This is a genomic window from Wenzhouxiangella sp. AB-CW3, from assembly GCF_014725735.1.
In the GTDB taxonomy this organism is placed as follows: Bacteria; Pseudomonadota; Gammaproteobacteria; order Xanthomonadales; family Wenzhouxiangellaceae; genus Wenzhouxiangella.
The window spans coordinates 2849792-2907462 of sequence record NZ_CP061368.1 but is presented as its reverse complement, the minus strand read 5'-3'; the positions used below and the strand labels follow the sequence as shown (position 1 = coordinate 2907462).

Annotated in this window: 51 protein-coding genes (2 of these 51 running past the window's edge); 32 read left to right on the top strand and 19 right to left on the bottom strand. The window is 60.9% G+C overall.

Going from position 1 to position 57671, the window contains the following annotated elements:
• A protein-coding gene (locus IC757_RS12590) for a penicillin-binding protein 1A (protein ID WP_190974647.1) crosses the window boundary here: on the bottom strand, positions 1 to 2246 show its 5' portion. It extends 199 nt beyond the left edge of the window; only the first 2246 of its 2445 coding nucleotides appear in the window; it begins with the start codon at positions 2244 to 2246; the stop codon falls past the left edge of the window.
• Between the two features lie 291 nt (positions 2247 to 2537).
• Between IC757_RS12590 and pilM the strand changes: the two genes are divergently transcribed.
• From pilM to IC757_RS12540, 10 genes are all read left to right on the top strand, one after another.
• The gene (gene pilM / locus IC757_RS12585) at positions 2538 to 3611 is read left to right on the top strand and encodes a type IV pilus assembly protein PilM (protein WP_223846127.1); all 1074 of its coding nucleotides are present in this window, start codon (positions 2538 to 2540) and stop codon (positions 3609 to 3611) included.
• Entirely contained in the window at positions 3611 to 4177 is a 567-nt protein-coding gene (locus tag IC757_RS12580) for a PilN domain-containing protein (protein ID WP_190974646.1), read from the top strand. Before pilM ends, IC757_RS12580 begins: the two co-directional genes overlap by 1 nt.
• A 3-nt stretch (positions 4178 to 4180) precedes the next feature.
• The gene (locus IC757_RS12575) at positions 4181 to 4792 is read left to right on the top strand and encodes a type 4a pilus biogenesis protein PilO (protein ID WP_190974645.1); all 612 of its coding nucleotides are present in this window, start codon (positions 4181 to 4183) and stop codon (positions 4790 to 4792) included.
• Positions 4792 to 5328, top strand: a complete 537-nt coding sequence (locus IC757_RS12570) for a pilus assembly protein PilP (RefSeq protein WP_190974644.1) — start codon at positions 4792 to 4794, stop codon at positions 5326 to 5328. The genes IC757_RS12575 and IC757_RS12570 overlap by 1 nt, the downstream gene beginning before the upstream one ends.
• 69 nt (positions 5329 to 5397) lie before the next feature.
• A complete protein-coding gene (gene pilQ / locus IC757_RS12565; protein WP_190974643.1) occupies positions 5398 to 7530 on the top strand; it encodes a type IV pilus secretin family protein in 2133 nt (710 codons plus the stop codon).
• Positions 7531 to 7596: 66 nt separating this feature from the next.
• A complete protein-coding gene (locus tag IC757_RS12560) occupies positions 7597 to 10311 on the top strand; it encodes a hypothetical protein (protein WP_190974642.1) in 2715 nt (904 codons plus the stop codon).
• Between the two features lie 100 nt (positions 10312 to 10411).
• A complete protein-coding gene (hutG, locus tag IC757_RS12555; RefSeq protein ID WP_223846126.1) occupies positions 10412 to 11191 on the top strand; it encodes an N-formylglutamate deformylase in 780 nt (259 codons plus the stop codon).
• Complete coding sequence (gene hutF / locus IC757_RS12550; RefSeq protein ID WP_190974641.1) at positions 11188 to 12546, top strand: formimidoylglutamate deiminase; 1359 nt, start codon at positions 11188 to 11190, stop codon at positions 12544 to 12546. Before hutG ends, hutF begins: the two co-directional genes overlap by 4 nt.
• Positions 12543 to 13160 carry a DUF938 domain-containing protein gene (locus IC757_RS12545; protein WP_190974640.1) on the top strand — a complete coding sequence of 206 codons (618 nt, stop codon included), beginning with the start codon at positions 12543 to 12545 and terminating at the stop codon, positions 13158 to 13160. The genes hutF and IC757_RS12545 overlap by 4 nt, the downstream gene beginning before the upstream one ends.
• A gap of 25 nt (positions 13161 to 13185) precedes the next feature.
• The gene (locus IC757_RS12540) at positions 13186 to 13647 is read left to right on the top strand and encodes a GAF domain-containing protein (RefSeq protein ID WP_190974639.1); all 462 of its coding nucleotides are present in this window, start codon (positions 13186 to 13188) and stop codon (positions 13645 to 13647) included.
• On the opposite strand, the gene IC757_RS12535 is transcribed toward IC757_RS12540, so the two are convergent.
• Positions 13626 to 14102 (bottom strand): SixA phosphatase family protein, encoded by a 477-nt coding sequence (locus tag IC757_RS12535; protein WP_190974638.1) that lies wholly within the window; start codon positions 14100 to 14102, stop codon positions 13626 to 13628. The two genes, IC757_RS12540 and IC757_RS12535, sit on opposite strands and share 22 nt — an antisense overlap.
• A gap of 70 nt (positions 14103 to 14172) precedes the next feature.
• On the opposite strand from IC757_RS12535, the gene pepN reads away from it, so the two are divergent.
• Positions 14173 to 16815, top strand: coding sequence for an aminopeptidase N (gene pepN, locus IC757_RS12530; RefSeq protein WP_190974637.1), 2643 nt, complete (start codon positions 14173 to 14175; stop codon positions 16813 to 16815).
• A 135-nt stretch (positions 16816 to 16950) separates the two neighbouring features.
• Here the strand turns inward: pepN and IC757_RS12525 are convergent, their stop codons facing one another.
• Both IC757_RS12525 and IC757_RS12520 read right to left on the bottom strand, forming a co-directional pair.
• Positions 16951 to 17511 carry an N-acetylmuramoyl-L-alanine amidase gene (locus IC757_RS12525; protein WP_223846125.1) on the bottom strand — a complete coding sequence of 187 codons (561 nt, stop codon included), beginning with the start codon at positions 17509 to 17511 and terminating at the stop codon, positions 16951 to 16953.
• A gap of 114 nt (positions 17512 to 17625) precedes the next feature.
• A complete protein-coding gene (locus IC757_RS12520; protein ID WP_190974636.1) occupies positions 17626 to 18954 on the bottom strand; it encodes an amidohydrolase family protein in 1329 nt (442 codons plus the stop codon).
• A gap of 459 nt (positions 18955 to 19413) precedes the next feature.
• Here IC757_RS12520 and IC757_RS12515 point away from each other — a divergent pair, with 459 nt between their 5' ends.
• Entirely contained in the window at positions 19414 to 20802 is a 1389-nt protein-coding gene (locus IC757_RS12515; protein ID WP_223846124.1) for a hypothetical protein, read from the top strand.
• Between the two features lie 108 nt (positions 20803 to 20910).
• Here the strand turns inward: IC757_RS12515 and thiC are convergent, their stop codons facing one another.
• Entirely contained in the window at positions 20911 to 22800 is a 1890-nt protein-coding gene (thiC, locus tag IC757_RS12510) for a phosphomethylpyrimidine synthase ThiC (protein WP_190974634.1), read from the bottom strand.
• 270 nt (positions 22801 to 23070) lie between these two features.
• Here thiC and IC757_RS12505 point away from each other — a divergent pair, with 270 nt between their 5' ends.
• Both IC757_RS12505 and IC757_RS12500 read left to right on the top strand, forming a co-directional pair.
• Positions 23071 to 23730, top strand: a complete 660-nt coding sequence (locus IC757_RS12505) for a protein-L-isoaspartate O-methyltransferase family protein (protein ID WP_190974633.1) — start codon at positions 23071 to 23073, stop codon at positions 23728 to 23730.
• Positions 23731 to 23768: 38 nt separating this feature from the next.
• On the top strand, positions 23769 to 25115 hold the full coding sequence (locus IC757_RS12500; RefSeq protein WP_190974632.1) for a TolC family outer membrane protein: 1347 nt from the start codon (positions 23769 to 23771) through the stop codon (positions 25113 to 25115).
• On the opposite strand, the gene IC757_RS12495 is transcribed toward IC757_RS12500, so the two are convergent.
• A complete protein-coding gene (locus IC757_RS12495; RefSeq protein WP_190974631.1) occupies positions 25096 to 26358 on the bottom strand; it encodes a 3-deoxy-D-manno-octulosonic acid transferase in 1263 nt (420 codons plus the stop codon). The genes IC757_RS12500 and IC757_RS12495 overlap by 20 nt on opposite strands.
• A gap of 78 nt (positions 26359 to 26436) precedes the next feature.
• Here IC757_RS12495 and IC757_RS12490 point away from each other — a divergent pair, with 78 nt between their 5' ends.
• A complete protein-coding gene (locus IC757_RS12490) occupies positions 26437 to 27354 on the top strand; it encodes a lipid A biosynthesis acyltransferase (protein WP_190974630.1) in 918 nt (305 codons plus the stop codon).
• A 56-nt stretch (positions 27355 to 27410) separates the two neighbouring features.
• Positions 27411 to 28472 carry a hypothetical protein gene (locus tag IC757_RS12485; RefSeq protein WP_190974629.1) on the top strand — a complete coding sequence of 354 codons (1062 nt, stop codon included), beginning with the start codon at positions 27411 to 27413 and terminating at the stop codon, positions 28470 to 28472.
• Here the strand turns inward: IC757_RS12485 and IC757_RS12480 are convergent.
• Positions 28449 to 29801 (bottom strand): O-antigen ligase family protein, encoded by a 1353-nt coding sequence (locus IC757_RS12480; protein WP_190974628.1) that lies wholly within the window; start codon positions 29799 to 29801, stop codon positions 28449 to 28451. The two genes, IC757_RS12485 and IC757_RS12480, sit on opposite strands and share 24 nt — an antisense overlap.
• Positions 29802 to 29811: 10 nt before the next feature.
• Positions 29812 to 30684, bottom strand: coding sequence for a phosphoribosylaminoimidazolesuccinocarboxamide synthase (locus tag IC757_RS12475; protein WP_223846123.1), 873 nt, complete (start codon positions 30682 to 30684; stop codon positions 29812 to 29814).
• A gap of 54 nt (positions 30685 to 30738) precedes the next feature.
• On the opposite strand from IC757_RS12475, the gene rpe reads away from it, so the two are divergent.
• The 8 genes from rpe (at position 30739) to IC757_RS12435 (ending at position 37674) form a co-directional block, all read left to right on the top strand.
• Positions 30739 to 31398 carry a ribulose-phosphate 3-epimerase gene (gene rpe, locus IC757_RS12470; RefSeq protein ID WP_190974626.1) on the top strand — a complete coding sequence of 220 codons (660 nt, stop codon included), beginning with the start codon at positions 30739 to 30741 and terminating at the stop codon, positions 31396 to 31398.
• A gap of 445 nt (positions 31399 to 31843) precedes the next feature.
• Positions 31844 to 33322: an anthranilate synthase component I gene (gene trpE, locus IC757_RS12465; RefSeq protein WP_190974625.1), complete on the top strand. Its 1479-nt coding sequence runs from the start codon at positions 31844 to 31846 to the stop codon at positions 33320 to 33322.
• Complete coding sequence (locus IC757_RS12460; RefSeq protein WP_223846122.1) at positions 33319 to 33900, top strand: anthranilate synthase component II; 582 nt, start codon at positions 33319 to 33321, stop codon at positions 33898 to 33900. The genes trpE and IC757_RS12460 overlap by 4 nt, the downstream gene beginning before the upstream one ends.
• On the top strand, positions 33897 to 34916 hold the full coding sequence (gene trpD / locus IC757_RS12455) for an anthranilate phosphoribosyltransferase (RefSeq protein WP_190974624.1): 1020 nt from the start codon (positions 33897 to 33899) through the stop codon (positions 34914 to 34916). Before IC757_RS12460 ends, trpD begins: the two co-directional genes overlap by 4 nt.
• Positions 34913 to 35707: an indole-3-glycerol phosphate synthase TrpC gene (gene trpC / locus IC757_RS12450; protein ID WP_190974623.1), complete on the top strand. Its 795-nt coding sequence runs from the start codon at positions 34913 to 34915 to the stop codon at positions 35705 to 35707. Before trpD ends, trpC (IC757_RS12450) begins: the two co-directional genes overlap by 4 nt.
• Positions 35708 to 35743: 36 nt before the next feature.
• A complete protein-coding gene (locus tag IC757_RS12445) occupies positions 35744 to 35974 on the top strand; it encodes a hypothetical protein (protein ID WP_190974622.1) in 231 nt (76 codons plus the stop codon).
• Positions 35961 to 36122, top strand: a complete 162-nt coding sequence (locus tag IC757_RS12440) for a hypothetical protein (RefSeq protein ID WP_190977080.1) — start codon at positions 35961 to 35963, stop codon at positions 36120 to 36122. The genes IC757_RS12445 and IC757_RS12440 overlap by 14 nt, the downstream gene beginning before the upstream one ends.
• A gap of 88 nt (positions 36123 to 36210) precedes the next feature.
• The gene (locus IC757_RS12435) at positions 36211 to 37674 is read left to right on the top strand and encodes an IS91 family transposase (protein ID WP_190974621.1); all 1464 of its coding nucleotides are present in this window, start codon (positions 36211 to 36213) and stop codon (positions 37672 to 37674) included.
• A gap of 615 nt (positions 37675 to 38289) precedes the next feature.
• Here IC757_RS12435 and IC757_RS12430 read toward each other — a convergent pair.
• The 4 genes from IC757_RS12430 to IC757_RS12415 form a co-directional block, all read right to left on the bottom strand.
• Entirely contained in the window at positions 38290 to 39336 is a 1047-nt protein-coding gene (locus IC757_RS12430; protein WP_190974620.1) for a hypothetical protein, read from the bottom strand.
• Positions 39337 to 39379: 43 nt separating this feature from the next.
• Entirely contained in the window at positions 39380 to 40015 is a 636-nt protein-coding gene (locus IC757_RS12425; RefSeq protein WP_190974619.1) for a hypothetical protein, read from the bottom strand.
• Positions 40016 to 40520: 505 nt separating this feature from the next.
• A complete protein-coding gene (locus IC757_RS12420; RefSeq protein ID WP_190974618.1) occupies positions 40521 to 40874 on the bottom strand; it encodes a hypothetical protein in 354 nt (117 codons plus the stop codon).
• Positions 40875 to 41092: 218 nt separating this feature from the next.
• A complete protein-coding gene (locus tag IC757_RS12415; RefSeq protein WP_190974617.1) occupies positions 41093 to 41914 on the bottom strand; it encodes a transposase in 822 nt (273 codons plus the stop codon).
• Between the two features lie 334 nt (positions 41915 to 42248).
• Here IC757_RS12415 and IC757_RS12410 point away from each other — a divergent pair, with 334 nt between their 5' ends.
• The 3 genes from IC757_RS12410 (at position 42249) to IC757_RS12400 (ending at position 44029) form a co-directional block, all read left to right on the top strand.
• Positions 42249 to 42752, top strand: a complete 504-nt coding sequence (locus tag IC757_RS12410) for a hypothetical protein (protein ID WP_263405566.1) — start codon at positions 42249 to 42251, stop codon at positions 42750 to 42752.
• Positions 42749 to 43540, top strand: a complete 792-nt coding sequence (gene trpC, locus IC757_RS12405; RefSeq protein ID WP_190974615.1) for an indole-3-glycerol phosphate synthase TrpC — start codon at positions 42749 to 42751, stop codon at positions 43538 to 43540. The genes IC757_RS12410 and trpC (IC757_RS12405) overlap by 4 nt, the downstream gene beginning before the upstream one ends.
• Positions 43541 to 43831: 291 nt before the next feature.
• Positions 43832 to 44029 (top strand): DUF2283 domain-containing protein, encoded by a 198-nt coding sequence (locus IC757_RS12400; protein ID WP_190974614.1) that lies wholly within the window; start codon positions 43832 to 43834, stop codon positions 44027 to 44029.
• Between the two features lie 279 nt (positions 44030 to 44308).
• On the opposite strand, the gene IC757_RS12395 is transcribed toward IC757_RS12400, so the two are convergent.
• Positions 44309 to 44914: a hypothetical protein gene (locus IC757_RS12395; protein WP_190974613.1), complete on the bottom strand. Its 606-nt coding sequence runs from the start codon at positions 44912 to 44914 to the stop codon at positions 44309 to 44311.
• 185 nt (positions 44915 to 45099) lie between these two features.
• Between IC757_RS12395 and IC757_RS12390 the strand changes: the two genes are divergently transcribed.
• On the top strand, positions 45100 to 46269 hold the full coding sequence (locus IC757_RS12390; protein ID WP_190974041.1) for an IS4 family transposase: 1170 nt from the start codon (positions 45100 to 45102) through the stop codon (positions 46267 to 46269).
• Between the two features lie 625 nt (positions 46270 to 46894).
• Entirely contained in the window at positions 46895 to 47350 is a 456-nt protein-coding gene (locus IC757_RS12385; RefSeq protein WP_190974612.1) for a hypothetical protein, read from the top strand.
• Between the two features lie 662 nt (positions 47351 to 48012).
• Here IC757_RS12385 and IC757_RS12380 read toward each other — a convergent pair.
• From IC757_RS12380 to IC757_RS12370, 3 genes are all read right to left on the bottom strand, one after another.
• Positions 48013 to 48834, bottom strand: coding sequence for a transposase (locus tag IC757_RS12380; protein ID WP_223846121.1), 822 nt, complete (start codon positions 48832 to 48834; stop codon positions 48013 to 48015).
• A 478-nt stretch (positions 48835 to 49312) separates the two neighbouring features.
• Positions 49313 to 50554, bottom strand: a complete 1242-nt coding sequence (locus tag IC757_RS12375; protein WP_190974610.1) for an amidohydrolase family protein — start codon at positions 50552 to 50554, stop codon at positions 49313 to 49315.
• 62 nt (positions 50555 to 50616) lie between these two features.
• Positions 50617 to 50907: a hypothetical protein gene (locus IC757_RS12370; protein ID WP_190974609.1), complete on the bottom strand. Its 291-nt coding sequence runs from the start codon at positions 50905 to 50907 to the stop codon at positions 50617 to 50619.
• A gap of 286 nt (positions 50908 to 51193) precedes the next feature.
• Between IC757_RS12370 and IC757_RS12365 the strand changes: the two genes are divergently transcribed.
• A complete protein-coding gene (locus tag IC757_RS12365; RefSeq protein ID WP_190974608.1) occupies positions 51194 to 51412 on the top strand; it encodes a hypothetical protein in 219 nt (72 codons plus the stop codon).
• 29 nt (positions 51413 to 51441) lie between these two features.
• Complete coding sequence (locus IC757_RS12360; RefSeq protein ID WP_190974607.1) at positions 51442 to 51957, top strand: hypothetical protein; 516 nt, start codon at positions 51442 to 51444, stop codon at positions 51955 to 51957.
• A gap of 289 nt (positions 51958 to 52246) precedes the next feature.
• On the opposite strand, the gene IC757_RS16875 is transcribed toward IC757_RS12360, so the two are convergent.
• From IC757_RS16875 to IC757_RS12350, 3 genes are all read right to left on the bottom strand, one after another.
• Positions 52247 to 52369 carry a hypothetical protein gene (locus tag IC757_RS16875; protein WP_263405565.1) on the bottom strand — a complete coding sequence of 41 codons (123 nt, stop codon included), beginning with the start codon at positions 52367 to 52369 and terminating at the stop codon, positions 52247 to 52249.
• A 23-nt stretch (positions 52370 to 52392) separates the two neighbouring features.
• Positions 52393 to 53945 (bottom strand): IS3 family transposase gene (locus tag IC757_RS12355; RefSeq protein WP_411913475.1). Its coding sequence is split into 2 segments (ribosomal slippage): positions 52393 to 53471 and positions 53471 to 53945, totalling 1554 coding nucleotides; the frame shifts between segments, so codons are not numbered across the junction.
• 573 nt (positions 53946 to 54518) lie between these two features.
• Positions 54519 to 56297: a S8 family peptidase gene (locus IC757_RS12350; RefSeq protein WP_223846120.1), complete on the bottom strand. Its 1779-nt coding sequence runs from the start codon at positions 56295 to 56297 to the stop codon at positions 54519 to 54521.
• Positions 56298 to 56637: 340 nt separating this feature from the next.
• Between IC757_RS12350 and IC757_RS12345 the strand changes: the two genes are divergently transcribed.
• A protein-coding gene (locus IC757_RS12345; protein WP_223846119.1) for a winged helix-turn-helix domain-containing protein crosses the window boundary here: on the top strand, positions 56638 to 57671 show its start. The gene runs 1720 nt beyond the window's last position; 1034 of the gene's 2754 nt are visible here — the first part of the coding sequence; the start codon lies at positions 56638 to 56640; the stop codon falls past the right edge of the window.

The window sequence follows — 57671 nt, the reverse complement described above, 5'->3', positions numbered from 1 at the left end:
ACGGCCATGAAATCCACCCACAGCGGAAGTGCGGTTCGTCCGCCCTGCTCCTGGCGCCCCAGCGACTGGTTGTCGTCCATTCCAAGCCAGACAGTGGTGACCAGCCCGCCGCCGTAGCCGGCAAACCAGGTGTCGCGCAGATCGTTGGTGGTGCCGGTCTTGCCGGCCAGATCGCTGCGATTCAATGCCAGGGCCCGACGCCCGGTGCCCCCGGTGACCACATCCGACAGCATCGAATCGATCAGCCAGGTCGTTTGCGGTTCCAGTACGGACGGAGCCCGATTGGGGCGCGGCGGTCCGGCCAGGGCAGGATTCTCCTCCAGTGCCGTGGGGTCGGCACGGTCGCCGTTCAGGGTGGGGCGACGCAGTCTCGGCAGCGTGCTTTGGGCCTCTGATTCCTCTTCGGCGACGGGCTGGGGCGCGGGTGGAATATCGGGGCAGTTCCGGCACACCGTTGTCCATTCCGGCTCCATGACAATGCGGCCGTCACCGTCGACCACGCTGTGCAGGTAGCGCGGTTCGACAGCGTATCCGCCGTTGGCGAATACGGCGTAGGCCGCCGTCATGCTCATTGGGGTCAGCGAGGCTGAGCCCAGAGCCATGGAGGGGCCGTTGGGTAGCTCGTTGCGTTCGAATCCGAAGTCGGTGATGTAGTCGCGTGCGTAATCCAGACCCATGTCCATGAGCAGGCGAACGCTGACCAGGTTGCGGGAGTGGATCATGGCATCGCGCAACCGCGTGGGGCCATGGAAACGGCGGCTGAAGTTGGTTGGCCGCCATTCGCGTTCCATCGACGGGTCGTCAAGCACCACGGGCGAGTCGTTGACCATCGAGGCGGCGGTAAAGCCGTGGTCGAGTGCCGCGGCGTAGATGAACGGCTTGAATGCCGAGCCGGGCTGGCGTCGACTCTGGGTGACCCGGTTGAACTGGCTGCGCCCGAAATCCAGGCCGCCGACCATGGCCACGACGGCCCCGGTTTCGGCGTCCATCGAGACCAGTGCAGCTTCGGCTTGCGGGATCTGGGCCAGGCGCCACTGATCGTCAACCAGCCTGAGCCGGACCAGATCGCCCGGGCTGACTACATCGCTGACCGCCTCGGGGCGGGCGCCCACGGTATCGGCGGATATGAACGGCCTGGCCCAGGTCACATCATCCAGCGTCAGCTCAACGGCTTCACCGCCGCGCAGTACCAGCCGGGCGGACTCGTCATCAGCCTGCACCACGACAGCAGGCTGCAGGTCGGCCACGGCGCGCACGCGATCGAGTTCGGTCCGCAGGGCTTCCTCGTCTTCGAGCAGCTCTTCGGCTATACGTTGTTCGGCACCGCGCCAGCCGTGCCGGCGATCGTAGGCCTGCAAGCCGTCCCGCACCGCCTGGTCGGCGGCACGCTGAAGCCGGGAATCAACCGTTGTCCAGGCACTGTAGCCGCCGGAATAGGCCTCTTCAGCACCAAATCGACCGACCACGTCGCGACGCACCATTTCAGTGACCCAAGGTGCGTTCAGGGCGACGACCGGGCCGTGGTAGCGGGCGGAATTGGGCTCGGATCTTGCCTCGGCATGCGCCTGTTCATCGATATAGCCCAGGCCCAGCATGCGGTCCAGGATCCAGTTGCGTCGGATCATGGCCTGGCGCGGGCCCGACAGTGGATTGTCGCGCGAGGGCGCCTTGGGCAGGGCGGCAATCATGGCGGCCTCGGCCAGGGTCAGCTCATCGAGGCGCTTGCCGTAGTAAACCTGGGCCGCGGCTCCCACTCCGTAGGCCCGGTGCCCGAGAAATTCCTTGTTGAGGTAGAGTTCGAAGATCTCGTCTTTCGACAGTTCCCGTTCGATCTTGATGGCCAGCAGCATTTCCCGCAGCTTGCGGGTGATCGAGTAGTCGGTGCTCAGAAAGAACCGGCGTGCAACCTGCTGCGTGATCGTGCTGCCACCGGGTACACGACCACGGCCCATGGAGCGCGCATATAACCAGGCGCCGCGCACGGTGCCGCGCCAGTCGATGCCCGGATGAGAGTAAAATCTGTCATCCTCGGCGGCCAGGAATGCGCGTTTGAGGTGTTCGGGCATGTCCTCCAGTGCGATGGGGAGCCGGCGCTGCTCTCCGATCTCGGCCATGAGCTGATCGTCCTCGGAGTAGACCCGCAGGGGCACCTGTAGTCGGACGTCCCGGAGCGACTCCACAGAGGGCAGTGTGGGCACGATTGTCAGCCACAGCACTAGCACCCCGATGGCACCTAGTGCTAACATCAGGAAAAACAGGCGGATAGAAAAAACTATTAAAGGCTTTATTCGGACCATCAGTTGTGGTAAATGTAGGGCCAGACAAGTCGGGACATGCGATGCTTTGACGCAGACCGGCAATAAAAGTGCCCCTGAATCCTGACGCATGAGGCGGCTTTGATCCGGAGGGTAGCACAGACATATATTGAGTTCGGCCGGTGAGCAAGGGGGTCGGTCGGGCCGACGAGGAAATTTGAGTGAGAGGGCATTCAGGCTTTCGGCCTGGCCCAGGTCGACCAGAGGGCAATTGACATCATAATGAGTGGACTAATCAGCAGGCTGATGGGAACGGCAGCGCCGCCTCTGGTGGGCGTCGACATCGGCTCAAGCAGCATCAAGGTTCTGCAGCTCAGCCAGAGTGGATCAGGGCACCGTGTCGAGGCATTTGCGCTGGAGCCGGTGCCCGAAGGTGCGGTGAGCGAAGGCATGATCAGCGAACCTGACGAGGTGGCCGAGGCGCTCAAGCGGGCCATCAAGCGTTCGGGAACCAAGGCCAAGCATTGCGCCATGGCGGTCGCCGGAGCCGCGGTGATCAGCAAGATCATCACCTTGTCCTCGGATCTGTCCGAAGACGATATCGAAGCGCAGATCGAGGTCGAGGCCAACCAGTACATCCCCTACCCGCGCGAGGAGGTCAGCCTGGACTTCGAAGTGCTCGGGCCCTCTCCGCGCAACGCCGAGCTGGTCGAAATCCTGTTGGCCGCGTCGAAGACCGAGCACGTGGACATGCGTCGTGAGGTGGCCGATCTGGCTGGCCTGGAAGTGCGGGTGATCGACGTAGAATCCTTTGCCGTGGCCAACGCCTTCGATCTGGTACGCCGGCGCGCTGGCATCGACGAGACCGAAACCATCGGGGTGCTCAACATGGGATCGAGTGCCTCGACGCTGATTGCCCTGCGCGGTAATCGCAGCATCTATAGTCGTGAGCACGGCTTTGGCGGGCAACAACTTATCGAGGAGTGCATGCGTCGCTATGGCATGGACCAGGAACAGGCCAGTTTCCTGCAGCGCGGTGAAGAGCCGCCGGCCGGATTCGAGGATGAGCTGCTTGAGCCGTTTCGCCAGAGCGTGATCCAGCAGATCAGCCGGGCCCTGCAGTTCTATTCATCGTCGAGCGACTATTCTGGTATCAACACGCTATTCCTGACCGGTGGATCAGCCGCCACGCCGGGGCTGGCCGAAGCGCTGGGAGATGAGGTCGGCATGTCCTGCGAGTTGGCCGATCCCTTGCAGGGCATGCGTCTTGCGCCGTCAGTGAATGCCGGCGAACTCGAGCGTGTACGGCCGTCGTTTACCACAGCCTGCGGGCTAGCCTTGCGGGGGTTTGACTGATGGCGAGAATCAACCTGCTGCCATGGCGTGAGAATCTACGCCAGGAGCGACAGAGGAATTTCATGATCGGGCTGGGGGCTACGGCTCTTCTGGCCATTGGCGTGGTCCTGGTCGCCAATCACCTGGTCACCCGGCAGATCGACGGACAAGATGCACGAAACAGTTTCCTCGAGTCCGAAATTCGCCAGCTGGATCGTGACATCGCGCGGATCGAGGAACTGGAAGAGACGCGCAGTCGCATGTTGTCGCGAAAGGAAGTCATCGAAGAACTTCAGGAGCACCGTTCGATGTCGGTGCACTTGTTCAACTACATGGCACAGACGGTACCCGATGACCTTCGTCTGACGACAGTGCGGCAGTCCGGCAGTACCCTCACAATTCGTGGTCGCACGCAATCGGAAACCCGGGTGTCGGAGTACATGCGCAACATTGAGTCGGCGGGCTGGCTGCATGATCCGACACTCAATATCGTCGAGGCATTGGAACGGGATGGGCCGGATCTGCCGTATCGCTTTGAGTTACGGGCGCGATTGGGTTCCCCGCCAGCGACCGACGAGGAGAATTGACAGATGGATCTTTCGGAACTCAGGGATCTCGATTTCAACAACCTTGGCTCGGCCTCTATCGGGGTCAAGATCGTGCTGTTGAGCGTGATCTCGATCCTCATTCTCGTGGGTGGCTATCACTTCATCATCAAGGACAAGCTCCAGACCCTGGAGCAGCGTGAGCGTGTCGAGTACGAGCTCAGGGAAGAGGTGGAAGAAAAGCAGCAGAAGGCGGCCAATCTGGAAGCCTATGAGCAGCAACTGGCCGAGATGGAAGAAATGATCGAGGTCATGATGCGGCAATTGCCCTCGCGGACAGAAATGCCCGAGCTGCTGATCGACATCTCCCAGACTGCGCTGGGAACCGGGATTGTCAATGAATTGTTCGAGCCGCGCGACGAGGTCGTGCGGGACTTTTACGCCGAGCAGCCGATCAATGTTCGCATGATCGGCACCTATCATGAATTCGGCAATTTCGTCAGTTCGGTCGCCGCGTTGTCGCGCGTCGTCATCCTGACCATGCGTGATATCTCGCTGCAGCCCATCGAGGGCTCGACTCGATTGAGGCTGGAGGGCGTGATCACGACCTACCGTTACCTGGAAGAGTCCGAGATGGATGCCGGTGGAGGCCGTTGATGATTGCACGAGTTGCTAAGAATCTGGTTTTGATGGCGGCGGTTGTGCTGCTGGCTGCCTGCGCACGCGGCACGGGCGACCTGGAAGAATGGGTGGCTGAAGTCCGTGATCGCCCACCGGAGCCGATCGATCCAATCGAGCCGATTCGTCCGGCCGAAGTGGTTTCCTACGAAGCCGATGGTCTGCGCGATCCGTTTCAGATCCGTGCCCAGCGCGAGGAAGAGGACGAAGATCCGGATGAAGAAGTGACTGACGGGCTCAGGCCCGACCCGGATCGGCGGCGGGAATACCTGGAAGGCTTTACCCTCGATGCCCTTGAAATGGTGGGTACCCTGGAGATGGAAGACACGCTATACGCGTTGATTCGGGATACCGAGAACGTGGTCCACCGTGTGACTGAAGGCAATTATCTGGGGCAGAACCACGGAGAGATTCTTGAAGTGCGGCCAGACCGCGTGGTCTTGCTCGAACTGGTACAGGATGGCCGCGGCGACTGGATGGAGCGACGTGCCAGCGTGGCCCTGGCAGAACAGTAACGGGAGCTTCCCTTGTTAGGAATGAACATGATGTTGAACACTTCACGGGTGACGAACGGGAGAAGGGCGATGGACAGCACTGTCAAGATCGTCGCGGTTCTGGTCGGGCTGCTCTGGCTGGTTTCGGCAACGAATGCCGCGGAGTTGACCGGAGTCGATGTAGAAAGCGCCGCCGGTGAGATCCGATTCACGCTTGAGGTCGATGGTGATGTGACCGATCCAAGCGTATTTACCACCGATGAGCCGGCGCGTATCGTGCTTGAACTTCCCGGTACTTCTTCGCGTGTCAGCTCTTCACGCGTGCCGGTGGATATCGGTCCGGCACGAAGTTACACCGCACTGAGTGCCGATGGTCGTGCCCGACTGGTTGTCGACCTGTCGCGCCCGATTCCACACGAGGTCGAGGTGTCCGGCAATCGTGTCGTACTGGTTCTGCAAACCGGCGCTGATGCCCCGACACCGGCGGCAGCGAATCGAGCACCTTCGGTTGCGGCGGCCGGCGCCTACGAGGTTGCGGGGCTGGACTTTCGTCGCGGCCCGGATGGTGAGAGCCGGGTGCTGGTCAACCTGGATCAGCCTGGTGTCAACATTTCGGTCAACGAGAGAACCGGCGGATTGCGGCTGACCCTGTTCAATACCGAGTTGCCACAAGAGCATTTTCAGCGCCTGGATGTCACGGACTTCGCCACTCCGGTTGAGAAGATCACACCGGAACAGCGGGGCGAGAACGTACGTGTCAATATCGATATCGCCGGTGCCTACGAGCATCTGGCTTACCAGTCCGACAACCAGGTGATCGTCGAGGTGGCCCGTCCGCCCGAAGAAGCGCCGATGGACAGGGAGCTGACGTTCTTCGAGGATCGAGAATACGAAGGGACTCGCATGACCCTGAACTTTCAGGACATCCAGGTGCGTTCCCTGCTGCAGCTGATTGCCGAGGTCTCGGATTTCAATATCGTCGTGTCCGACTCGGTCAGCGGCAACCTCACGCTGCGCCTGACAAACGTGCCGTGGGACCAGGCGCTGGATATCATTCTCGAGACCAAGAACCTGGACATGCGCCAGTCCGGCAACGTGATCTGGATTGCCCCCACCGCCGAGATAGCCGATCGTGAGCAGCAGATTCTGCGTGCTCGCGCCGAGCGCCAGACGCTCGAGCCACTGCGTACCGCGATGATTCCGGTCAGCTATGCCAACGCCGATGAACTGGCTGACCTGATCAGAGCGGCATCGGCTGTTGATACGGATCAGCGAATCGACGCGGGCCTCCTGTCCGAGCGGGGCTCTGTCACCATCGATGAGCGGACCAATACGCTGCTGGTCAATGACACGGCCGAGCGGATCGACGAGATCCGTGATCTGGTGTCCGAGCTGGATCGTCCTGTGCGCCAGGTTCTGATCGAGTCGCGGATTGTCATCGCCCGTCACGACTTCAATCACCAGCTCGGGGTTCGGTTCGGTGTTACAGGCGCGCGCCAGGATTCGCGCGGCAACCTGTACTCGACATCCTCATCTTCCACGGCGCTGGACCAGATCAACCAGAGTGCACTGGAGAACCGGCGTGACGGACGCGGCTCTTCCACCCCGGTCGACATGCCCTCCGTGGGAGATCGTCTCAATGTCAATCTCCCGGTCGCCGATCCAGCCGGCAGCCTCGGATTCAGTCTTCTGGCTGCCGACTTTCTGCTCGATCTCGAGCTGTCGGCGCTGGAGAGCGAAGGCCGCGGCGAAGTGATCTCAACCCCAAGAGTGATCACGGCCAACCAGTCGGAAGCCTTTATTCAGCAAGGTGTGGAGATTCCCTACGAGGCCCGCCAGGCCGGTGCCCAGGCCGGGGCGATCAACGTGGAATTCCAGGAAGCGGTCCTGGAGTTGCGCGTGACACCGCTGATTACTCCCGACAATCGCATCCAGCTGTCGCTGAACGTCAAACAGGATACGGTCGGCGAGATCTTCAACAATATCCCGTCCATCGATACACGGGAGCTGGGAACCCGGGTCCTGGTGGAGAACGGCCAGACCGTGGTGCTGGGTGGCATCTACCAGGAAGAGCGCAACTTCACCGCCACGAAAGTGCCGGTCCTGGGCGATGTGCCGGGTATCGGACGCCTGTTCCGACAGCGCAGCACCAGCGACGAAAAGAGAGAATTGTTGATCTTCGTTACGCCACAGATTCTCGACGATCGCGTAGCGTTTGATTGATCGCACCGGACCGGAGTGAGAAGCCTAACCATGCCAAATCAAAGCAAACAATCGGGGACTCGATCCATGAAAGTACTCCGCAATACCTTCATCCTGGCCGCAAGCCTTGTTCTCGTCGCCTGCGGGGGCAGTTCTTCAGGGTCATTCGATCGGGGCGGGGCTGCCAAGATGAGTGTCTCTGCCGAAACCACCTCGGTTCCGGCCAAGGGGCAGCACTTCGTCCCCAACCCGGCAATGGACTACACCATACAGGTCAATGTCGAGTTTCTTGGCTCCGACAACCGGCCGGTTCCGGACGGAACGGAAGTCAATCTGTCTTCCAGCAGCTCCGGTCGTGGCGTTGTCGCGCCTATTGATGAGCCTGAAAGCACTGGCGGCCAGGCCACATCGACAACCAGTGGCGGGACTGCAAGTTTCTGGTTTGTTTCCGGCTCCAACCAGGGCGAGGTGACCCTGACGGCATCCGGGACCGCGCCGAGTGGTGATCAGAGTTCGAGTCGGCTGAATCTGAATGTGATCGAACCCAGTGATGGTGCGGCGCGCTTGTCGATCGAGGGTCCGACCGAAATCCCGGCCAACAAGGCCGGCGCCAGCAGCTTCCTGGGCTCGCCCTACGTCGCGGAATACCGTATTCGCTACCTGGGGCCCGATGGCGAACCGGGCATCGTCCGGCTGGACGAGGATGACCGCCACACCGCCCAGGTGACCATTTCGCCCACACGCAGTGCCATGTTCTCGACCCTGATGGATCCCGAGTTCGAATTCGCCGGCTTCGATATACTCTGGGGCACCGGCCCGGTGCTGGTGCAGGGTGGACAGGGCATCGTGTTTGTCCATGCACAGCGGGATCCGGGAACGGTGACTCTAAGTGCGGCTGCCTTTGATATTGACGAAGACGATGACCAGGTCTATTCAGCCGAGATCAAGATCGATGTCATCGATCACACCGAGGATTTCCTGCCGGCCCAGCTCGACTTCAGCGTGTCGCCCGATCCGGTTTATATCCAGGGCTCGGGTGGGTCGACCAGCAAGTCACTTTCGGTGGATGTGCGTGACTCCGGCGGCAATGCGGTGCCGGACCCGGAAGGTGACGGGCACAGCTACAACAATGTTCGCCTGCAGCTCGAAGCGCCTGCCAACAGTGGTGCGCGCCTGGTCGGCACCGGAGCGGACGGCAGTGTGTCAGGTACGGATATCCGTGTGCGTACGCTCAATGGCGTTGCCAACTTTGCGCTCAACTCCGGCACCGAAACCGGTTCGCATCGCATTATTGCCACTGTCGACCGAGCCGACAACAATGTTGACAATGAAATGACGGATCCACTGACGGCGGAGACAACCATTCAGGTGGGTGATGGGCGCCTGTTCAGTCTGGAACTCGTCCAGCCGTCGATCAATGCGCTCATGGTCAATAGGGCTGTGACAGATATTGGGGGCTCCGAAGAGCAGATCATCGGTGACAATGGTGTGCCAGTCCCCCCTGATCCTGATGGCACCTATTCCTTGACGGTAACAGTGCAAGGTGTCGATCAGGTTGGGCATCCGGTTCTGCCAGGAACGGTGGTGAGCTTCGGAAAGATCGACTCTCCGCTTTCCGAGACCAATCCTTCGTACTTTGTGTTCTCAGGTGAGGACGGCAACCCGTCAGAAGGCGGTGACCTTTTCAGTGTGCTTGATTCCCCGGAGGGTTTCCTTGACGATCCCAATGCCATAGATGAAAGTGTCGAGACAGGAGATACGCTGGCACTGTTTGGCAAGTCAATCCCTGGGAACCGCGAACATGAGGCCGCTCGCAGCGTGGCCGATGTGGTGGATGATCGGACGGTGAGAGTATCCGAGCCGTTCAACCCGAATGATCAGTCTGGAAACATTGTGGATGACGGCTATGTGATTCCCTGGGTTATTGGTCGTGCCCGGATGGGTGTGATCGATGAAAGTGCAACTCTCGGCGACCAGGGTCGTGCGACTGTTCAATTGACCTACCCGATTCATGCTGTCGGCAGGCCTACTGTGGTTTGGGCTCAAAGTCAGCGTACGGAGTCAGGTGGCACCAAGACTGTCGCCGATGTCAATTCAATTCGGCTTCCTGGTGTTGCTCCTCTGGAGCTGAGTGTCACGCCGTCAACAATTCCGGGCAACGTTGCGACGCCTGTTCTCCTCTGTCTTAGGGATGCATTGGGTGCGCCTGTCAACCAGGCTGCAATCAATGGTTCGCTCGTTTCCGGGCAAGGGATTGGAAGTCTTGATGGTGACTTCATGCCGACAACAACACAGAACGCAACTGGTACAGATGGTCTGGGTTGTGTCGAAACCGAGGTCAAGGTGGAGAATATGCTTGCCGAAAGCGGCAACTCGGTGGTGTTGTTCAGCGTGGGTGAGGCCACTGCCAGTCTTTCCGTGGTTGCTCCAGAAGCAGGTATGCTGATGGTTGAGCCCTCGAATAGAAATGATCTATCACCAACGCCGCAGGATGTGAACCTGACCCTGACGCTTCTGACCAGTGGAGGCGAGCCGCTTTCAGGCGTGCAGCTCATTGGCAGTTGCGATGGTGGTAACGGGTCGCTTTCAATCACTGATGCTCCTGGTGTGACGGATGAGGATGGAGAAACCACCGCCACGGTCGAGATGGATATGTCAATCTGCGGCGATGGTAGCGGAGAAGGCTTCCCGCGTGAGGGAATATGTGAGTTCACTACGGCAAGTGGCTCACCCGTCGGAACGTTCACCGCGAATGGTTTTGATCTTTCCGAATCCGGGGTTTCGCCATCGCCTTGTGATTAGAATCGCTGACCAAGTGACGTGATTCGATAATGTGTAGTGCGGGCTCGGGATCCGAGCCCGCACTTTCTTGGTTTCGACTCTGCCAAGCCGCTACATTCCAGTGTTTGAAGGAAGTCCTGGACAAGCTCCTGTACTGATCAACATCCCCCATGCCGGGCTGATGTTGCCCCATGACATTGAACAGCGATTGACACCCGACGGACGTCGCCTGATCGATACCGACTGGCACGTTCACCAACTGGTGGACTTCGCCGCTGAGCTAGGTGTCGGAGTCTTGCGCGCAACCCACTCGCGCTACGTGATCGATCTGAACCGGGGCGCCGATGATCAGCCGCTCTACAGCGGGCCGACCACAGGCCTGGTGCCCACCTGCACTTTTGACGGTGCACCGCTATACGAGACAGATCCGCCGGATGCCGCAGAAGTTCTCGAGCGCGTCGAACGCTACTGGCGCCCCTATCACGATGAGCTGGCGGCCAGGCTGGCTGCCATACACGAACAGCACGGTCATGCCGTCTTGCTCGATGCCCATTCAATTCGCAGCCAGGTGCCGAGACTGTTCGAGGGCCGTCTGCCGGATCTCAACCTGGGGACGTTTTCCGGTGGCAGTTGTGCGTCGGAACTCGAACACGCAGTCATTGAGCTCCTGGAAGGCCAGTCACGCTTCAGTCACGTGGTCAATGGTCGCTTCAAGGGCGGCTATATCACCCGCCATTACGGTCAGCCGGGCCAGGGCATTCATGCCCTGCAGATGGAGATTGCGCAGGCGAGTTACATGGATGAGTCCCGACCCGAGCACTTCGATGAAACAAAGGCCGCACCACTCCAGTCCTTGTTGAAGGATCTGGTTGGCTGTCTGGTGACATGGCGTCCGGCATGAGCGAACAGCTTTTCCATGGTCCAGCCGTACTGACCGCGGAGGGCTGGATCGAGGACTGCTCGATCCGCGTGGATGCCGGCGGCTGGATCACTGCTATCAAGCAGGGATCATCGCCGGATGCAACACGACTGTCCGGACCGGTATTGCCCGGCATGGTCAATGTCCATTCACATATCCACCAGCGTCTGATTGCCGGGCTGACCGGGTACAGGGCGGCCGATGCCGACAGTTTCTGGACCTGGCGTGAGCAGATGTACCGCGCCGTCGGCATGCTCGATACCGAGGAGCTGGAAGCGCTGGCCAGCTACGCGTTCATGGAATTGCTGGAGGGCGGATACACCAGTACCGGGGAGTTCCACTACCCGCATCGGCTGGGCGGAGTGGATCCCTTGCAGAACTGCCGGCGTTTGCTGGGTGCCGCCGATCAGGCGGGCATGACGTTGACGCTACTGCCAGTGTGGTACCGGTACTCAGGCTTTGGCCGCCGGGAGCCCACCGAACGACAGCGGCCCTTTGTCATGACGCTCGATGAGCTGGTCGAGCTGGTCGGACAATTGCGGCGGGATATTGGCAATACGCCGCATCGAATCGGGGTGGCGCCGCATTCGCTGCGTGCCGTCGACGTGGCCGATCTGCCCGACTTGCTGCAGGCCATCGGTCACGGACCGGTTCACCTGCATATTTCCGAACAGCCGGCTGAGGTGGCCGAGTGTCGTGAGCATTGCGGACAGACACCCATCGATCTTCTGGCCCGACACGTGGCGCTGGATGATCGCTGGTGTTTGATTCATGCCACTCACGCCACGCAACAGGAGATCGGTACCATGGCCGCCAGTGACGCCGTCGTTGGTCTCTGTCCGACCACCGAGGCCGATCTGGGCGATGGTCTGTTCCCTGTCCGGGAGTTCGTTGCCTCGGGGGGGCGTTACGCCATCGGCTCCGACTCCAACCTGGTGGTGGATGCCGCCGCCGAACTGCAGCTCCTGGACTGGGGGCAGCGCCTCATGTCGAACCAGCGCAACGCCTTGTGTGATGGTGGAGAGCACCTGGGACGACGATTGTGGTCCGATGCCGCGCGAGCCGGTGCAGATGCACTGGATCAGGCAGCAGGGGCATTGGCCGTGGGCTGTCGTGCCGACTTTGTCGTGCTTGACGGCGATCACCCCCTTTTGAGCGGACTGGACGCCGATTACCAGCTTGATACCCTGGTGCTGGCCGGAGGTCGTGACCTGATTGACCAGGTCTGGGTGGCCGGTCAGTGTCGGGTCAGTGCCGGTCGGCATCCGGGAAAACAGGCGCTCAGGCCACGCATGGCCGAGTTGCGCCGCCGACTAGTGAATGTGGCTGCATCATGAATGCAAACGAGTTGCCCGCCTCGCCCGCGGCCGAACGTAACAAGCAGCCCATACTGGACGTGCTGCAATCGCGCCTGCCCCGGGAAGGGCGTGTGTTGGAAATCGGTTCCGGCACCGGTCAGCATGCTGTCTATTTCGCCCGCCACCTGCCCGGTATCCAGTGGTTGGCCAGCGAGATGCCAGCGCACCTGCCGTTGCTCGGCGCTCGTATCAACCAGGAAGGTGATGGCATGCTCCGACCGATCGAGCTCGATGTGATCGGCGACTGGCCCGACCAGAGCTTCGACGCGATCTTTACCGCAAACACCCTGCACATCATGCCCTGGTCGCATACCCCGGTGCTGATTGAACGTGTCTCCAACCGCCTGGTCGAAGGCGGGGAGCTAATCATCTATGGCCCGTTTCACGACGGGGGGCGACACACCTCGGAAAGCAACCGCCAGTTCGACCGGATGCTGCGTTCTCGAGATGGTGACATGGGCGTGCGTGACAGCGCCGAAATCATCCGGCACGCCAGGGACCATGGCCTGTCCGCGACGGCCGACATCGCCATGCCGGCCAATAACCGGATTCTTGTTTTCGGGAAAGTGAAACCTGAGGCCGGCGACAATTGATCACAGATCACAGGTAACCAATCCCATGACCCGAACCAAGACCAACTACGAAGAACTCGTCCAGCAGGCTGAAGGGCTGTTGTCCGGTCAGCGCCATCGCATCGCCAATGCGGCCAATCTCAGTGCACTGATATTTGATGCATTGCCGGACATCAACTGGGCCGGTTTCTATTTCCTCGAAGGCGACGAGCTCATCGTCGGCCCATTCCAGGGCAAGCCGGCCTGCGTGCACATCGCAATGGGGCAGGGCGTCTGCGGCACGGCGGCGAGAACCCGAACGACCCAGCGGGTTGCCGATGTGCATGCCTTCGAGGGGCATATCGCCTGTGATCCGGCTTCTCGATCCGAAATCGTGGTTCCTCTGATTGTTGAAGATCAGGTGCTCGGCGTATTGGACATCGACAGCCCCGAGCCTGATCGCTTCAGCGAGTTCGATCAGGAAGGGATCGAAGCCCTGGCGAATGCCTATGTCAGATCGGTGGGTTGACGAACCGTCTTGATGCTTCCACTGCCGGGCGCTGTCGGGTCCGGCGTGTCGATCACCACCAGAGTGCCCGGTTGCAGGCCCAGGGTCAGCCGTTGCCCCGTTATCCAGCGGGTCAGCCATTCCAGCCCGGGGTTGTGGCCAATCAACATCATTGAGTCCTGTTGGGGGTCGGCCTGCAAGAGACCGATCAGTTCGCGATCGCCCGCTTCCCATAGCTGCGGTTCAATCAGCGGTGCCGGCGCATCGAGATCGCGCAGCACCAGGTCGGCGGTCTGACGGGTTCTTGCCGCCGGTGATACCAGAATTCGGCCGGGTGGGCGCATGGCCTGTCTCGCAAGCCAGCGGTTGAGCGCAACAGCATCGGCCTGGCCCTGTTCGGTCAGCGGCCGGTCCTGGTCGTACTCATCGGCCAGCGGCGCCCGCGCCTTGGCATGTCGCAAGATCCACAATTCCATGACGTGAATTCGATGATGATCGATCGCATATCATACGATTGGAACGAGTCAAAAACCAAAAAGGAGCAGCATGTCCATTCGCCACGGCGCCTCCCGGCCGGCTATCGAAAGAAGCAGCTACAGCCCCCCGGGGTGGCAGGTCGAACAGGTCGAGATGAACCTGGTGCTGGCCCGGGAAAGCACTCGGGTCACCACCCGGTTGACCGTTCGACGCAACCCTAGCGACTCCGGCGCGTCGGCACCGCTTGAGCTCAATGGATCGGGTCTGGAGACTGAGTCGATTAGTGTTGACGGGCGTCGCCTGAGCACGGAAGACTACCGAATCGAGGGCGAGACACTGCACCTGGAGCTGCCCGAGGATCGAGCGACGGTGGAAACGGTAGTGACGATCCATCCTGCGGAGAACACCGCGCTGGAAGGCTTGTATGCAGCCGGTGACATGCTGCTGACCCAATGCGAAGCCGAGGGCTTCCGCAAGATCACCTGGTACCCCGACCGACCGGATGTCATGGCACGGTTCCGGGTTCGCCTGGAAGCCGATCGCTCCGAGTTTCCCATTCTCCTGTCCAATGGCAACTGTGTTGAATCCGGCGAGCTGGCGGACGACCGTCACTATGCCGTCTGGGACGACCCCTTTGCCAAACCCAGCTATCTTTTTGCCGTTGTCGCCGGTGATCTGGCCGTGCTGGAAGATACGCATACCACTGCATCCGGCCGCGAGGTCACGCTCAAGGTCTGGTCCGACCCGGCCGATCTTGACCGACTTCAGTGGGCCATGGAGAGCCTGAAGCAGGCCATGCGCTGGGACGAGCAACGCTTCGGCCTGGAGTACGACCTGGATATCTATCACATCGTTGCCACCCACGATTTCAACATGGGTGCCATGGAAAACAAGGGCCTCAACATATTCAACAGTCGGTACGTCCTGGCCGATCCGGAAACGGCAACCGACGCTGATTTCGAGGCCATCGAGGCGGTCATCGGTCACGAGTATTTCCATAACTGGACCGGCAACCGAGTCACCTGCCGCGACTGGTTTCAACTCACCCTGAAAGAAGGCCTGACCGTCTTTCGCGACCAGGAATTCACCTCCGATCTGCGCTCGCGCGGGGTCAAGCGCATTCAGGATGCCGCCAACCTCAAGGCGCGCCAGTTTCTCGAAGACGCCGGCCCCATGGCACACCCGGTCAGGCCGGAACGCTATATCGAGATCAACAACTTCTACACCTCCACCGTCTACGAGAAGGGTGCGGAAGTGGTGCGCATGTACCAGACACTGCTCGGCCGCGAAGGCTTCCGCAAGGGGCTTGATCTGTACTTCCGGCGTCATGATGGTCAGGCGGTCACCTGCGACGACTTTCTGGCCGCCATGGCCGATGCCAACGACACGAACCTCGACCTGTTTGAGCGTTGGTATCGACAGACCGGCACGCCGACGCTGCGTGCCTCGATCCGCCGTGAGGGCGAGGAAACCGTGCTGGCCTTGTCACAGAATCTGACCGAGCATCCAGACAACCGCGGGATCGGGGCGCTGATGATGCCGATCAAGGTCGGCTTTCTGGATGCCGACAATCGGTCGCTGCCCGTCACGCTGTCCGGTGAGGATGAACCGGGGCCGGAAACACGGCTACTGGTGCTCGACCAGCCCCAGGCCGAGTTCCGTTTCCGGGATCTGCCCGAAGAAGCCGTACCCTCCCTGCTGCGCGACTTTTCCGCTCCGGTCAAGCTGATCTTTGACTGGAGCGCCGAGGAGCTGGCGCGGCTGGCCGGATTCGACCCGGATCCGGTCAATCGACACCAGGCCATGCGCCGACTGAGCGAGCGCGTCCTTGACCAGGCCATTGCCGATGCTCAGTTGCCGAATAATCTGGATTTGCTGGAACAGGCCTGGACGGCCGTGTTCGACGACGACTCAATCGATCCGGCACTGGCGGCCGAGCTATTGACCCTGCCCACGGAAAACGAACTGGCACAGGAGCGTGATCCGGTTGATGTCGATGGCATTCATCGCGCCCGCAGCGAGCTGCGCTCGCATCTGGCCGGCAAGCTGGAAACCCGCCTGCTTGACCGCATCGACGAACTGGCACCGCAGGGCCCGTGGTCGGGCGATGGCCGGGCAGTTGCGGAGCGCTCACTGCACAATCATTGCCTGGAAATGCTCGCGCTTGCCGGGCGAGACAGTGGTGCCGGACGTGCCCGCGAGCAGTTCGAGTCGGCCGACAACATGACCGACCGCATGGCGGCATTGCGAGCCCTGGTGCTGGGTGGCCACGATGCGACGGCGGCCCTGGAATCGTTCGAGGCGCGCTACCGCGACAACGCCCTGGTGATGGACAAGTGGTTTGCGGTTCAGGCAATGAAACCGCACGGCAGCACCGTTGAGAAGATTGCCGAACTCAGGAATCACCCGGCCTTTCGGATGACCAACCCAAACAAGGTGCGCGCTGTCATTGGCGTGTTTGCCGTGCACAATCCGGTGGCCTTTCACCGTGCCGACGGCGCCGGCTACCGGCTGGTCGGCGAAGCGCTCCACGAGCTTGACGAACTCAACCCGCAGGTGGCCGCACGCCTGGCCGGCGCCTTCAATCGATGGCGGGCCTATGGTGAAAAGCGCAGCGCCATGATGAAAGCCGAGCTGGAAGAACTCGCCGCCAAGCCCGGCCTGTCACCCGACGTCGAAGAAATCGTCACTGCGGCGTTGGGCGTGGAGTAGCCGGCCGAAAAGCATTCACCACAGAGGCACAGAGGACACAGAGAACTCAGAGAAAGAGGGTTTTGAAAAAATTAAATTCTCGCTGCTTTACCTCTGTGATCTCTGTGTCTCTGTGGTGAGATTCCTTCAGTCCCTTTAACCCGCATCCAGCCGGGTCAGTGGAATTGCTTGCAGCACTCTCGGCCAGGGGAAGGTCGGGCCGGGGTCGAGTTTGCGGCGTATGAGGATTTCCGGATCGTCGCTGGCCGGGATCCAGTCGGTGTCGAGTTCGTCGTGGCCGGCGATGTGCTTGAGGTTCGGCAATGTCGTGACCAGCTCCCCGAGCAACTCGATCAGCGCCGTGATCTGTTCGTCCGGATACGGGTCGCGCCAGTCCTGGTGGCCTGAATCGAACCAGTCCGGCCAGCGGCCGCGATGCACCAGCTCAATGCCGATGCTGTTGGCGTTGTGCCCGCGTACATGATGCGCGACTCGTTCCAGTGGCACCCACTGTTCAATCGTTCCATCGCGGTCGATATAGAAATGCCCGCTGTTGCCGGTGCGTGATTCGGGGTGATGAATCTCCTCGCCGAACTCACGCGCCATAGCCAGGTCCGGCAGCTCGGTGGCATGCATGACGACACACTCGATCGCGTCGGCTGAACGCGGCTCAAGCCGCTCGACGTAGCTCAGTGGATGGAAGGTGGAATTCGGCACAGTTGATCGGATCGGTCGAAGTTCAGATACTGTTTACCACAGAGGCACAGAGTTCACAGAGGAAGATAAAAGGATATTCTCTGTGCTCTCTGTGCCTCTGTGGTTCAGACTGATTTACTCGCTATTGCCCGCTCGCTCGGCAATGGCTTCCAGCATCGAATCCAGGCGCTCGCGATCAAACCACTCGCCGGCGCGCATCACGCCCCGAATGGTTTCGGTATGACCGATGTCTTCCAGCGGATTGGCCTCGAGTAGCACCAGGTCGGCGACACAGCCGGGTTCGAGGCAGCCATGGCCGCTCTGGCCGAAAAACATCGCTACGTTGACCGTACCAGTAGCCAGGGCCTCGGCCGGACTCAGGCCGGCTGCCACGTACAAAGCCAGTTCTTCATGCACGGCGTGGCCGGGCACATTCATGATCTGGGGCGCGTCGGCGCCGAGCAGGATGCCCGCCCCGGCTTCGTGGAGCTCGGCCAGCAACTGACGACGAATGTCGAGAAAGGCCCGGCGTTGTTCTTCGGGAACATTCTCGCGCACGCCGGCTACTCGCTCACCCCACTGTTCCCGCATCGACTTCGGAACGTAGGCCATGGCCGGTCGATCAAGCATCTCCTCGACCGATCGTTCGCCGGTCAGGTTGACCATCAGGGTTTCGGTGGGCACGTTCCAGACATTGTTCTCGATGGTCTTTTCCACCAGCGCGGCAATACGCCCCGGATCGGCCGCGGCGGCCAGGTTGATGCCGAAAAAGCCCGGCTCGGTGCCATGCAACTCGTGATCCTCGGGCACCAGGGCCTGCATGTAGGCATCGAGATGATCAATGGTGATCTGTCCGGCGCTCAGCGCACGCTCGATGCCCACATCGTCGGACACGTGCCCCGCGAAATCGATATCCAGGGCCCGTGCGGCCTTGACGATGGCATCGAAAGCCTCGGGCCAGAGCCCGGGGTGGAGCTTGAGAAAGTCATAACCGGCCTCGGACTGCTCGCGCACCATGACTGCGCCCTTTTCGGGTGAGGTGACCGAATTACCGTTGAGCGACGGGCCGGAGGTGATCAGGCGCGGGCCGATGCGTTCACCGGAAGCCAGTTCGCGCTTGATTTCCAGGTGGCCGGGCTCGCCCAGCATGCCGCGGATGGTGGTCACGCCAAAGGCCAGGTAGAGCGCGAGCGTGTCGTCCACCCACTGGCCCTGATCGGCGGGCGGAACGTGAGCGTGCATCTCGGCAAGACCGGGGATGAGGTAGCCGGGTTTGCTGACAACCACATCGGGTTCGGAAATCGCATCGGCCTCGACGATAAAACCATCACGGATCCCAACCTGGGCCGGTTCGGATGTCTCGGCGGTACTGACGTCGACCAGCCGGGCGTTTTCGAACACCACCGTGCGGGCATCAAGACTTAGCGAAAGCGAGAGCACGACAATCGCGATCAGGTAGCGCATTGAGAGAGGCCTCCTTGTATGCAATCTCCGAAGTCTATCTGGCCCTTTGGGTGGATAAAATAACATTACGGATTTCTCTAGTGGGCCATGCGGTTATTAACCCGGCACGAATGTAGATCGCATTCAGCCGTCGCACAAGCGTCGTGGGCAAGGCGCGCGAGCGCAGGACTGGCCGTCGCCAATTCAAGCGAGCGGAACACGTGCAGCGGCTCCACTCGCAAGGCTTCATTCGCTACGCGAAAGTCGCCATGCGGTTTCGCCTGCCCTGCCCACGGCGCTTGTGCGACGGCTGAGTGTTACCTAATTAACCGCATGGCCCACTAGGAAGATGAATGGCCCCTGCCTTTGCTGATGGCCTCTACCCTGTCCCGATCCTTCCGGACGAACGACGTCTGACCTGGCACAGTTTCCGGGTGAATTCCGTAAAAGAGAGAACACGACCTCAGGAGGGACATCGTCATGCCTGCTTCATTCTTTCCGACATCGAGCCTTAAACTGGGTTTGCTCGCCCTGGTTGCTGCATTGTTGCTGACTGGCTGTCCGGAGCTGGAACCGCGCATCAATTTGCAGGGAAATCTGACCGACAGCATGGGTGCGCCAGTTGATGACGGCGATTACGAGATGATCGTTCGGTTCTGGTCGGCGGAGACCGGCGGCACGATGGTGCATGAACAGACCCACAATGTATCGGTTCAAGGAGGGCTGTTCTCGGTCGATATCACCGAATTTCCAGCACATGTTTTCAGCTCAGAAATAGGGACCAATCACGACACGCTGTACTGGGAAGCGGAAGTGGAAGGCGAGACGTTGGCGCCGCGACGGGCGATGTCCGGGGCGCCGTTCGCGCATGCCCTTGTCGCGGGTTCAGCGGCAATCGGTGCCCGTCCGGACGAGGGCAACGTCACAGATGACGGATTCCCGGCCGTTTTCACGGCACTCAATACCGAGTTCCCCACCAATAATCCGGGCTACGGCATGATGGCTCTGTCCACGAATGCGGGGTTGTATGTCGATAATCTGCGTGGTGATGGAGAGTTCGGCCCTTCTGATAGCCCTGAGCACAATCCCGACATCATTCTCGGTGGGCGATACCTCAGCGGTCCGGACGGAGGTACTGCTGAAGACACCAATCATGCCGGTGTCATCGCCACTGAGCCGGACGAGAGCTTTTCGGGCATGTTCCTGCGCAGCAACTATCGGCTTGAGCTTTTCAAGAGCTATTCGAATGAACACTGGAGTCTCCCTGAGTTCCGCGTGTATCACGGACAACGTGATCCTGATCACCTTCAAATGAGGCTGGATAATGACGGTGATCTGTCAATCGAAGGAAATTACTCTTCAGGTGGCGCGGATTTCGCGGAGCGCATTGCAGTCGAAGACCCCGGGCTGGTCTACGAAGAAGGCGATGTCCTGGTGATCAGTGCCGATCAGGATCGCGCCGTGGCATTGTCGGATGAGCCGAATTCGACCCGGGTAATCGGCGTGTATTCCGCTAACCCCGGATTCATCGGTGGCGTTGGCACGGCGGGCGAACAGGTTCGACGAGAGCGGGCGGCCTACAAGGCGGCCGGGATCGATCCCGATAGCGAGGCGGAGGTCGCCGCGGCAAGAGTGACTCGATTCGAACTCAACGGCGAAAAAATCGATGTTGCCATTGCAGGGATCGTCCCCGTCAAGGTCACCGACGAAAATGGCCCCATCCTGCGCGGCGACCTGCTGACAACCGCCTATACGCCGGGCCATGCGATGAAAGCGATCAATCCTCAGCTTGGCACGATAGTGGGCAAGGCCATGGGGGAGCTGGTCGAGGGCGAGGGTATGATCGAGATGTTTGTCATGGCCCAGTAATCGAGAACTCATCGAGAGCTCATCGAGAACTCATGAACCCGGCATGCCCTGATGCCGGGTTCATGATTCGATTCAATATCTCGAAATCGTTGCCGTTCGACAGCCGAGCTACTGCTTCCTGAAAATCTCCGCCCCGGTTTCGCGGAATTCGCGCGCTTTCTCCTCCATGCCGGCCTCGACCGCCTGGCTGGTGTCGATGCCGTGTTTCTCGGCGTAGTCGCGCACGTCCTGGGTGATCTTCATCGAGCAGAATTTCGGGCCGCACATGGAGCAGAAGTGGGCCACCTTGTGCGCCTCCTTGGGCAGGGTCTGGTCGTGGTATTCACGCGCCCGGGCCGGATCGAGGCCCAGGTTGAACTGGTCCTCCCAGCGGAACTCGAAGCGTGCCTTCGACAAGGCGTTATCGCGAATCTGCGCGCCCGGATGGCCCTTGGCTAGATCCGAGGCGTGCGCGGCGATCTTGTAGGTGACCAGGCCTTCGCGCACATCGTGCTTGTCGGGCAGGCCCAGGTGCTCCTTGGGCGTGACGTAGCACAGCATGGCCGTGCCGTGCCAGCCGATATTGGCCGCGCCGATGCCCGAAGTGATGTGGTCGTAGCCCGGTGCGATATCGGTCACCAGCGGCCCCAGGGTATAGAACGGGGCTTCGTGGCAGTGCTTGAGCTCCTCGGTCATGTTCTCCTTGACCAGTTGCAGCGGCACGTGGCCGGGACCTTCGATCATGACCTGGCAGTCGTGTTCCCAGGCAATGGTGGTCAACTCGCCCAGGGTGCGGAGCTCGGCCATCTGCGCCTCGTCGTTGGCGTCGGCAATCGAGCCGGGGCGCAGGCCGTCGCCCAGCGAGAAGCTGACGTCATAGGCCTTCATGATTTCGCAGATCTCGGCGAAATGCTCGTACAGGAAGCTCTCGCGATGGTGGGCCAGGCACCACTTGGCCATGATCGAACCGCCGCGCGAGACGATGCCGGTGACCCGCTTCGCCGTCATTGGCACAAACGGCAGGCGCACGCCGGCATGAATGGTGAAGTAGTCCACGCCCTGTTCGGCCTGCTCGATGAGCGTGTCGCGGTACAGCTCCCAGGTCAGCGCCTCGGGTTCGCCATCCACCTTTTCCAGTGCCTGGTAGATGGGCACGGTGCCGATGGGCACCGGCGAGTTGCGGATAATCCACTCGCGGGTCTGGTGGATGTGCTTGCCGGTCGACAGATCCATGACCGTGTCGGCGCCGAATCGCAGCGACCAGACCAGCTTTTCCACCTCGTCGGTAATCGATGAGCGCACCGCCGAATTGCCGATATTGGCATTGACCTTGACCCGGAAATTGCGCCCGATGATCATCGGCTCGGCTTCCGGGTGGTTGATGTTGGCCGGAATAATGGCCCGTCCTGCGGCGATCTCGTCGCGCACGAACTCCGGCGTGACGACCTCGGGCAGGTTGGCGCCCTCGGGCTGGCCGGCGTGGCGCTGCATCAGGCCAGCGGCGGCATAGGCCTCCTTGAGCTGGTCCAGTCCGGCATTTTCGCGGATGGCCACGTACTCCATCTCCGGGGTGATGATGCCTTTTCGTGCGTAATGCATCTGGCTGACATTGCGGCCGGCCTGCGCCCGTCGCGGCTTGCCCAGGTTCGGAAACTTCAGCTCGGGCGGGGTCTGCGACTCCTGCTCGCGCGCGAATTCCGAGGACTTGCCGTCCAGCGATTCGGTGTCGCCACGTTCGTCGATCCAGGGCTGGCGCACCGGCTTCATGCCTGCTGCCGGGTCCGGGTGCTCCTCGGGATCGATATACGGAGCAGCCGTTTCGTAGACGTAGATCGGCGGATTGGGCTGTACGCCGAAAGTGGCCGGCGTGTCGTGCTGACGAATCTCGCGCATCGGTACCTGGACATCGGCGCGCGACCCCGGCAGATGCACGATCCGCGACCCCGGCCAGGGCTTGAGCAGTTCGTCATCAAGACGCCGGGCAATTTCCGAGGCAGGACTGGAAGTGGACTTCGACATGAAATTTCCGACTGATTGAATCGTCCCGAAATGGTAGCACCCCCAGCAAGCCCCCAACGATTATTCACCCACCCCACCTAACACCTAACACCTAACACCTAACACCTAACACCTAACACCTAACACCTCGCACCTCGAACCTCGAACCTCGAACCTCGAACCTCGAACCTCGAACCTCGAACCCGCCCCTCACCACATGACCACTGGCACACGCCGCCTCGCCACCGGCCGGTTACAATACCGACCACACCATTGGCAGGACTGTCCGGCATGTCCCTCAATATCGAGCAGGCTCGATACAACATGGTCGAGCAACAGGTGCGTCCCTGGGAAGTGCTTGACCCGGTCGTTCTCGAGGCGATGCGTGAGGTCCCGCGCGAGGATTTCGTGCCATCGCGCCATCGGCGCCTGGCATTTTCGGACCTGCGCATCCCTCTGCCGCACGATCAGGTAATGATGAAGCCGGTCGAAGAAGGCCGCATGCTGCAGGCATTGCAGGTCGAACCTGGTCAGCGGGTCCTGGAAATTGGTACCGGCTCCGGCTTCTGCGCCGCCTGCCTGGCCTGGATGGGTGCCAGGGTCACGACCATCGAGATTCATGCTGACCTGGCGGATAGCGCGCATCTGCGCCTGGAACGCCAGGGAATGGGGGCAGTCGAAGTGATTTGTGCAGACGCGCTGCAAGGCTTTCAACCAGCGCAGTTGTTCGATGTCGTGGTGGTGACCGCTTCGGCGGCAGACGTGCCCGACGTGGTGCACGACTGGGTCGGCCAAGGCGGCCGCATCTTTGCCGTACGCGGATGCAGTCCGGCCATGGAGGCGGTGTGCCAGACGCATGTTGCCGGCGACCGCTGGCAAAGCGAAAGCCTCTTCGAAACCGACCTGCCCCGTCTGATCGGGCTGGAGGACCAGCCGGTCTTCGAATTCTGAAAAATGATATTCAGTACGCAATCCAAGGAAACCAGGTTATGAAACAACGATTCATCTGCGCCGCGATTGCGGCCGTCGGTATGGCCCATGGCGCCCATGCGGTCGACTTGATGGGTGTGTACGAACTGGCTCAGGCCAACGATGCCGAGCTGCGAGCCGCCGAGCAGCGACTGTCTGCCGCCGGGGAGATACCCACCCAGGCGCGTGCGGCATTGCTGCCCACGATTACCGGTACTGCCAGTCGAACAATCGGTCGGTCTCGCACGACGATTGCCGGAACCCGGCTCGACAGCGAGGATGACGATACCGAAAACTACAATATCCAGTTGCGACAGACCATCTACGACGATGCCAACTACGGTCGCCTCGACCGCGGACGCGCAGAACTGAGTGCAGCCGAGGCGGTATATGCCGAGGCATGGCAGAACTTTCTGTTCCGAGTGACCGAGCGTTACTTTGATGTGCTGACTGCTCTGGACTCCGTCCGCTTTGCCAGTGCCGAGGAGACCGCGTTGCGGCGACAGTTCGAACAGGCTGAACAGCGTTTCGAAGTGGGTTTGGCAGCAGTGACTGATGTCCATGAAGCGCGTGCTGTCTACGATGCGGCTCGGGCACGTGTCATCACCGCGGACAATCAGCTTGAGGACGCCCGTGAGGCGCTGAGAGAAATTGCCGGCACCTGGTTCGAGAACTATGCCCGGCTGATCGACGATGTCCCGCTGGAAGGGCCTGATCCCGAAGCAGTCGAGGACTGGGTCGAGCTCGCGCTCGACTTCAACCCGTCTGTTCTCCAGCAACGCTCGCAGGTCGATGTGGCCGATGCTGATCTGAGAATTGCCCGTGCTGGACACTTTCCGACGCTCGATCTGACGGGTGGCTACAATCGCTTTATCAACAATGATTGGGTTGGACGCGATCCTATAACCCAGGAAGCCTTGGCATCGGCCGAATTGCGCAACAGGGGGTGGGAAGTGGGACTGAATCTGAACGTGCCCATTTTTCAGGGGTTTGCCGTGCAGTCGCAACGTCGCCAGGCGGGGTATTCACTGCGCGCCGCCGATGAAACCCTGGACCAGACCCGTCGCTCCGTCATTCGCCAGACCGAGACTTCCTACCGTGCCATCGTCGCCGGCATTCGCGAGGTCGAGGCACGCCGCCAGGCGCTGATTTCGGCGGATAGCGCGCTGGAGGCCACCAACGCCGGTTTCGAGGTCGGGACGCGGACCATCGTCGATGTGCTGCAGTCCGAGCAGCGCTTCTTCCAGGCCGAGCGCGACTACTCCCAGGCCCGCCACCAGTTCATCCTCAACCAGCTCAGGCTGCGCCAGGTGGCAGGCGTGTTGGAAGAAAACGATCTGGTAGAGGTCAATCAGTTGCTGCGCTGATCGTCCGTTCGATCAGCCCCAGGGTGCGTCGCACGCTGCCGCGCCCTTGCTCGACCACGCCCAGCGCGGCCCGGCCGCGCTCCAGGGCCAGTTGCGGATCGCTCCAGATCCGCAGCACTTCCCGCGCAAGCTCTGCGTCGTTCGCGACTTCAGCCAGCGCTCCGGCCTGGTTCAGCGCCGCGGCCGTATCGGCCTGCTGGTGCAGGTGGGGGCCGGCAATCACTACCTTGCCAAAGGCGGCCGGTTCCAGCAGATTGTGTCCGCCGGCATTGACCAGGCTGCCGCCCACGAAGGCCACCGGCGCTGCTGCATAGCACGACATCAGCATGCCAAGGCCGTCGACCAGCACCACGGCCGTGTTGGCGCCGATATCTTCCTTGATCGACTGGTAGGAAAAACCCTTGTCCGCCATCAACTGCCGCACCGACTTGCAGCGCTCGGGATGGCGTGGCGCCAGCACCAGCAGGGCATCCGGCCGTTCGGCCATGATTCGCCGGTGGGCGGCCAGAACGATCCGCTCCTCGCCCTCGCGGGTACTGCCGGCCACCCATACCGGCCGATGTCCCCAGCGCCGGCGCAGTGTCCCGGCCCGCTCGCCGAGGTTGTCCGGCAGCGGCATGTCGAACTTCAGGTTGCCGGTGACGCGAGTACGTGATTCATCCAGCCCCAGCTCCTGGAACCGTCGGGCGTCGTCTTCATCCCGTGCTCCGGCCATGGCCACGGCCTCCAGCGCGCGGCTAAACAGCCCGCGCCAGCGCCGGTAGTGTTTCATGGCGCCGGGAGCCAGTCGTGCATTAACCAGGATCAGCGGAATCTCACGTCGCCGGCATTGCGCGAAAAGCTCCGGCCAGATCTCGGTTTCGACGATAATGCCGACCCTGGGCCCGATGCGATCCAGCCAGCGCTTGACGCGGCCGGGCGTGTCCAGGGCGACAAAAGTGGTCAATACGCGCTCGCCGAACAGTTGTTCGGCCCGCTCCAGTCCGGTGGCGGTAAAGGTGCTCAGCGCGATCTGATCATCCGGGTAGCGTTTGAGCAGTGCCTGTACGAGGGCCTGGATTGCATTGACTTCACCAAAGGAAGCGGCATGGACCCAGATCACGGGCTGCTTGACAACCGGAAGGCGACCGCTACGTTCGCGCCAGCGGCGGCGCATCGCCACCGGGCCGGGTGCTCGCCAGCGCAGCCACCCCAGTGCCAGAGGGGCGGCGGCGATGGTCAACAGGCGATAGACTGACAACATGATGGTGCGAAGTGTAATCCAAAGCGACCCCGGCCGATGCTGTGCCGGCCATTCGGGGCAGTCCGGAGGCCGAGCGTAATGAACGTGGTCGGTCAATGGCTGACCCTGGCCGCGTTGCTGCCGGTGCGGCTGCTGGGCCGGCTGCCGCTGGAGCTGGCACGCAGCCTGGTCTGGCCGCTGGCGCTCTTGATGCGCCTGGCCATGGCTTCGCGTCGCCGCGTGGTGGCGCGCAATCTCGAACTCTGTTTTCCCGACCTCGCTAGCGACAAGCGTCATGCGCTGATGCGCAAGCACTTTGTCCACCTGGCCGAAATGCTGGCCGAAACCGCGGTGGCCTGGCAGCGGCCGGGGCGTTTTGACGAGCGTTTCGGCGAGGTCATCGGGCTGGAGCATCTCGAGGCCGCCCGCGCCCAGGGCCGCGGCGTGATGCTGATCACCGGGCACGCCACCTGCCTGGAGATGGGTGCGCGCCTGTTCGGCGAACGAGTGGCGTCGGCCGGCATTTACCGGCCGCTCAAGAACCCGGTGCTTGAGGCGTTCCAGAACCGCGGGCGGGCACGCTATGCCCGGAATATGATTGCCCGGCGCGATCTGCGCGGCATGGTCCGTCACCTGCGCGGCGGTGGCGTGCTCTGGTATGCACCCGACCAGGATTTCGGCGCCGAGCGCAGCACCTTCGCGCCGTTTTTCGGTATCGAGACGGCCACGGCCAACGCCATCGTCGAGCTGGCCCGGCTCGGTCGGGCCGTGGTGGTGCCGATGTATCCGGTCAAGGACGAGGCCAGCGGGCGGGTCAGCGTGCATATCGAGCCCGCCTTCGAAGACTTCCCCGGTGACGATACGCGCCGGGACCTGGCCCGCTTCAACGCCTTTCTGGAGCGCCACGTGCGCCAGGCACCCGCCCAGTACTGGTGGTTGCACCGCCGTTTCAAGACTACACCCCCCGGAGAGTCGGATCGGTACCAACGCCCCGGTTCTCCGAGAGGTGATTCCTAATGGGCGCTATACTCACGCCCCACGCTGTCCAGACCGGCAGGGCCGACGACAATAGGATGCCGCAGGAAAAATCCAAACTGTTGTTCGTGCCGGTCAGCGGTCCGGTCGGTTCGGGCGAGTATTACCGCTGCCTCAATATCGCCCGTGCGATGGCCCGGCGTCGTGACAACGTGGAGATGCACTTCCTGCTCAGTCGTCATGCCGAGGTCGAGCGTGAAAGTCGCTTTCACTACCACCTTCTGGAGAAAACGCCGACGCTGGCCGGAACCGCCGTTGAACGCTGTATCGACCGTTTGCAGCCCGACCTGGCGGTGTTCGATTGCAGCGGCCGAAAGCGCCACTTTCGACGGGTCAAGCAACTGGGCGGCAAACTGGCCTGGATCAGCAATCGCCCGCACAAGCGTCGGCGAGGCTTTCATCCGCAGGTCCTGCCCCTGCTTGACCTGCACCTGATTGGCGAGTCATGCGAACCCGATCCCGCACTGACGCGCATCGAGCGTGGCCTGCTGAAGCTGTTCGGGCCGGCCAGGGTGGATTTTTTCACCACGGTGGCGCCGGAGTCGGTCGCCGATCCGGATGAACTGCCCCTGGAGCTGCCCGAGCAGTACGCGGTCTTCGCCTCTGGCGGTGGCGGCTACGAGCATCTGGGGCGTCCCGTGCCGGAGCTGTTTCTCGATGCCGCGCGCCGATTCCATGAGGCCACGGGCCTGGAGGTGGTCACCGTTATGGGCCCGCAATACCGTGGCGGCATCAACAGCGATAACCGGGTACACGTGGTTGAAGCACTGTCGACCGCCGCCCTGGGCCGTCTTCTCGCCGGCGCCCGCCTGGGGGTGCTGGGCGCGGGCTTCATGCTCAGCTCACAGGCACTGGCGGCACGGATTCCGATGGTGCTGACGGCCGTGGGCGGACGGGATCAGCCCGGCCGCGTGAAGGAGTTCGATGCCATGGGCATTGCCCTGCCGGCGGCCCTGGATGCCGAAGCGCTCAGCCACAAGGCGCTGGAGCTTTCGAATGACCCGGCGCTGGCCCGGCAACTGGTTGAGCATGCCAGCTCGGTCGGCATCTGCAACGATGTCGCCAAGTGCGCCGAGCTACTGCTTGAACTTATTGATTGATGGGCAATCGCTTGATTGGCGGTTGCTTGACTGGCGGCGCCCGGCCGCGGTCAACAGGGCCGAAGTCGTCGCGACCAGCAGGGCGAACCAGATCACCCCCGTGTTGCGCTCGAAAATCGATTCCGAGCCGGCCATTACCGCCAGCGTAACGGTGGCCGCCAGGCCACACCAGGCCATGAAGCGCAGGTCGCGACCGGCCGTCCAGAGATGGCGGGCAAAGCGCAGGCCGGCCAGGCCGAGCATGGCGACGAAGGAAAGCAGGCCTGGGATGCCGGCGTTGGTCAGCGCCGAAAGATACTCGTTGTGCGGATGGCGATAGCGCAGCATGATCGGGTTCCAGTCATTCGCCTCTGCCGCCTGATGCAATACATCCCGGTAAGCCCCGGGGCCGGCGCCCAGCCAGGGATTATCCAGAAACTGCGCCCAGGCCACCGACCACATCTTCAGCCGCAGGCCGATGGCGCCGTCCGAACCCAGGCCTTCCCCGATCAGCCGGATCTCGATCCAGGTCTCGCTCAGCCGCTCGTGCATGGGCAGCATGGGTGCGGTCAGCGCCAACAGGCTCAGGCCCAGCAGGGCCAGCGGCGTGCCGAATCGCCACAATGGCGTCTGGCGCACCCCCAGGGTAAAAAAGTAGATCACGATCAGCACCGGCACCGCCAGCCAGGCACCACGCGAACCGGACAGGGCATTGGCCACAAAGGCGAGCACGATGGCCAGCAGGGCCAGGTTGCGCAATAGGGTGGTTTCGCGATCATCGATGACCTTCGGCACCAGCATCAGCGCAAAAGCCAGCGAGATCCCGCCGAAGTAGATCGGATTGGTCGTGCCCTCGACCCGGAAGCCGGTCTGGCCCACGTGGTGGACACCGGATTGTCCGCTGAGCACGAACCAGAGGGCATACCCCCCCGCAATCAGCCCCCCGGCAATCAGGCCCCGCCACATCCAGCCATCGAGCCCCTGCATGCGCCTGAGTAGAAGAAAAACGGGGATCATGGGCAGCAGGCGTGCGATGCGCCCGGCAGCCCGGTTGGCCTCGTCGGTAAAACCATGCACCGCCCACGACAGTACCCACACGCTCACGAAGATTAACAGGCTCCACACCAGCCAGCGTTCGTGTCGGCTGAGAACGCCATCACGCCAGGCACGCTGGCGGGTCAGCCACACAATGGCTATCAGGCCCAGGCTGAAGTAACCGGCGGCCAGCACGCCCGGCACCACCAGGGCCAGCGCGAGGGTGGCGAAGAGAATCAGCCCGCAGGCCCGGGCCAGGCCGTGGTCGGCGGCTAGGGTCGCTGAGTCCGACCGAATGGGCGAGCTGCTGGACACGCCCGGGTCGTTAGCTGATGAGACGATCAGCAGCCTCCTGGTAGCGCTGGCGGGTCTGATCGATAATCTCGCCGGGCAGCTCCGGCCCCGGCGGGGTCTTGTCCCAGTCCAGGGTTTCGAGGTAGTCGCGCACGAACTGCTTGTCGAAACTCGGCGGGCTGATGCCCAGTCTCCATTGGTCCACGGGCCAGAAGCGCGAGCTGTCGGGAGTGAGCACCTCGTCGATCAGGTACAGCTCGCCGGCGGAGTCGGTGCCGAACTCGAACTTGGTATCGGCGATGATGATGCCGCGGTTGCGGGCATAGGCCGCGGCACGCCGATAGATCGCCAGGCTGATGTCACGCACCCTCAGCGCCAGCTCCGGGCCGATCAGTGCCTGCATGGCGGCAAAGTCGATATTCTCGTCATGCTCGCCGGCGGCGGCCTTGGTCGAGGGCGTGAAGATCGGGTCGGGCAGCGGTGCGGCCTGTTCAAGGCCTTCCGGCAGGGCAATCCCGCTGATGGCGCCGGTGGCCTGGTAGTCCTTCCAGCCCGATCCGGCCACGTAACCGCGCACGATGGCTTCGACCGGCAGCGGCTTGAGGCGGCGCACCAGCATGGAGCGCGGCTCGAGTTGCCGGGCCATGTCGGCATCGCCGAGTATCTCGGCCAGGTCGCCGTCGAGCAGGTGATTGGCCACCTGGTCGTCGAACTGACTGAGCCAGAAATTGGAAATGCGCGTGAGCAGCTCGCCCTTGCCCGGAATCGGGTCGGGCAGAATCACGTCGAAAGCCGACAGGCGGTCGGAGGCGACGATCAGCAATCGCTCGTCGTCGACGACGTAAATGTCGCGCACCTTGCCCTGGTGGAGCAATTGCAGCGGAGGAATCGGGTAGTGGCTCACGGCAGGCGGGTACAATATCGGCCAACCCCGGATTATACGCGTGTGAATACTGTCATGAAGCAGCCGCTGGTCATTGCCCCTTCCATTCTTTCGGCCGATTTTGCCCGCCTGGGCGAAGAAGTCGACGCCGTGCTGGCCGCCGGCGCCGACTGGGTCCATTTCGATGTCATGGACAACCACTACGTGCCCAACCTCACTATCGGCCCGATGGTGTGCAAGGCCTTGCGTGACTACGGCATTACCGCCCCCATCGACGTGCACCTGATGGTCGAGCCGGTCGACCGCATCATTCCCGATTTCGCCGCCGCCGGCGCCAGCGTCATCAGCTTCCACCCCGAGGCCACCAAACACGTCGACCGCAGCCTCGCCCTGATCCGCGAGCAGGGCTGCCAGGCCGGCCTGGTCTTCAACCCGGCCACACCGCTGGACGTGCTCGACTGGGTCATCGACAAGGTCGACCTGGTGCTCATCATGTCGGTCAACCCCGGCTTCGGCGGCCAGAAGTTCATCCCCGCCGCACTCGACAAACTGCGCCAGGCCCGCAAGATCATCGACGACTCCGGCCGCGATATCCGCCTGGAAATCGATGGTGGCGTGAAGCCTGACAATGCCGCCGAGATCATCGAGGCTGGCGCCGATACCCTGGTGGCCGGGTCGGCAATTTTTGGGGCTGATGATTACGCTACGGCCATCCGAGGCATCCGCGGAGGTTAGGGGGGGTGGCCGGTGGTGTCCGGTGGCCGGGCGGGTGCTTCGGGCAATCGGCCGGATCGTTAGGTTGAGGATTGGGTGGCGTTTTGGTGCCACCGAAATTGTTGTGTTGCAGCTTCTGGTTACGTCGCCTTCGATGAAACTTCGGGGGTGCTGATGGGCACGGCGGGCTCGGTGCCACATTCCGTTGCCCTGCGCACCCGCCCGGCCACCGAACACCACCGGCCTTGAAGGGTGTGGTGGTTGAAAAAGAACCATCGGCCCGGATTCCCCTCAATTCGGGTAGGCCGGGGTTGCATCCCCGGCGGACAGCGCCAGACGAAGCCCATCCACTTCCGATACCCCCACATCATCACTTGCGGCACCAACCAGGTACCGCCACCCGGCATCCCCCCCCACCTCCCGCGCGGCGCTACAATAGCCCGCTTGTTCGCACCAAATCACCGCCGTGGATCCCACCCGCTTCCAGCAACTGGCCGCTGACGGCTACAATCGCATCCCGGTCTGGCGCTCCATTGCCGCCGACCTGGATACCCCGCTGTCGGTCTACCTCAAGCTGGCCGACGGTCCCAACGCCTTCCTGCTCGAGTCCGTAGAAGGCGGCGAGAACTGGGGTCGCTACTCCATCATCGGCCTGCCGTGCCGGCGTGCCTGGCGCGCCACCGGACGCACGCTGGAGCGGCTGGAGTTCGGCCACGTGGTCAAACAGCGCAACGACATCGACCCGCTGGACCTGATCCGCGACGAAGTCGCCCGCCACCGCGCCCCTAAGCTCGACGAACTGCCCGGCTTCAGCGGCGGCCTGGTCGGCTATTTCGGCTACGAAACCGTCGCCCACCTGGAGCCGAAACTGGATTTTTCCGGCAAGCCCGACGAACTCGGCGTGCCCGAGATCCTGCTGCTGGAAGCCGAAGAACTGGCCGTGTTCGACAACCTGGCCGGGCGGCTGTACCTCATCGTCAACGCCGACCCGAACGAGTCCGACGCCTTCGACCGCGCCCAGCGCCGCCTCGACCAGCTCGTCCATCGCCTGCGCTGCGGCTCGCCCGGCTACCCGCCGCCTATGCCGCTGCCGGAACTGTCGGAGGCCGATTTCCGCTTCGGTTTCCAGCGCGAGGACTTTCTTTCCGCCGTCGAGCGGGTCAAGGAATACATTCTCGACGGCGACGTCATGCAGGTGGTGCTGTCGCAGCGCATGAGCGTGGACCTGGCCGCCCGCCCACTCGATGTCTACCGCGCGCTTCGAAGCCTCAACCCCTCGCCCTACATGTATTTCTTCGATTTTGGTGAATTCCAGGTCGTCGGCTCCTCGCCCGAGGTGCTGGTGCGCGTACAGGGCGGCGAAGCCATGGTGCGCCCCATCGCCGGCACCCGGCCGCGCGGGCGCACGCCGGACGAAGACCGCCGGCTCGAGGAAGAACTGAAAGCCGATCCCAAGGAACTGGCCGAGCACCTGATGCTGATCGACCTGGGCCGCAACGATATCGGCCGCATCGCCGAGACCGGCACGGTGTGCCTGACCGACGAGATGGTCATCGAGCGCTACTCGCATGTCATGCACCTGGTCTCCGAAGTGCACGGCAAGCTGGCCGATGACATGAGTGCAACAGATGTACTGCGCGCGACATTCCCGGCCGGTACGCTCTCTGGCGCGCCCAAGGTGCGGGCCATGGAAATCATCAACGAGATCGAGCCGGTGCGTCGCGGCGTCTACGCCGGGGCGGTGGGTTATCTCGACTGGCACGGCGAGGCGGATCTGGCGATTGCCATTCGCACCGCACTGGTCAAGAACGAGACCCTGCACCTGCAGGCCGGCGCCGGTATTGTTGCTGATTCCGATCCCGACAAGGAGTGGGAAGAAACCATGAACAAGGGCCGGGCCCTGATCCGTGCCGTTGCCGAGGCCAGCGGAGGGCTGCACCGATGAAGGTGTTGATGATCGACAACTACGACTCGTTCACCTACAACCTGGTCCAGTACCTGGGCGAGCTGGGCGCGGACGTGCACACCGTGCGCAACGACGCCATCGATATCGCCGGCATCCGCAAGCTCGATCCGGCCGGCATCGTCCTGTCGCCCGGGCCGCGTACACCCAATGAAGCCGGCATCTGCCTGCAGGTGGTCGACGAGCTCGCCGGCGTCTATCCCATACTCGGTGTCTGTCTCGGCCACCAGACCATCGGCCAGGCCTTCGGCGGCAAGGTCGTGCGCGCCCGCGAGGTGATGCACGGCAAGGTCTCGCTGATGCATCACACGGGCAAGGGCGTGTTCACCGGGCTCGACAACCCGTTCGAAGCCACCCGCTATCATTCACTGATCGTCGAACGCGAGTCGCTGCCGGACGTGCTCGAGGAAACCGCCTGGACCGAGCTCGACAACAATCGCGACGAGATCATGGGCTTTCGCCATCGCGAACTGCCCATCGAAGGCGTGCAGTTCCACCCCGAGTCCATCCTCACCCGGCACGGCCACGACCTGCTCAAGAACTTTCTGGATACCTTATGAACAAGACCCGCGAAGCCCTGGCCGAGCTGGCCGAAGGCAAGGACCTCGAACCCGACCTGATGCGCGCGGCCATGAACGAAATCATGGCAGGCGAGGCCGACCCGGCCCAGATCGGCGCCATGCTCATGGCGCTTCGCATCAAGGGCGAAACCCCGGCCGAAATTGCAGCCGCCGCCGAAGTCATGCGCAGCTTCGCCGCCCGCGTCGATATCGAGCTCGACGGCCTGACCGACATCGTCGGCACCGGCGGCGACGGATCCTCGCTGTTCAATGTCTCCACCGCCTCGGCTTTCGTCGCCGCCGAGGCCGGCGTGCGCGTGGCCAAGCACGGCAATCGTTCGGTCTCGAGCAAGTCCGGTGCCGCCGACGTGCTCGAAGCCGCCGGCTGCCGCCTCGACCTCGGCCCCGAACAGGTCGCGCAATTGATCCAGGAACTGGGCGTGGGCTTTTTGTTCGCCCCGCAACATCACTCGGCCATGAAACATGCCATCGGCCCCAGGAAGGCGCTGGGTTTGAGAACGATGTTCAACCTGCTCGGGCCGCTCACCAATCCCGCCCTGGCGCCCAACCAGGTGCTGGGCGTGTTCTCCGCCGACCTGGTCCGCCCCATGGCCGAGGTCATGGGCAAACTCGGCAGCCGCCATGTCATGGTCGTCCACAGCCGCGACGGCCTGGACGAAATCTCGCCGGCCGCGCCCACCCTCGTGGCCGAACTCAAGGACGGCGAGATCAGCGAATATGAACTCGACCCGGCCCAGTTCGGCCAGATCGCCGAGAGCCTGAATGACCTGGCCGTGGCCGATGCCGCCGCCAGCCTGGCCATCATCGAATCCGTGCTCGGCGGCCAATCCGGCCCCGGTCACGCCATGATCGCGCTCAATGCCGGGGCGGCCATCTACGTCTCCGGCCAGGCCGACAGCCTGGCCGAAGGCATCGCGCGGGCCAGCGAAATCCTCTACCAGGGCAGGGCGCTCGAGCGCCTGCGCCGCTACGCCGAACGGAGCCAGAACCTGTGAGTGCCGACATCCTCAAGACCATCCTCGAGGCCAAGCGCGACGAAATCGAACGCCGCCGTGCCGACCGCACGCTCGAAGAACTCAAGGCCATTGTTGGCGACATGCCGCCCTGTCGCGATTTCGCCGGCGAACTCAAGACCCGCGCCGCCGCCACCAAAGACGCCGTCATCGCCGAAGTCAAGCGCGCCTCCCCGTCGGCCGGCATCATCCGCAAGGACTTCGACCCCGAAGCGATTGCCAAAAGTTACGAGGCCGGCGGTGCCACCTGCCTGTCGGTGCTCACCGACGAAGGCTTCTTCGGCGGCCAGACCGCCTTCCTGGTCGAAGCCCGCAAAGCCTGCCGCCTGCCGGTCTTAAGAAAAGACTTCATCATCGACCCCTGGCAAGTCATCGAAACCCGAGCCATCGGCGCCGACGCCCTCCTGCTCATCGTCGCCGCCCTCAACGACGACCAACTCGCCGAACTGTCCGAGCTGGGCAAGGAACTGGGGCTGGCCGTGCTGGTGGAAGTGCATGACGAGCAGGAGATGGAACGGGCGCTGAAAGTGCCCGGCGACCTGGTGGGGATCAATAATCGGGATCTGCACCGATTTGTCACCGACCTGGAAACCACGCTAAGGTTGGCGCCGATGGTGCCGAAGGATCGGTTGGTGGTTTCGGAGAGTGGGATTCATACTCCGGAAGACATCAAGCGGTTGCAGGATGGGGGGATTGGGGCGTTTTTGATTGGGGAGGCGTTTATGCGGGAAGAGGAACCTGGAGAGGCGCTTGGTCGGCTGATTGCCGGTTAAACTGGATAGGGACACAGTTTGCCTTGGAGTGATGGCATGGCAAATGACGAAGCGACTAACTCAAGACCATCCCAAGACCCCGATCTACGTGGGGTGGAAGCCGCGTTGCTTCGTGCTGCTCAAAGAGCGCGCGAGCGGGCGCGAATGACCGGGACTCGTTTGGTGATTAGCGAGGATGGTGTGCTGAAATTTGTGTCGCCGGATCGCCTGGAGCTGAGTTCGCAGGAAGTCGCCGACCAATTCGAGCGCTACGATGTTGAAGAATGAGCGGGCTCGTAGCGAAATCAGCGAGCATATCGGAAGCTGCCTCGATGATTTCCTCGAAGATGAAGAGCTGTTGGCCGAGGCCGAATCTGCAGCCACCAAGCGGGTCATTGCCTGGCAGATCGAACAAAGCTCTTTTCCTACCTGCTGACAAGCCATTGACTGACTGACGGCGCCCCCGCGGTGCGCCATCCTGCTGTTTCGATTGATTCAAGCGGCGGGGGTCGAGCAGTGTGGAAATGGGCAGTGCGGGTTACCAGCGCCACCGACCCGAAAAAACACTGCTCTACCGGATTGTCGAGCGGCATTACCCGGCTTTTTCCGACCACTTGGCCGAGGCCGGCAAACAGCTACCCGCCCATGTGCGTCAGGCATTCGATGGCTACCTGCAATGCGGGCGGCTGGAGCACGGTTTCCTGCGCCTGCGCTGCGACAACTGCCGCACCGAGCATCTGCTCGCGTTCAGTTGCAAGCGCCGCGGTTTCTGCCCTAGCTGCGGCGCGCGGAGGATGGCCGACGGCGCGGCCTGGCTGGTCGACCAGGTGTTGCCTGAGCGGCCGGTCAGACAATGGGTTCTTAGTCTCCCCGTTCCACTGCGATTTCTTCTGGCCACCCACCCGGCACTCATTGGTCGCGTGCTGGGTATCGTCTATCGGGTCATTGCCGGCCACATGATCCGGCAGGCCGGGTACACGCAACAGTCGGCGCGAACGGGTGCTGTCACGTTGATTCAGAGATTCGGCTCAGCCCTGAATCTGAACATCCACTTCCACATGCTGTTTCTCGATGGGGTCTACGTGGTGACGTCGCCCCACGACAACCGACCCCGATTCCAGTGGGTGCGTGAACCGACGTCGGCCCAACTGTCGCAACTGGCCCACACCATCGCCCGCCGGGTAGGGCGGTTGCTCGAGCGTGAAGGACTGCTGGAGCGCGACACCGAGCAGCTCGACTTTAGCGATGTGCTGGACGAAGACGATCCGATGCCCGATTTGGTGGGCCACTCCATTACCTACCGCATTGCCGTAGGCCCGCACCGGGGCCGCAAGGTGTTCACGCTCCAGACCCTGCCGATTTGCGAAGAGGAGGACTGGGCAACTGGCGGGCCCGGAAACGTGGCGGGGTTCTCTCTGCACGCCGGTGTCGCGGTCAAAGCCTGCCAGCGCGACAAGCTCGAGCGGCTGTGCCGATACATCTGCCGCCCTCCCGTCTCGGAGAAGCGACTGTTCCTGACCGCATGCGGCGACATCGGCTACACGCTCAAAACCCCGTACCGTGACGGGACGACTCATGTGATCCTCGAGCCACTGGATTTCATTGCCCGGCTGGCGGCACTGGTCCCACCGCCGCGCCAGAACCTGACCCGTTTCCATGGGGTATTCGCACCGAACAGCCCCTACCGGGCCCGGATCACGCCAGCCCGCCGGGGCCGGGGCGCGAAGCCCACAAAGCCAGCCCAAACCGAAGACCGCACACTGGCTGAGCAACGCTCGGCGATGCGATGGGCGACGCGCCTCAAGCGGGTTTTCCAGATTGATGTGGAGACCTGTCCGAAGTGTGGGGGCACGGTCCAGATCATCGCCTCCATCGAAGCCCCACCGGTTATCGAGCGAATCCTGAATCATTTGGCCCGCAAGGACGTGTCCGGCCTGTGGCCTGACAGTCGGGCGCCTCCGACCCCGCGCATCGGCTTGCCTCACTGAACTGTAGAAAACCGACTTCAGATCACGCTGCGCCCGATCGCGGTCCGGCATCGCTCGTCCAGCTCCGGCCCCAGGCCGGCCAAATCGGGATCGCTTTCCCGTCCGATTGGCGAAGACAGGGCAGAATCGGGCGAAGCCTGTCCCGGACCTGATCCGGGATCCGGCCCGCTGCGTGTTGCAATCGGTGTCAAACGTCAAGCTGACACGGCACCGGATACCGCTGGAATTGGCGAAAAAGGGCGGTTATAGTTCCTATACTCCACCTGCCGTTCGATGATCTCGCCCAGGACTTCGTAATTGACCTCGCCCGCCTCGTCAAAGGGCGTGACCAGGGCCGTGTAGACGCCTTTTACCTGCACCTTGCTGCTCCGCGATCTGTGGTTGGGGGAAGGGACGGGTAATGATCCGATCCCGTTCAAGAGCCGGCCACCCTGGCCAGCCCGACCCGCCATTGTACAAGGCTCGAACTGTTCCATGCAGGACGGAAGCGGTCAGATGCTACCCGTTTCCTCTTGCTAAACCCTGATCCACAGATTGCACAGAATTCCGTGGAAATCTGTGTAATCTGTGGATTGTCCTCTTGAGTGGCTGAAACACGTGCGTAATCAGAAAAAGCTATTGTCGCCTTCGATAGGCGGAAAGCATGCTGACCACCTGTTCGTAAAAGGCAGAAAATGCCGTGTGCTCCACCGGCGTCGTGGTCTGATAGATGGCATCGAAGATATCGACCGGTTCGTAACAGCCGGTATTACGCGGCATGCCCACCGCACACTGCCGCAAGACCATCGGGTGCTGCTCACCCCGACAGCCGCCCACCTCCCTGCAAATCAACGCAACCGTTACCAGCCAGTGTGCATCCCAATAGAACTGGTAACTGCCGTCATCTCCTGCAATCGGCGGCGCAATCAACTCAGCTTCGGGCAAAATGAGACTAGCCAGCGCTGCGTAAACACTGCCCTCATCCAGCCTGCTCAGGGCTTGGTCCAGTTCCCTCATGACCTGTTCTCGCGCTCGATCCAGGAAGCCGGCACGATGCAACTCCTCGATCTCAACGCTGTCCAGCATCCATTGCGGTGGCTCAGCAGCGACCTGCGACTCACGCTGTAGGATGAACTCATCTGCCAGCCGAACAGACATCTCATTAATGGCATCCCCCATCTCGTCCACAAACTCGTAGCACAGTTGGGCAAACATTGTGCGCGATAGCATGCCGGGGAACTTACGTCTGATGCTTTCAACATTCACTTCACGGGGGGGACTCGATGCTGCCGCACCGATCTCCTCACACCAATGCAGCCACTGCACCTGGTTACCATATGCCTGCCGTTCGCTCCATCCGTACAATGACTCAGCATCTTGCAAGGCGTCTTTGATGGATTGTCCTTCCGAAAACGGATCAGCAGTGGTCTGCTTCCGAACCTCTCTGGCTTCCGTCGCCCCCCCAGACGGACTGCTAAATCTCTCACCCCGGCTACCGGACCGTTCAGCATCCCCGTCAGCGCTGCCGACGACGGCATGCGATTCTTCCCGCAATGGGTCTTCACCCGGCCTCTCGGCCGGGCGCTCAAGCAGCCACCAGACAAGGGCGATAACCGCAAGGATTGCCACTGGTACTCCAATAACTATTTTCAGAACCTTGGTGTTTGGTTGCTTCATTAGCATCGACCGTACTTCAATCCGAACATGAGCCTACCGGTAAGCTCTTTCATGGGTTATTGCCAAACCTGAAATTATCAAACACCTGCTGATCTGACAAGGCAGGATTACCCGCCCCGTAGAGATTCCAATTTACCCGCCAAGTTTGCCATGGAATCACTGAGCCTTGCGGATGGGAAACATGGGACCCATCAGCACGAAAAAACGCGACATCTCTAAGCCCCTGCTGAATAGTCGCGTTCATTGTATTCGCAAGCAGTTGCCCTACCTGCTGGGGAGTTAAAATATATCCCCCAATTCTTGCATAACCACCGGGACCACTGCCCAACCCACCAAACTGGGTATCCCTTCCCACTCTCGTGCCACCATTCGCCCCACTATTAAACGCCCAGAATTCACTCAGCGCAGGTCTTCGACCGATCACAACGATTCGATCCATTTCCTCAACAACCACCCCTAAAGGGCATAGCCCTTCAACGCAGCCACTGCCATCCGGTTGAGGAAGAACGAAATCCTCTGGAAGAACAGGCTCGTAAAAAATCACCGGATCATACGTGGACCATACCAATGCGTAGGTCGAAGTCTGACTGTCCTCAGCTATCTTCGTATACAAACCAAGGTTTTCAGCAGCCGTAACGCTTCCACAGAAGAGAAAAAAGAAAATCAGGAACCAAAGAAGTCTCATTGTCAATCTCCAACGCATCATAAGGAGGATTGACGGAAGCATCACAAATCTCATTCTTCGTGAATTTTCGAGCGCAACGCAACCGTCCCCAACGGGGTCACCCCAAGCCCCAGTCAGACATTAGCTCAAATTGGGGGGGGGTCAAGGTCTGGACGATCCAGAGACTTCCTACGCGCGATGGGAGACGGGACGCTAGCTGCTGCCGCTGATAGGACATGAGCATGCTGACCACTTGATCACAAAAGGCTGAAACCGCCAAGCACTCGACAGGCGTGCTGCTCAACACTGGCAAGACACATCCACGGGCACGAGGAGATTCGCTGGCACCAGAACGCGACCAGACTCCATACGCTGACAAGACGATTCACCTCAGTTCCGGTCCCGGGCAAGGACGCTCGCAACCCTGCCCCAAGCCCAAGGTCACTACCTTGTGCCTGCCACTGCAGCCCGATGATGATGGTGCATCTATGGCGTCAAGTCTCGGTCCGGCACCGGTCTATTGCAATCAAATGCCCGTCACGCCGGGTTGCCGCTGAAGCTGATCGAAACGTTGCCACACGCCTTCATCACCATCCCAGCGCCCGCGCGTGGCGGCCTTGGTGTACTCGGTAGCGCGTTGCTCGAAGAAGTTGGCGAACTCCACGCCGTTGAGAATCTCGACCAGCCACGGCAGCGGGTGCTCGACCAGCGGGCTGTACTCACCGTCACGGTGCTCGAAGGCGCCGAACACTGTGGGCAGTTTCAGTTGCGCGAGACGCCAGTCGGCGATGTAGCGGACATAAGCCTTGATGTCGGCCGGGCCCATGCCCTCGATCTCGCCCAGTTCGCGAAGAGAACCAGGAGAAGAGAACCAGGACACCCAAGATTCTGATGGCTGAGGAAGAAAACCAGGACACCCAAGATTCTGATGGCTGATGCAACGCAAGGCGGGTGGCTGGGCGTTGAAATTCTCATAGAATTCGCTCGGAACCGCCGAGATTGGGCGTTTTGCGCCTTTGGGAGGTCAGTTGGGGCCGAAACTTTGCACGGGCTGGCGTCCGGTGTATGCCGGAGATTCTGGGTCAGATTAAAGGGGGGCTACCAGGGTAGTGGTTGTTCCCGCAGCTTCTGGAGTGCGAATTCCCCGGAAACACCTTTCATCCAGCGCTGGCCTAGTTGGGCGGCCTTGAGTATTAGTGATTCGGCAGAGCCGATGGCGCGGTAGTAGTCGGTCTCAGTCGCTTGGACACGCCTCATCCACTCGGCTGGATGTTTGGCTACGCTCCAGAGACTTTCCGGCGGCATTTCCTCGGTCGCGGAGAGTTTGCCGCGCTTGTTGGGATGGGCCTGGAGCCCGGTCCATCGGACCAGCTCGATATAGCTGGATTCCGTGAGATCCGATAGGGTGTCTGCATCGAGCCCAGCGACAGGCTTGAGTGCCTCCTCCTGCGATCCTTTACCCAAAGCCTTTGCAATGGCCGATTGAGCCGACTCGAGTCGGTACCGGACCGAGGTGTGCTCGGAGTCGCGAAGCGTCTCGCACATGCCGGCTCGGACCGGATTGAGATCGACGTAGGCCATGCAGGAAAGAACGGCCTGCTCGTCCAGCAGCGCCTGACACTTGAACCGACCTTCCCAGAATCGGCCCGAGCAGCCGTCCTCGCGGTTGGCCCAACGAGCAATGGGCTCGTTGAGCGCGCGCATGAACCAGCTGATAGAACCGAGGCGCTGACGAATGACGTCCAGGCGCTTGGCATTTCCGAGGAGAGCGAGGGTGGCGCGCTCGACACAGGCTGGATCGTCGCGATCACTGATCGAGCCGGGGAATAGCGCCAACCAGCGCTCTGCAACTTCCCTGTCTGTCCATTGCCAAGGCGTGACCGGATCGCTACGCAGTACTGCATGGACGTGGTTAGACATTACTGCGTATGCGAACACAGAAACAGCAAAGCTCTCTGCGAGTTGAAATATCCGGTCTTCGATCCACTGACGCCGATGCTCGAAGTTCTTGCCGGTTAGCTGGTCCACGCCGCAGAGAAAAGCACGACGCACGCACCGGCTTACACAATGGTAGAAGCCAGGCTCTTGATCGCTGACCAATTGGCTGCGTGGATACGTCATGGGCCAATGATGGCGAGAGATCCACCGTGGTGAAATCCTAAGATTGTCGTGTTGTGTTGTAGGAGATTTCCTGCAGATTATGGGTGTCCTGTTTCCGCGTCGGTGTCCTGTTTCCGCGTCCTGTTTCCGCGGCATGAGAACGATGTTCAACCTGCTCGGGCCGCTGACAAACCCCGCGCTGGCCCCCAACCAGGTGCTGGGCGTGTTCTCCGTCGACCTGGTCCGCCCCATGGCCGAAGTCATGGGCAAGCTCGGCAGCCGCCACGTCATGGTGGTGCACAGCCGCGACGGCCTGGATGAAATCTCGCCGGCCGCGCACACCCTCGTGGCCGAACTCAAGGACGGCGAGATCAGCGAATACGAACTCGACCCGGCCCGGTTCGGCCAGATCGCCGAGAGCCTCAAAGACCTGGCCGTGGCCGACGCCGCCGCCAGCCTGGCCATCATCGAATCCGTGCTCGGCGGCCAATCCGGTCCCGGTCACGCCATGATCGCGCTTAATGCCGGTGCCGCCATCCACGTCTCCGGCCGGGCCGACAGCCTGGCCGAAGGCATCGCGCGCGCCAGCGAAATCCTCTACCAGGGCAGGGCGCTGGAGCGCCTGCGCCGCTACGCCGAACGGAGCCAGAACCTGTGAGTGCCGACATCCTCAAGACCATCCTCGAGGCCAAGCGCGACGAAATCGAACGCCACCGCGCCGACCGCACCCTCGAAGAACTCAAGGCAATAGTTGGCGACATGCCCCCCTGCCGCGACTTCGCCGGCGAACTCAAGACCCGCGCCGCCGCCACCCAGGACGCCGTCATCGCCGAAATCAAGCGCGCCTCACCCTCTGCCGGCATCATCAGAAAGGACTTCGACCCCGAAGCCATCGCCAAAAGCTACGAGGCCGGCGGCGCCACCTGCGTGTCGGTGCTCACCGACGAAGGCTTCTTCGGCGGCCAGACCGCCTTCCTGGTCGAAGCCCGCAAGGCCTGCCGCCTGCCGGTGCTCAGAAAAGACTTCATCATAGACCCCTGGCAGGTCATCGAAACCCGAGCCATCGGCGCCGACGCCCTCCTGCTCATCGTCGCCGCGCTCAACGACGACCAGCTCGCCGAACTGTCCGAACTCGGCAGGGAACTGGGCCTGGCCGTGCTGGTGGAAGTGCATGATGAGGAAGAGATGGAGCGCGCACTCAACGTGCCTGGGGACCTGGTGGGGATCAATAATCGGGATTTGCACCGATTTGTCACCGACCTGGAGACTACGCTAAGGTTGGCGCCGATGGTGCCGAAAGGTCGGTTGGTGGTTTCGGAGAGTGGGATTCATTCGCAGGAGGATGTGAAAAGGCTGCAGGATGGGGGGATTGGGGCGTTTTTGATTGGGGAGTCACTGATGCGTCAGCCTGATCCGGGTGAGGCGCTGGGGCATTTGCTGGCATGAATCAAAATTGGCACATTATTCCCATTAGCGTTTGTTATGCGGCGGTAGAATTCGACCCGTGAAAACAACACGGTATTTCGACGCAACCCGGTCCCGTCCCGATCGGGCAAAAATTGAGGACGAATGGATTTTGCGGGTCATAGAACGCCCGGAGCACGAGCATGTCCAAGAAGATCAGCGAGTACGGCGCTGGGCCCGGATACCGGAGGCTGGAGGTCGCTACCTTCGCGTGATTTTGCTTCCGGATCGAGAGACGGTCCATAATGCTTTTTTCGACAGAGGTTTCAGGCCATGAAAGTGCAGTACTTCGAGGACACGGACACCCTCTACATAGAGTTTCAGGGTCGAGAGATCTCGGAAACCCGAGACCTGGACGAAAATACGATTCTTGACCTGGATTCAGAAGGGAACGTGTGCGCAATTACCTTTGAGCATGCCAGTAAGCGCACCGACATGAGCCATCTGCATATAGAAGGCATAGCCGCCTAACAATGCATTCAACTCGGGCGCCGGCAAAGATCCGGTGCGCGAATGGTTAAAGAAGCTGCCACGGGACGATTGACGAACGATCAGAAAACCAGGACACCCAAGATTCTGATGGCTGCTGCAACGCAAAGGCGGCTGGCTGGGCGTTGAAGTTTTCATAGATTTCGCTCGGAACCGCCGAGATTGGGCGTTTTGAGCCTTTGGGAGGTCAGTTGGGGCCGAAACTTTGCACGGGCGGGCGTCCGGTGCATGCCGGAGGTTCTCGGTCAGATCAGGGTGAGGCTACCAGGGCAGTGGCTGTTCGCGCAGCTTCTGGAGTGCGAATTCCCCGGAAACACCTTTCATCCAGCGCTGGCCCAACTTGGCGGCCTTGAGTATTAGTGATTCGGCAGAGCCGATGGCGCGGTAGTAGTTGCTTTCGATCCCTTGGACACGCCGCATCCACTCGCCTGGATGCTTGGCGACGTTCCAGAGACTTTCCGGCGGTATTTCTTCAGTCGCGGAGAGTTTGCCGCGCTTTTTGGGATGTGCCTGGAGCCCGGTCCATCGGACCAGTTCAATGTAGCTGGATTCCGTGAGATCCGAGAGGGTGCCTGCATCGAGCCCGGCGACAGGCTTGAGTGCTTCCTCCTGCTTCCCTTTGCCCAGTGCCTTTGCAATGGCCGATTGAGCTGATTCGAGTCGGTGCCGGACCGAGGTGTGCGCGGAGTCGCGAAGCGTCTCGCACATGCCGGCACGGACCGGATTCAAATCAACGTAGGCCATGCAGGAAAGAACGGCTTGATCGTCCAGCAGCGCCTGACACTTGAACCGGCCTTCCCAGAATCGGCCCGAGCAGCCGTCCTCCCGATTGGCCCAACGAGCAATGGGTTCGTTGAGCGCCCGCATGAACCAGCTGATTGAACCGAGGCGCTGACGAATGACGTCAAGTCACTAGTGTCCGGTTAAAAGTGCTCTGAATCCCGAAAATCGCATGTTTTACAGCACATTACAAGCGGAAAAAGGTGTCCCCGATTTGAACGCGGAGTTCGCGGTGTATAACCAAGCCGATACCGTGCCCTCCGGAGTGGCAAATGAACATCGGCAAGACGCTTTTTGCTCAGATTATGGATTTCCTTCCCTGGAAGACTTTCCACCGCACCGTCGACCGATACGACGGCAACCGGCGAGTGCGAACTCTGAGCTGCGCCGAACAGTTCCGCTGTATGGCCTTTGCCCAGCTGACCTACCGCGAGAGCCTGCGGGACATCGAAGCCTGTCTCCAGGTTCAGTCTGCAAAGCTTTACCACATGGGCTTTCGCCAGCCGATTCGTCGAGCAACTCTTGCCGATGCAAACGAGTCGCGAGATTGGAGAATTTACGGCGACTATGCCCAGCATCTGATTGCACAAGCGAGAAGCCTCTATGTCGACGAATCCATAAGCTCGGGTCTTCCCGATACGGTTTACGCACTCGACTCAACCACCATCGACCTATGTCTGTCGATGTTCCCATGGGCACCATTTCGCACGGCAAAAGCGGCAGTCAAACTTCATACCCTGCTGGATCTGCGCGGATCGATTCCCAGCTTCATTCATATCTCCGACGGCAAGCTGCACGACGTCAATGTTCTAGACTTGCTGATTCCGGAGGCAGGTTCGTTTTACGTGATGGATCGGGCCTACCTGGACTATGCTCGACTATTCAATCTGGCCCAGGCCGGCGCCTTCTTTGTAATCCGGGCCAAATCAAACCTGGACTTCCGGCGGGTCTATTCTGCTGCTACAGATCGGCAAGCTGGGCTGATCTGCGACCAAACTATTGCGCTCTGCGGCCAGCGTCCAAGCAAGTACTATCCTCAACACTTGAGACGCATTCGCTTCAAGGACCCGGAAACCGGAAAGACCCTGGTATTTCTCACCAATCAGTTCCAACTCCCGGCTCTTACGATCTGCGCGTTGTACAAAAGCCGGTGGCAGGTCGAGCTGTTCTTCAAGTGGATCAAGCAAAATCTCCGTATCAAGTGCTTCTTCGGCCGATCGGAGAACGCAGTCAAGACACAAATTTGGATTGCTGTGTCGACCTATGTGCTGATCGCCATCATCAAAAAGCGTTTGGACCTCGATATTTCGCTGCACGCAATGCTACAGATTATCTCCATAACTGTATTTGAAAAAACACAGTTGAAACAGGCGGTTACGATCGACCGAAGCGATCTGGATCAGATCAAAGACGGTAACCAATTGAATCTATTCGGCTTTTAAACCGGACACTAGTGACGTCAAGTCTCTCGGCGTTCCCAAGAAGCGCGAGGGCGGCCCGCTCCACGCAGGCCGGATCGTCACGGTTACTGATCGAGCCGGGGAATATCGCTAACCAGCGTTCGGCAACTTCCCTGTCTGTCCATTGCCAGGGCGTGACCGGATCGCAACGCAAAACCACGTGGACATGATTTGACATTACCGCATATGCAAATACGGAAATGGAAAAGCTATCTGCAAGCTGGAATATCCGATCCTCGATCCACTCACGCCGATGCTCAAAGTTCTTTCCGGTAAGCTGGTCCACCCCGCAGAGAAAAGCACGACGCACGCACCGGCTTACACAATGGTAGAAGCCAGGCTCTTCATGGCTGACTAGTTGGTGGCGTGGATAAGTCATGCGGCAATGATGGCTTGAGACCGGGAGCCGGTAAATCCTTAGATTGCCGATTCGTGCTGTAGGAAATTTCCTGCAAATTGTGGGTGTCCCGGATTTTGTGGATGTTTTGGATTCCCTCTTGGGATTCCCGCTTGTTGCAGCTTGACAAGTTGCGTTGAAGTCCCATAGGATTTTCCTTGGGCAGGGTTGACGAACGTTGGATGTCAATGGCAATAGGAGGAGAACCAAATGAAGTATCTTTCAAGTTTTCTGATCCTACTGGGGTTGGGGCTTGCCGTTTCGGTAGATGAGGCACGCGCCACTCCTACCCATGAGTGCTCTAGCGGGTGCTTTATTGTCACCTGTAGCGGAGGTGGGGACTGCAGTCTCTACTACTGTTCAGGCGCCACCGGCTGTGACAAGATCACAGATTTTATCCGTCCGAATTCTAGCCCTGTTCCGAATCCTGGAGAAATGTCTTCAACGCAATCGGGGCATGAAGGGATTCAATTTGACTCAATTGCTGGAACAGCGAGTCAGCCGGGTTCGGGGCCGAGTTGCGGAATGAATCCATGCACGGTCCGGCTGTGTGACGCCGATTATTGCGAACTATGGGGTTTCAGAAACGGATCAGCCTATCAACTCGGCTCGGGTCAGAACCTCGATGCTTGGTTTGAAACGCTGAGCGAGGAGTTCGTGGACTAAACAGCGAGTCGGTTTACCAGCAAGTATGCCGTCTTCATTAATTGAGACACCAGTTCGTCAACTTGCCAGTGCCGCGGCCAATCGGTCGCGGCATTTTAATACCGAAAAACTGGGCCACACTACTTGGGCAGCTGGCATGCTTGAGTGGACCGCGAAAGACGGTCAGCTAGTGATTGGCAGCCTCCTCGTCGGAGAGGTCCTGGATGGCGCCTGATAGGAAAACCAGGACACCCACGATTCTGAGGACGCAAACCAGGACACCCAGAGTGTTAGCAACGCCCTGGGGGACGCAAACCAAGACACCCAGAGTGTTAGCAACGCCCTGGGAGAAAACCGGGACACACATTTTTTGAGGAAAACCAGGACACCCACGATTCTGATGGCTGATGCAGCGCAAAGGCGGGTGGCTGGGCGTCGAAATTCTCATTAAATTCGCTCGGAACCGCTAAAGAACCAGAGGACGTCGGAAAACCAGGACACCCACGATTCTGATGGCTGATGCAGCGTAAAGGCGGGTGGCGGGACGTCGAAATTCTCTTGAAATTCGTGTGGAATCGCCGAGATTGAGCGTTTCGAACCTTCGGGCGGTCAGGTGGGGCCGAAAATTTGCACGGGTTGGCGTCCGGTGCATGCCGGAGATTCTGGGTCAGATCAGGGTCGGGTTACCAAAGGCTGGGATGTTCCCGCAGCTTCTGGAGTGCCAACTCCCCGGAAACACCCTTCATCCAGCGCTGCCCCAGCTCGGCGGCCTTGAGCATCAGTGATTCGGCGGAGCCGATGGCGCGGTAGTAGTTGTTCTCTGTTCCTTGGACACGCCGCATCCACTCGCCTGGATGCTTGGCGACGTTCCGGAGGCTTTCCGGCGGCATTTCTTCAGTCGCGGAGAGTTTGCCGCGCTTGTCGGGATGGGCTTGGAGCCCGGTCCATCGGACCAGCTCGATATAGCTGGATTCCGTGAGATCCGAGAGGGTGTCTACATCGAGCCCGGCGACAGGCTTGAGTGCCTCCTCCTGCTGCTCTTTGCCCAATGCCTTTGCAATGGCCGATTGAGCTGATTCCAGTCGGTGCCGGACCGAGGTGTGCGCGGAGTCGCGAAGCGTCTCGCACATGCCGGCACGGACCGGATTCAAATCAACGTAGGCCATGCAGGAAAGAACGGCCTGCTCATCCAGCAGCGCATGACACTTGAACCGGCCTTCCCAGAATCGGCCCGAGCAGCCGTCCTCCCGATTGGCCCAACGAGCAATGGGTTCGTTGAGCGCCCGCATGAACCAGCTGATTGAACCGAGGCGCTGACGAATGACGTCAAGTCTCTCGGCGTTCCCAAGAAGCGCGAGGGCGGCCCGCTCCACGCAGGCCGGATCGTCACGGTTACTGATCGAGCCGGGGAATATCGCTAACCAGCGTTCGGCAACTTCCCTGTCTGTCCATTGCCAGGGCGTGACCGGATCGCAACGCAAAACCACGTGGACATGATTTGACATTACCGCATATGCAAATACGGAAATGGAAAAGCTATCTGCAAGCTGGAATATCCGATCCTCGACCCACTCACGCCGATGCTCGAAGTTCTTTCCGGTAAGCTGGTCCACCCCGCAGAGAAAAGCACTACGCACGCACCGACTTACACAGCATAGGCGATGAAGCACTTGCGGTTTGCGCGAAACGCGCAAGAAGCGAGTGCGGAATGCCGTCATGCGTGGTAGAAGCCAGGCTCTTCATTGCTGACTAGTTGGTGGCGTGGATAAGTCATGCGGCAATGATGGCTTGAGACCGGGAGCCGGTAAATCCTTAGATTGCCGATTCGTGCTGTAGGAAATTTCCTGCAAATTGTGGGTGTCCCGGTTTTATCTCGCGGTTTTATCCCGGTTTTACGCTCGATCCGCGATAAGGCTAAGAAGCGCATAGGTTATGCCATTACCGCGGGACAAGTTATGGTGTGGGACCCACCGCCCGGATGGGCTACAGCGTTCGCCCCTTTACAACCCGCTTTTCCAGATCGCGCAAGGCGGCCGGATTCTCCAGCGGGTTTTCGGTAAGCACTAGGAAGCTGGCCTCATGGCCGACCGCCAGGCGGCCGACAGACCGGCCCGGGAAGATGGCCCGGGCGGTGTCGCGAGTGAGCATGTTGAACAACTCTTTGGGGGTGAACACGTCCAGCCCCTGGAGGTACTCGTGTTCGGTGAGCACGTCGGCATCGAAACGATCCGAGCCGATGATGACCGGGACGCCGGCCTTGCGCAGGTGCGCCAGGTTCTCCTTCTGCAGTGCACGCACCTTGTCGCGCTGTTCGTCGTCGGCATCAACGAACAGGTCGACCACGCTGGCAGTGGTTATCACGTAGGTCTCCTGCTCCGCGGCGCGTGCCACTGCACTGCTGCCGAGTCGATACGAGTCCGCCCCGTGTCCGTCCCACCAGTGGTACCCGGGGATGTGGGCGATGATGTCGACGCCGGCCTCGACGGCGACAGCGAAGTCGGTGGCGGATTCGACATGCGCCGCCACGCGCAAGCCCCGGGACTGGAGGTAAGGCACTAGTTTGCGGACCACGTCGTAGCGCAAGCCATTGACTCCGAAGTAGCGGTCCTTTCCACGGCGCGACTCATCCTCGCCGTGCACCATCACGATCTTGACCAGGTTTGCTTCGGTTGCCTTGACCAGCGGCCATTTGCCTTCGACTTCGTCGGGGCTGTCCATGGCGATCAGGGTCTGGTCGAGTATGTCTTCGGGCTTCGGCGGTTCTGCGCCTTCGTGAGGCGGCTGCAGCGCCATGCGCAGGGGATGCCCATCGGAGCTGGTCACACAGGCACTGGCAAGCTCGACCTGCAGCGGCGTCTCGGCCAGGGCATCTAGGGTTGCCGCTCTCGTCTGCCCGTTTCCGCACATCATCAGCGCATAAAGGATGCCGGCATCGACATATGCCTCACTGAATCGGCCGGCCAGCCACGGGTTCTGCAGGTTGTGGTTGTGCGCTTCGGCGTAGGGGGGAATGACATACTGCCCTTGGAGATCGACGATCTCGAAGTCCCCGTCCGGCACGGCATCGACGAAGCGGCCGTCGACCACGAACCGGGACCCTTCGACAAACTCGGTGCCGTCCCACCATCGACCATGGTCGTATCGGGTGGCGGCCTGCGAGTGGCCCATCATGCCGGCCAGAATCAGCGCTGCCAGGCAGGCAGCGACGGCGAACTGTAATCTCATGGTGAATCTCCGAGAATGATCCGATTTCGAATGCGGGCCTGGGCCCGATCCATGGGAGGAGCTTAATACGCCGGATCGGGAGGGACAATATGCCGATGGTCACTGGGCACCGTCGCAATGCCACCGGCTTTGGCCATGAGGGCCTCGGCCGATCCGATCGCGCGGTAGTAAAGGCTTTCGGTGCCCTGGACCTGGCGAATCCACTCCCTTGGATGGTTGGCGATTTGCCAGATATCAACCGGCGCGGCGCGCTTGCCGTCGGTCAGCGGACAGAGTTTGCCTCGTTTGTCCGATCTGGCCTGCTCGCCGGTCCATTGCACCAGCTCGATGTAGCTGCTTTCGCTCAGGGTCATCAGGGCATCGGCATCCAGCCCGGCGACGGTCTTGAGGGATCGGTTCAGGGTGGAACGGCCCGACCCGACCTGCTCTTCATGGTTAGTCCCTCGCGCTCACGCAGCCGACGCTGGATGGTTGTGTGGTCCCGTTGGAATTCAGGCAATGGGCTGCTTATACTTCCTATACCTTATATCCGCGTACCGGAGGCGTTCGGTCACTGCCCGGAGACTATGAGTGCCGCATGAGCTTTTCAATTCTGAACGTGGCTGAAACCGCAAGAATCATGGGAAAACAGGAGGCCTTATGAACCAGCGCGGGCGTGAAGAAAAGTCGGAACCGACCACGCCGCAGCCAAGGGGGCCATCGCTGAAATCGCTGTTCTTCGGCTTCACCGATCTGCTTTTCAACCTGGATTCTCGGTTGTGGCAGACCTTGATCGGACTGGTCTGGCGACCGCTGGAAACCAACCGCCGCTATTTCGATTCGGGCGATACCGGCTGCTCAATCCGCTCAAGCTTCTGACCGGATTGTGCGCGCTGGCAGTCGTGATCATGGCAGTGCTGCCGGGGGTACCCTCATTCAGTGAGATGTTTGAAAGCCTCCATCCGGAGATCATGGCCGAATTACGCGCCGAGATCGAGAGCGAGAACGTGCCCTGGCCGCAGTTCACCAGCACACTGGACCAGCGCATGAGCATGCTCAATGCGCCGATGATGCTACTTATTGCCATCCCGATGATTTTCTATTTCAAGCTGATCCGCCGCGATCGCCCGCTGGTCGAGCACGCGGTGTTCACCCTTAACTGCTGCAATGTTTACGTCCTGTTCCTCATCCTTGGCTTGCCGATTTACATGATGGAGCTGGGCTTGATGCTGGCCTCGTTGCTGCCGTTGCTGCTGGTGCCCTACCTGCTGGCCGGACTGTGGGCGTTTTACTACTCCACTCCTGGCCGATTTGCCTTGGTCTCGTTCGGACTGCTTGCGGTAGGCGTGATCGGCTACGTGGTCGCGGCCAACATCGCGATCTTCATCGGGTTTTTCTGGGCCTCCCACAGCGTGATGGGCTGACCGGCGCGGCTAGCCCACAGGAAAGTGGCGCAAAACCAGGACACCCACGATTCTGATTGAGCAAAACCAGGACAAAACCAGCAGGACAAAACCCAAAACCAGGACACCCACGATTCTGATGGCTGATGCATCGTAAACGCGGGTGGCGGGGCGTAGGAGTTCTCATGAAATTCGCTCGGAAATACTGAGATTGGGTGTATTGAGTAATCGGACAGCGAAGGGAGGCCAGAGATCAGCACGGGCTAGCGTCCGGTGCATGCCGGATATTCTGGGCCAGATTGGGGTAGGGCTACCAGGGCAGTGGTTGTTCGCTCAGCTTCCGTAGCGCGAACTCCCCGGAAACACCTTTCATCCAGCGCTGGCCCAATTCGGCGGCCTTGAGCATCAGTGATTCGGCGGCGGTGGTTGTCAAGATAGAAGTCGCCTTTTCCATACTCATGCAGCCTGACTTTCCGGCTGCTTTTCCTTTTCCGGGTTCAACCACACGGCTCCTGCCGGAGACCAGTTGCGGGTATCCCCACTCCAGCGCTGTGGATGCTTGTCCCGCGCCGCTTGATAGACGGCATGGCGTTTGGCCAGGATCTCAATGTCCTGTCCAGTGTGGCGCTGGTGCGGGGTGACGTAGTTGATCCCGCGATGCTTGTGCTGATGGTTGTACCACTCGACAAAGCGCGCGACCCACTCGCGTGCCGCTTCCAGCGAGGCAAAGCCAGTCTTCGGGAAGTCCGGCACATACTTGCAGGTTCGGAACAACGATTCGACGAAGGCATTGTCATCACTGACCCGCGGTCGGCTGAACGAGGCCGTGATACCCAGCTTGCCGAGCATGACCTGGACGGTCTGACCTTTGATCGGGCTGCCGTTATCACCATGGAGGACCAGCGGTTGATCGACGCAGCCTTCCCGCCAGACCGTCTGCTGCACCAGCTCACTGGACAGCACGGCACTCTCGCTATCATGCACTTCCCAGCCTACGATCTTGCGGCTGAACAGATCCATGATCAGGTACAGGAAGAAGAAGCGCCCACGGATATCGGCCGGCAACCAGGTGATGTCCCAACACCAAACGGTGTTGGGCGCATCGGCACAGTGCGTCGCTGGCGGCCGGGCCGCTGCAGGCTTGCGGGCACGACCGCGATGGTGCTGCTGGTCCTCGTCATTCAGTACGCGGTAAAAGCTCGACTCAGAGGCCAGGTAGCGGCCCTCGTCGGCCAACTTCGGCACGATCTGGCCCGGCGGCATGGAAGCGTGCTCGGGCTCGTTGCAGACCGTTACAATCGCTTGCCGTTCTTCAGGCTTGAGCGCGTGAGAAGGCAACGGGCGCACTGCCTCAGGCCGTTTGTCGGCGCGCACGCCGCCATCAGCCGTCCAGCGCTGATAAGTGCGTGCCGTGATGCCCAGCACCTGGCAGGCGGGCCTGAGACGGGCGCCAGCGGTTCTGGCCTCGTCGATCAGCTCAACAGCTTTCTGGCGATCCGGGGTGCTGATCATTCGTCCTCTCCGTCCCCCCAGATCGCCCGGGCTTTTTTTGACAAGGTAAGCAAGGCAGCCGTCTCCGCCAGGGCCTTTTCCTTGCGTGCCAGATCGCGCTCGAGTTCGCGCATCTTCCGGCGTTGTTCCCGGTCAGCCTTCACTTGGCTGGCGGTGCGTTCCTCGGCCCAGTCGTTGGCCTGCTCGCAGGCCCGACGCCAAGCAGCCAGCTGCTCAGGATACAGGCCGCGCTTGCGGCAGTATTCCGAGCGCTCAGACTCGTTCATCGAAGCCGTTTCAATCACGGCCGCGAACTTGTCCCGAGCACTCCAGCCCTGGGCGTCAGATCCGGCATCGGGGTACAGCTCTCCGCGCTCCCGAGCCTGCTTGCGCCACAAGTACACCGTCGGCTCAGAAATGCCTTCCTCAGCGGCGACTTCTCGGACCGTTCGATTATGTGGTGGGCACAATTTGGCCAGCACTGATTTTCTGCGTTCTTCTGAATACTTCACTGTCAGCTCCTGTCCGCCCCCTCTTGGAGACTATTTTAGAGGAGACGACAACTATCCTGACAGAGGGGGGGGTCGACGTTGGCGAAGTGGGCGGTGTCGGTAAACTGAGAGTCGGCCTCATCCTGGTGGGCAATCACGCTTCGGGCCTTAGCCGAGTGATCATCATCGCCAATCAGTGAAATCACCTCGTCGCTGCCTTCCTCTTCCCAGATACTATTAAACCGGCAACGAAATACCTATGGTATTCGTTGCACGGCATTTGCGGCGCATGTCCGCCTGAACTTCTGGAATGACGGATTCGGAGAGCATTACCACTTCCGGCCAGTGTGACGGCTTCGAGTTCGCGCCGGGCGAACTTGACCCCAAAGTGTTCTCTGATCGCTTCGAGCAAAAACAAACACCTGGGTCGAAAGAAAAGGGAATGCATTTTCAACCCCCGAGCGGGAGATGGAGAATGAAAATCAGATACTTAGAGGGTTTTCGAACCCACCGGAAGTGCAATAGAACCTCGTTTTTTCGCTGGGCGTACACATTGAGGCACCCCGGCCTCGTGACGAGGCCGGGGTAAGCAAAGGCGTTTTATAGTCGGATCCAGGCGTCCTGCCAGTTGGAGCCGGTACCCGGTGCGTAGTGAGCAGGACTGTTGACATTGCACCAGCCACCCTGCGGGAACGGCCGGCATCGATAGAGATTGTCATCGCTACCCAGCACGATTGTGTCGCCCGGCTGGTAGCTTCCGATTCCGTCGGGATAGACATAATCGTAGTCATCTGGATCTCCTGGATCCTCATCAAGACCATACGAGGCAACCAGAGTGACACCACTGTAAGAGGCATAGCCGCGTAGCATGATGTGCCAAACTCCGGCTTGCGGGTTGTCGAAGGTGCAAGTTTCGTTGTTGCCCCAGCGGTACGGACGGCAATCCCAGTCCGCGATGGTCGGTGGTGAACCGTGACGGACGTAAAGGTCGGCATCGCCGGAACCGCCGCTGATGCTGACTTCCAGATTCTCGGCACCTTGCGGTACTTGAATGAAGTAGAAAGTTTCCGAACCCAAGCTGCCCGACAGGTCGGTAACCGGCACATCGTTCTGCAGCTCGTTAGGTTCAGGATCGGGATCGGGATCCGGATCAGGGTCAGGATCCGGGTCGGTGGTGCCGAACAGCGAGTACACCAGCCTGTTGGGTGAGCCCGAGCCGATGCCGCTCAGGCGACCGGTGGTGGCATTGCTGTAAACGGCGTTTTCCACCTGTGCCGGCGAGGCATCGGGGTTGTTGGCCAGGTATAGCGCGGCGACGCCGGCAACATGAGGCGAGGCCATGGAAGTACCGCTGATGGTGTTGGTGGCGGCGTTGCTGGTGTGCCACGGGGCAGTGATGTTGCTGCCTGGCGCGAAGATATCCACGCAATTGCCCCAGTTGGAGAAGCCGGAGCGGCTGTCATTGCTGGTGGTGGAACCCACGGTAATAGCGGCCGAGGACCGTGCCGGCGAGACGTTGCAGGCACTTTGATTCTCGTTGCCGGCCGCCACCACCACGGTGACACCGGCATTGCGCATGCGCGTCACGGCGCTATCAGTGGCCGCGGAGGCGCCACCGCCCAGGCTCATGTTGGCCACCGCCGGCTTGTTGTGATTGGCTGCCACCCAGTCCATGCCAGCAATGATGCCGGAAAAGGAGCCGGAGCCCTGGCAGTTGAGCACGCGTACCGGCACGATGTGCGCGGCCTTGGCAACGCCCCAGGTCGAACCGGCCACCGTGCCGGCCACATGGGTGCCGTGACCGTTGCAGTCGTTGCTGCCTCGGCCGTCATTGATCGCCGTATAGCCACTGGTAACCCGACCGCCGAAGTCATTGTGTCCGGGTCGTACTCCAGTGTCGACGATATAGGTGTACACATTCGACGCCGTGGTCTCGTAGACGTAGGTGCCGTTCAACGGCCGATCGCGCTGGTCGATACGGTCCAGGCCCCAGGTGGCATTGGGCTGAGTGCTTTGTGACAGCTCGACGATGCCGTCTTCCTCAATATAGGCGATGCGCGAGTCAGTCAGGAACTGCTCCAGCGCGTCGTCGTCGGCGCGTACCACAAAGCCAGGCAGTACATGGCGATAAGTGCGTACAACCTCGGCGTTGTATGAAGCGGCCATCTGACCGGCAACGCTGGCGATGCCAGCTTCCCAGTTGTCTCCCGAGCCCAATGCGGAAAGCTCCTCGTGCAGGACCACGATGTATTGCTTCTCAATGGGGTTTGCAGCGAAGTGGAGCTCCACTCCGCCCTCGGTGCTGGTGTTGGCCGAGGCCATACTGGCAAGGGCCAGCAAGCTCGCACCGGCTAGGGCTGATAAAATGCATTTCTTCATCTAAATGAACTCCCGTTTTTTACAAAACGTTTAAGTAGCTCGGCCGGCCCCAAAAGCAGGGATCGGCTTCATTGGTGATTTCCCTCAAGTGACGCTTCCCCCTTCGACAACGTATCGAAGGACCGTCATAGCCTTGGCAGAGGCTATCCGTGTTTTGTAGGCCGTCATGCCGGGCTTGCGCCTTCAGTAAACGCACAAATTCCCCTCAAATCTTTCTCAAAGCTTTCTACATTGAGCTGTCTATCACATGGTCAATGCCTAATCGTTAGGTCCGTCACATTTGCTGCCAGGCGCCAAAGGGAGTAAGCTGCGAAGCAGTCGATTCGACTGTGGGGCCTTCATGGGATTTGGCTTTGAGGCACCTTGGCCGGCCGATACGGTGGAATTGCGTATTGGCCAATTGTGCCTAGATCTTCGTTACCGCAAAGTGGTCCGGCCTGGCAAGGAGGTGGAGTTGCCGTGCCGGATGTTTGAGCTGCTGTTGCTGTTTGCCGCCGAGCCCGGTGTGCTGCACACTCGCGAGGAACTGTTGCGCCGAGTGTGGGGTGAGGTGGTTGTGGGCGATGCCAACCTAACGCAGAGCGTCTCCATGCTGCGCAAAGCGCTGGGCCGCAAACGCCGCGACTGGATTCGGACGGTGTCGCGCAGCGGCTACGTGTTCGAACCGCCCGAATCACCAGTAGCGGTTGGCTCGGAGCATACGCTGGCAGAGCCAGGGCGCTCTTTCCACCCACCGCGTGGGTGGCACCTGGGGCTGGCTGCAGCGGCCGTTGTTGTGGGCATGGCGGTGCTAGCCAGCGTTGCCCTGCATCACTTGGGGCGGTCTGATCAAACACTGCCGGAATCGGTGGCGTTGGTTGTTCTGGGCGAAGAGGGCCACCACACTGAGGTTGCGCAGGCTGCGCGTCTACTGGAAGTGTGGTTGGGCTGGAAACTGGATCTAGTGCCATCCGTTCGTCGCCTGCACATGCCGCATTTTTCCAGCGCTTCCGACCACCATGTCCGCACCCGACTGATTACCCTTAGTGCCGGGCCGCTACCGCATGGCACCCAGCGCTACTACCTCCAGGCCCACGACAGTCAGTACGGTGGACATTGGCGCGTAGAAGGGCGGTCGGCCGAACTGGTTACGCTGGTCGAATCGTTGGCCAGCAAGATTGTCGCCGAGTTGGTTCCGGAGGCTGCCGGGAGCGACTGGCCTGCGATCAACCTGGAGCCAGACCAAGTTGCGCAACTGGTGGAGCTGGATAGGCTTACGCGGGTCCATCAGTGGTCCGCGGTGCTTGAGAAGGGCAAAGACTTGGCCGAACAAGCACCCGGCAGCGCCATGGTTCATCTCTACCTGGCCCGTGCCATGGGTGCAACGGGGCAGAT

Excerpts from the sequence above, each read along its gene's own strand:
- IC757_RS12575 (WP_190974645.1), top strand. The coding sequence starts at position 4,181 with ATGGATCTTTCGGAACTCAGGGATCTCGATTTCAACAACCTTGGCTCG.
- IC757_RS12485 (WP_190974629.1), top strand. The coding sequence starts at position 27,411 with ATGCCGCAGGAAAAATCCAAACTGTTGTTCGTGCCGGTCAGCGGTCCG.
- IC757_RS12365 (WP_190974608.1), top strand. The coding sequence starts at position 51,194 with ATGAACCAGCGCGGGCGTGAAGAAAAGTCGGAACCGACCACGCCGCAG.
- IC757_RS12560 (WP_190974642.1), top strand. The coding sequence starts at position 7,597 with ATGAAAGTACTCCGCAATACCTTCATCCTGGCCGCAAGCCTTGTTCTC.
- hutF (WP_190974641.1), top strand. The coding sequence starts at position 11,188 with ATGAGCGAACAGCTTTTCCATGGTCCAGCCGTACTGACCGCGGAGGGC.
- IC757_RS12500 (WP_190974632.1), top strand. The coding sequence starts at position 23,769 with ATGAAACAACGATTCATCTGCGCCGCGATTGCGGCCGTCGGTATGGCC.
- IC757_RS12395 (WP_190974613.1), bottom strand. The coding sequence starts at position 44,914 with ATGCGGGCGCTCAACGAACCCATTGCTCGTTGGGCCAATCGGGAGGAC.
- IC757_RS12460 (WP_223846122.1), top strand. The coding sequence starts at position 33,319 with ATGAAGGTGTTGATGATCGACAACTACGACTCGTTCACCTACAACCTG.
- trpD (WP_190974624.1), top strand. The coding sequence starts at position 33,897 with ATGAACAAGACCCGCGAAGCCCTGGCCGAGCTGGCCGAAGGCAAGGAC.
- rpe (WP_190974626.1), top strand. The coding sequence starts at position 30,739 with ATGAAGCAGCCGCTGGTCATTGCCCCTTCCATTCTTTCGGCCGATTTT.
- pilQ (WP_190974643.1), top strand. The coding sequence starts at position 5,398 with ATGGACAGCACTGTCAAGATCGTCGCGGTTCTGGTCGGGCTGCTCTGG.
- IC757_RS12360 (WP_190974607.1), top strand. The coding sequence starts at position 51,442 with ATGGCAGTGCTGCCGGGGGTACCCTCATTCAGTGAGATGTTTGAAAGC.
- IC757_RS12580 (WP_190974646.1), top strand. The coding sequence starts at position 3,611 with ATGGCGAGAATCAACCTGCTGCCATGGCGTGAGAATCTACGCCAGGAG.
- IC757_RS12385 (WP_190974612.1), top strand. The coding sequence starts at position 46,895 with ATGAAGTATCTTTCAAGTTTTCTGATCCTACTGGGGTTGGGGCTTGCC.
- IC757_RS12505 (WP_190974633.1), top strand. The coding sequence starts at position 23,071 with ATGTCCCTCAATATCGAGCAGGCTCGATACAACATGGTCGAGCAACAG.
- IC757_RS12370 (WP_190974609.1), bottom strand. The coding sequence starts at position 50,907 with ATGACCCTGAGCGAAAGCAGCTACATCGAGCTGGTGCAATGGACCGGC.
- IC757_RS12445 (WP_190974622.1), top strand. The coding sequence starts at position 35,744 with ATGGCAAATGACGAAGCGACTAACTCAAGACCATCCCAAGACCCCGAT.
- IC757_RS12435 (WP_190974621.1), top strand. The coding sequence starts at position 36,211 with ATGGGCAGTGCGGGTTACCAGCGCCACCGACCCGAAAAAACACTGCTC.
- IC757_RS12380 (WP_223846121.1), bottom strand. The coding sequence starts at position 48,834 with ATGTCAAATCATGTCCACGTGGTTTTGCGTTGCGATCCGGTCACGCCC.
- IC757_RS12535 (WP_190974638.1), bottom strand. The coding sequence starts at position 14,102 with ATGGAATTGTGGATCTTGCGACATGCCAAGGCGCGGGCGCCGCTGGCC.
- IC757_RS12490 (WP_190974630.1), top strand. The coding sequence starts at position 26,437 with ATGAACGTGGTCGGTCAATGGCTGACCCTGGCCGCGTTGCTGCCGGTG.
- IC757_RS12390 (WP_190974041.1), top strand. The coding sequence starts at position 45,100 with ATGAACATCGGCAAGACGCTTTTTGCTCAGATTATGGATTTCCTTCCC.
- IC757_RS12400 (WP_190974614.1), top strand. The coding sequence starts at position 43,832 with ATGAAAGTGCAGTACTTCGAGGACACGGACACCCTCTACATAGAGTTT.
- IC757_RS12425 (WP_190974619.1), bottom strand. The coding sequence starts at position 40,015 with ATGAGACTTCTTTGGTTCCTGATTTTCTTTTTTCTCTTCTGTGGAAGC.
- IC757_RS12415 (WP_190974617.1), bottom strand. The coding sequence starts at position 41,914 with ATGTCTAACCACGTCCATGCAGTACTGCGTAGCGATCCGGTCACGCCT.
- IC757_RS12495 (WP_190974631.1), bottom strand. The coding sequence starts at position 26,358 with ATGTTGTCAGTCTATCGCCTGTTGACCATCGCCGCCGCCCCTCTGGCA.
- IC757_RS12515 (WP_223846124.1), top strand. The coding sequence starts at position 19,414 with ATGCCTGCTTCATTCTTTCCGACATCGAGCCTTAAACTGGGTTTGCTC.
- IC757_RS12570 (WP_190974644.1), top strand. The coding sequence starts at position 4,792 with ATGATTGCACGAGTTGCTAAGAATCTGGTTTTGATGGCGGCGGTTGTG.
- IC757_RS12540 (WP_190974639.1), top strand. The coding sequence starts at position 13,186 with ATGACCCGAACCAAGACCAACTACGAAGAACTCGTCCAGCAGGCTGAA.
- IC757_RS12545 (WP_190974640.1), top strand. The coding sequence starts at position 12,543 with ATGAATGCAAACGAGTTGCCCGCCTCGCCCGCGGCCGAACGTAACAAG.
- IC757_RS12520 (WP_190974636.1), bottom strand. The coding sequence starts at position 18,954 with ATGCGCTACCTGATCGCGATTGTCGTGCTCTCGCTTTCGCTAAGTCTT.
- IC757_RS12350 (WP_223846120.1), bottom strand. The coding sequence starts at position 56,297 with ATGAAGAAATGCATTTTATCAGCCCTAGCCGGTGCGAGCTTGCTGGCC.
- IC757_RS12430 (WP_190974620.1), bottom strand. The coding sequence starts at position 39,336 with ATGCTAATGAAGCAACCAAACACCAAGGTTCTGAAAATAGTTATTGGA.
- pilM (WP_223846127.1), top strand. The coding sequence starts at position 2,538 with ATGAGTGGACTAATCAGCAGGCTGATGGGAACGGCAGCGCCGCCTCTG.
- pepN (WP_190974637.1), top strand. The coding sequence starts at position 14,173 with ATGTCCATTCGCCACGGCGCCTCCCGGCCGGCTATCGAAAGAAGCAGC.
- thiC (WP_190974634.1), bottom strand. The coding sequence starts at position 22,800 with ATGTCGAAGTCCACTTCCAGTCCTGCCTCGGAAATTGCCCGGCGTCTT.
- IC757_RS12440 (WP_190977080.1), top strand. The coding sequence starts at position 35,961 with ATGTTGAAGAATGAGCGGGCTCGTAGCGAAATCAGCGAGCATATCGGA.
- IC757_RS12375 (WP_190974610.1), bottom strand. The coding sequence starts at position 50,554 with ATGAGATTACAGTTCGCCGTCGCTGCCTGCCTGGCAGCGCTGATTCTG.
- IC757_RS12410 (WP_263405566.1), top strand. The coding sequence starts at position 42,249 with ATGAGAACGATGTTCAACCTGCTCGGGCCGCTGACAAACCCCGCGCTG.